General features: G+C 71.7%; 47 protein-coding genes (1 of these 47 running past the window's edge). 22 read left to right on the forward strand and 25 right to left on the reverse strand.

What is annotated here, in order from left to right; genetic code table 11:
* From HA630_RS10885 to galU, 3 genes are all read left to right on the forward strand, one after another.
* Positions 1-645, forward strand: a 645-nt coding sequence (locus tag HA630_RS10885) for a TRAP transporter large permease subunit (protein ID WP_166834690.1), incomplete at its 5' end; no start/stop codon positions are given.
* Positions 646-687: 42 nt separating this feature from the next.
* Positions 688-1,212, forward strand: coding sequence for a diguanylate cyclase domain-containing protein (locus HA630_RS10890; protein WP_166834692.1), 525 nt, complete (start codon positions 688-690; stop codon positions 1,210-1,212).
* Between the two features lie 13 nt (positions 1,213-1,225).
* Positions 1,226-2,098, forward strand: coding sequence for a UTP--glucose-1-phosphate uridylyltransferase GalU (galU, locus tag HA630_RS10895; protein ID WP_166834694.1), 873 nt, complete (start codon positions 1,226-1,228; stop codon positions 2,096-2,098).
* Between the two features lie 19 nt (positions 2,099-2,117).
* Here the strand turns inward: galU and dacB are convergent, their stop codons facing one another.
* Entirely contained in the window at positions 2,118-3,623 is a 1,506-nt protein-coding gene (gene dacB, locus HA630_RS10900) for a D-alanyl-D-alanine carboxypeptidase/D-alanyl-D-alanine-endopeptidase (protein WP_166834696.1), read from the reverse strand.
* A gap of 34 nt (positions 3,624-3,657) precedes the next feature.
* On the opposite strand from dacB, the gene HA630_RS10905 reads away from it, so the two are divergent.
* From HA630_RS10905 to HA630_RS10925, 5 genes are all read left to right on the forward strand, one after another.
* Entirely contained in the window at positions 3,658-4,641 is a 984-nt protein-coding gene (locus HA630_RS10905) for a DMT family transporter (protein WP_166834698.1), read from the forward strand.
* Entirely contained in the window at positions 4,638-5,519 is an 882-nt protein-coding gene (tsaB, locus tag HA630_RS10910; RefSeq protein ID WP_166834700.1) for a tRNA (adenosine(37)-N6)-threonylcarbamoyltransferase complex dimerization subunit type 1 TsaB, read from the forward strand. The genes HA630_RS10905 and tsaB overlap by 4 nt, the downstream gene beginning before the upstream one ends.
* A 68-nt stretch (positions 5,520-5,587) precedes the next feature.
* Entirely contained in the window at positions 5,588-6,106 is a 519-nt protein-coding gene (locus HA630_RS10915; protein WP_166834775.1) for a GNAT family N-acetyltransferase, read from the forward strand.
* Complete coding sequence (locus tag HA630_RS10920) at positions 6,103-7,107, forward strand: uracil-DNA glycosylase (protein WP_166834702.1); 1,005 nt, start codon at positions 6,103-6,105, stop codon at positions 7,105-7,107. Before HA630_RS10915 ends, HA630_RS10920 begins: the two co-directional genes overlap by 4 nt.
* Positions 7,108-7,252: 145 nt before the next feature.
* A complete protein-coding gene (locus tag HA630_RS10925; protein WP_166834704.1) occupies positions 7,253-8,293 on the forward strand; it encodes a glycine zipper 2TM domain-containing protein in 1,041 nt (346 codons plus the stop codon).
* A gap of 12 nt (positions 8,294-8,305) precedes the next feature.
* Here the strand turns inward: HA630_RS10925 and HA630_RS10930 are convergent, their stop codons facing one another.
* Complete coding sequence (locus HA630_RS10930; RefSeq protein ID WP_166834706.1) at positions 8,306-9,358, reverse strand: 6-phosphofructokinase; 1,053 nt, start codon at positions 9,356-9,358, stop codon at positions 8,306-8,308.
* Positions 9,359-9,378: 20 nt separating this feature from the next.
* Positions 9,379-10,695 (reverse strand): murein transglycosylase A, encoded by a 1,317-nt coding sequence (locus tag HA630_RS10935; protein WP_166834708.1) that lies wholly within the window; start codon positions 10,693-10,695, stop codon positions 9,379-9,381.
* On the opposite strand from HA630_RS10935, the gene HA630_RS10940 reads away from it, so the two are divergent.
* Positions 10,628-10,825 carry a hypothetical protein gene (locus tag HA630_RS10940; RefSeq protein WP_166834688.1) on the forward strand — a complete coding sequence of 66 codons (198 nt, stop codon included), beginning with the start codon at positions 10,628-10,630 and terminating at the stop codon, positions 10,823-10,825. The genes HA630_RS10935 and HA630_RS10940 overlap by 68 nt on opposite strands.
* Before the next feature lie 13 nt (positions 10,826-10,838).
* Here HA630_RS10940 and HA630_RS10945 read toward each other — a convergent pair whose 3' ends face one another.
* From HA630_RS10945 to HA630_RS10960, 4 genes are read right to left on the reverse strand one after another with little or no spacing between them, the layout of a single operon-like run.
* Positions 10,839-11,474, reverse strand: a complete 636-nt coding sequence (locus tag HA630_RS10945) for a response regulator transcription factor (RefSeq protein WP_166834710.1) — start codon at positions 11,472-11,474, stop codon at positions 10,839-10,841.
* A 4-nt stretch (positions 11,475-11,478) separates the two neighbouring features.
* Positions 11,479-13,539 (reverse strand): ATP-binding protein, encoded by a 2,061-nt coding sequence (locus tag HA630_RS10950; protein WP_166834711.1) that lies wholly within the window; start codon positions 13,537-13,539, stop codon positions 11,479-11,481.
* A 7-nt stretch (positions 13,540-13,546) separates the two neighbouring features.
* Positions 13,547-14,353 carry a carbon-nitrogen hydrolase family protein gene (locus HA630_RS10955; RefSeq protein ID WP_166834713.1) on the reverse strand — a complete coding sequence of 269 codons (807 nt, stop codon included), beginning with the start codon at positions 14,351-14,353 and terminating at the stop codon, positions 13,547-13,549.
* Positions 14,350-18,459, reverse strand: a complete 4,110-nt coding sequence (locus HA630_RS10960; RefSeq protein ID WP_166834715.1) for a YhdP family protein — start codon at positions 18,457-18,459, stop codon at positions 14,350-14,352. The genes HA630_RS10955 and HA630_RS10960 overlap by 4 nt, the downstream gene beginning before the upstream one ends.
* A 56-nt stretch (positions 18,460-18,515) precedes the next feature.
* Between HA630_RS10960 and glnE the strand changes: the two genes are divergently transcribed.
* Positions 18,516-21,296 carry a bifunctional [glutamate--ammonia ligase]-adenylyl-L-tyrosine phosphorylase/[glutamate--ammonia-ligase] adenylyltransferase gene (gene glnE / locus HA630_RS10965; protein WP_166834777.1) on the forward strand — a complete coding sequence of 927 codons (2,781 nt, stop codon included), beginning with the start codon at positions 18,516-18,518 and terminating at the stop codon, positions 21,294-21,296.
* Positions 21,297-21,300: 4 nt separating this feature from the next.
* Here the strand turns inward: glnE and HA630_RS10970 are convergent, their stop codons facing one another.
* The 3 genes from HA630_RS10970 to HA630_RS10980 form a co-directional block, all read right to left on the reverse strand.
* Entirely contained in the window at positions 21,301-22,158 is an 858-nt protein-coding gene (locus HA630_RS10970) for a ferritin-like domain-containing protein (protein WP_166834717.1), read from the reverse strand.
* Between the two features lie 137 nt (positions 22,159-22,295).
* Positions 22,296-23,345 carry a DNA polymerase III subunit delta gene (gene holA, locus HA630_RS10975; RefSeq protein WP_166834719.1) on the reverse strand — a complete coding sequence of 350 codons (1,050 nt, stop codon included), beginning with the start codon at positions 23,343-23,345 and terminating at the stop codon, positions 22,296-22,298.
* A 5-nt stretch (positions 23,346-23,350) separates the two neighbouring features.
* Entirely contained in the window at positions 23,351-23,989 is a 639-nt protein-coding gene (locus HA630_RS10980) for an OmpA family protein (RefSeq protein ID WP_166834721.1), read from the reverse strand.
* Positions 23,990-24,128: 139 nt separating this feature from the next.
* Between HA630_RS10980 and HA630_RS10985 the strand changes: the two genes are divergently transcribed.
* Entirely contained in the window at positions 24,129-24,581 is a 453-nt protein-coding gene (locus HA630_RS10985; RefSeq protein WP_166834723.1) for a FecR domain-containing protein, read from the forward strand.
* Positions 24,582-24,595: 14 nt separating this feature from the next.
* On the opposite strand, the gene HA630_RS10990 is transcribed toward HA630_RS10985, so the two are convergent.
* On the reverse strand, positions 24,596-26,767 hold the full coding sequence (locus HA630_RS10990) for a CHASE2 domain-containing protein (protein WP_166834725.1): 2,172 nt from the start codon (positions 26,765-26,767) through the stop codon (positions 24,596-24,598).
* Positions 26,768-26,845: 78 nt separating this feature from the next.
* Here HA630_RS10990 and HA630_RS10995 point away from each other — a divergent pair, with 78 nt between their 5' ends.
* Positions 26,846-29,875: an HD domain-containing phosphohydrolase gene (locus tag HA630_RS10995; protein WP_243855447.1), complete on the forward strand. Its 3,030-nt coding sequence runs from the start codon at positions 26,846-26,848 to the stop codon at positions 29,873-29,875.
* Here the strand turns inward: HA630_RS10995 and HA630_RS11000 are convergent.
* Positions 29,863-30,663: an MBL fold metallo-hydrolase gene (locus tag HA630_RS11000; protein ID WP_166834727.1), complete on the reverse strand. Its 801-nt coding sequence runs from the start codon at positions 30,661-30,663 to the stop codon at positions 29,863-29,865. The genes HA630_RS10995 and HA630_RS11000 overlap by 13 nt on opposite strands.
* A 33-nt stretch (positions 30,664-30,696) precedes the next feature.
* Here HA630_RS11000 and rocF point away from each other — a divergent pair, with 33 nt between their 5' ends.
* On the forward strand, positions 30,697-31,638 hold the full coding sequence (gene rocF / locus HA630_RS11005) for an arginase (RefSeq protein ID WP_166834729.1): 942 nt from the start codon (positions 30,697-30,699) through the stop codon (positions 31,636-31,638).
* 15 nt (positions 31,639-31,653) lie between these two features.
* Here rocF and HA630_RS11010 read toward each other — a convergent pair whose 3' ends face one another.
* Entirely contained in the window at positions 31,654-33,129 is a 1,476-nt protein-coding gene (locus HA630_RS11010) for a PLP-dependent aminotransferase family protein (protein WP_166834731.1), read from the reverse strand.
* On the opposite strand from HA630_RS11010, the gene HA630_RS11015 reads away from it, so the two are divergent.
* Positions 33,128-33,610 (forward strand): DUF2917 domain-containing protein, encoded by a 483-nt coding sequence (locus HA630_RS11015; protein WP_166834733.1) that lies wholly within the window; start codon positions 33,128-33,130, stop codon positions 33,608-33,610. The two genes, HA630_RS11010 and HA630_RS11015, sit on opposite strands and share 2 nt — an antisense overlap.
* Here the strand turns inward: HA630_RS11015 and lptE are convergent.
* The 4 genes from lptE to HA630_RS11035 form a co-directional block, all read right to left on the reverse strand.
* Positions 33,597-34,115, reverse strand: a complete 519-nt coding sequence (gene lptE / locus HA630_RS11020) for an LPS assembly lipoprotein LptE (protein WP_166834735.1) — start codon at positions 34,113-34,115, stop codon at positions 33,597-33,599. The two genes, HA630_RS11015 and lptE, sit on opposite strands and share 14 nt — an antisense overlap.
* 5 nt (positions 34,116-34,120) lie before the next feature.
* Positions 34,121-36,931 (reverse strand): leucine--tRNA ligase, encoded by a 2,811-nt coding sequence (locus tag HA630_RS11025; RefSeq protein WP_166834737.1) that lies wholly within the window; start codon positions 36,929-36,931, stop codon positions 34,121-34,123.
* A gap of 71 nt (positions 36,932-37,002) precedes the next feature.
* Positions 37,003-37,815, reverse strand: coding sequence for a 4-hydroxy-tetrahydrodipicolinate reductase (gene dapB, locus HA630_RS11030; protein ID WP_166834739.1), 813 nt, complete (start codon positions 37,813-37,815; stop codon positions 37,003-37,005).
* 4 nt (positions 37,816-37,819) lie between these two features.
* Positions 37,820-38,389 (reverse strand): outer membrane protein assembly factor BamE, encoded by a 570-nt coding sequence (locus tag HA630_RS11035; protein WP_166834741.1) that lies wholly within the window; start codon positions 38,387-38,389, stop codon positions 37,820-37,822.
* A gap of 154 nt (positions 38,390-38,543) precedes the next feature.
* Between HA630_RS11035 and fur the strand changes: the two genes are divergently transcribed.
* A complete protein-coding gene (fur, locus tag HA630_RS11040) occupies positions 38,544-38,990 on the forward strand; it encodes a ferric iron uptake transcriptional regulator (RefSeq protein WP_166834743.1) in 447 nt (148 codons plus the stop codon).
* 3 nt (positions 38,991-38,993) lie between these two features.
* Here the strand turns inward: fur and hprK are convergent, their stop codons facing one another.
* The 3 genes from hprK to hpf form a co-directional block, all read right to left on the reverse strand.
* Positions 38,994-39,944 carry an HPr(Ser) kinase/phosphatase gene (gene hprK, locus HA630_RS11045; RefSeq protein ID WP_166834745.1) on the reverse strand — a complete coding sequence of 317 codons (951 nt, stop codon included), beginning with the start codon at positions 39,942-39,944 and terminating at the stop codon, positions 38,994-38,996.
* A gap of 28 nt (positions 39,945-39,972) precedes the next feature.
* Positions 39,973-40,443 carry a PTS sugar transporter subunit IIA gene (locus tag HA630_RS11050; RefSeq protein ID WP_166834747.1) on the reverse strand — a complete coding sequence of 157 codons (471 nt, stop codon included), beginning with the start codon at positions 40,441-40,443 and terminating at the stop codon, positions 39,973-39,975.
* Between the two features lie 129 nt (positions 40,444-40,572).
* Positions 40,573-40,905, reverse strand: a complete 333-nt coding sequence (hpf, locus tag HA630_RS11055; protein ID WP_101047534.1) for a ribosome hibernation-promoting factor, HPF/YfiA family — start codon at positions 40,903-40,905, stop codon at positions 40,573-40,575.
* A gap of 241 nt (positions 40,906-41,146) precedes the next feature.
* Between hpf and HA630_RS11060 the strand changes: the two genes are divergently transcribed.
* The gene (locus HA630_RS11060; protein WP_166834749.1) at positions 41,147-42,385 is read left to right on the forward strand and encodes a patatin-like phospholipase family protein; all 1,239 of its coding nucleotides are present in this window, start codon (positions 41,147-41,149) and stop codon (positions 42,383-42,385) included.
* 209 nt (positions 42,386-42,594) lie between these two features.
* A complete protein-coding gene (gene corA, locus HA630_RS11065) occupies positions 42,595-43,581 on the forward strand; it encodes a magnesium/cobalt transporter CorA (RefSeq protein ID WP_166834751.1) in 987 nt (328 codons plus the stop codon).
* Between the two features lie 28 nt (positions 43,582-43,609).
* Here corA and HA630_RS11070 read toward each other — a convergent pair whose 3' ends face one another.
* Both HA630_RS11070 and HA630_RS11075 read right to left on the reverse strand, forming a co-directional pair.
* On the reverse strand, positions 43,610-44,365 hold the full coding sequence (locus HA630_RS11070; RefSeq protein ID WP_166834753.1) for a 5'-methylthioadenosine/adenosylhomocysteine nucleosidase: 756 nt from the start codon (positions 44,363-44,365) through the stop codon (positions 43,610-43,612).
* Positions 44,366-44,380: 15 nt separating this feature from the next.
* The gene (locus HA630_RS11075; RefSeq protein ID WP_166834755.1) at positions 44,381-46,069 is read right to left on the reverse strand and encodes a long-chain-fatty-acid--CoA ligase; all 1,689 of its coding nucleotides are present in this window, start codon (positions 46,067-46,069) and stop codon (positions 44,381-44,383) included.
* 313 nt (positions 46,070-46,382) lie between these two features.
* On the opposite strand from HA630_RS11075, the gene HA630_RS11080 reads away from it, so the two are divergent.
* From HA630_RS11080 to HA630_RS11095, 4 genes are all read left to right on the forward strand, one after another.
* A complete protein-coding gene (locus HA630_RS11080; RefSeq protein WP_166834758.1) occupies positions 46,383-47,957 on the forward strand; it encodes a Re/Si-specific NAD(P)(+) transhydrogenase subunit alpha in 1,575 nt (524 codons plus the stop codon).
* A 19-nt stretch (positions 47,958-47,976) separates the two neighbouring features.
* Positions 47,977-49,389 carry a Re/Si-specific NAD(P)(+) transhydrogenase subunit beta gene (pntB, locus tag HA630_RS11085; protein WP_166834760.1) on the forward strand — a complete coding sequence of 471 codons (1,413 nt, stop codon included), beginning with the start codon at positions 47,977-47,979 and terminating at the stop codon, positions 49,387-49,389.
* A gap of 86 nt (positions 49,390-49,475) precedes the next feature.
* Complete coding sequence (locus tag HA630_RS11090; protein WP_166834762.1) at positions 49,476-49,958, forward strand: NUDIX hydrolase; 483 nt, start codon at positions 49,476-49,478, stop codon at positions 49,956-49,958.
* A 19-nt stretch (positions 49,959-49,977) separates the two neighbouring features.
* The gene (locus HA630_RS11095) at positions 49,978-50,538 is read left to right on the forward strand and encodes a YaeQ family protein (RefSeq protein ID WP_166834763.1); all 561 of its coding nucleotides are present in this window, start codon (positions 49,978-49,980) and stop codon (positions 50,536-50,538) included.
* Between the two features lie 19 nt (positions 50,539-50,557).
* Here the strand turns inward: HA630_RS11095 and HA630_RS11100 are convergent, their stop codons facing one another.
* The 3 genes from HA630_RS11100 to HA630_RS11110 form a co-directional block, all read right to left on the reverse strand.
* Positions 50,558-52,039 carry a SulP family inorganic anion transporter gene (locus HA630_RS11100; protein WP_166834765.1) on the reverse strand — a complete coding sequence of 494 codons (1,482 nt, stop codon included), beginning with the start codon at positions 52,037-52,039 and terminating at the stop codon, positions 50,558-50,560.
* Positions 52,040-52,242: 203 nt separating this feature from the next.
* Entirely contained in the window at positions 52,243-52,977 is a 735-nt protein-coding gene (locus HA630_RS11105) for a 16S rRNA (uracil(1498)-N(3))-methyltransferase (protein ID WP_166834767.1), read from the reverse strand.
* A 9-nt stretch (positions 52,978-52,986) separates the two neighbouring features.
* Positions 52,987-54,093 (reverse strand): aminoglycoside phosphotransferase family protein, encoded by a 1,107-nt coding sequence (locus tag HA630_RS11110; RefSeq protein WP_166834769.1) that lies wholly within the window; start codon positions 54,091-54,093, stop codon positions 52,987-52,989.
* Positions 54,094-54,197: 104 nt separating this feature from the next.
* Between HA630_RS11110 and HA630_RS11115 the strand changes: the two genes are divergently transcribed.
* On the forward strand, positions 54,198-56,558 hold the 5' portion of the coding sequence (locus HA630_RS11115; protein WP_166834771.1) for an LPS-assembly protein LptD. It continues 36 nt past the right edge of the window; 2,361 of the gene's 2,397 nt are visible here — the first part of the coding sequence; it begins with the start codon at positions 54,198-54,200; the stop codon falls past the right edge of the window.

Consider the following 56,558-nt stretch of genomic DNA (forward strand, 5'->3'; position numbering starts at 1 on the left):
GTGGTGGTGGAGGGCCTGGTGCCCGCCGTCATCCCGGTGGTGGTGATCGCCGGCATCATGCTGGGGGTGATGACGCCGACCGAATCGGGGGCCGTCGCGGCCATCCTGTCGCTGGTGCTGGGCTTCGTCTACCGCGAACTGCGCCTCAAGGACCTCGCGCCCATCCTGCTGGGCGTGGCCACCAACACCGCCACCATCACCGGCCTGATCGCCGCCGCCTCGGTGCTGAGCTGGGTGCTGGCCTTCCAGGGCGTGCCCGACCTGGTGGTGGACTACCTGGCCGGGCTGACCAGCTCGCCCTTCGTGTTCCTGCTGCTGGTCATTGGCATGATGGTGCTGCTGGGCATGTTCCTGGAGAGCATCAGCGTGCTGATCGTGGTGGTGCCGCTGCTGATGCCGGTGGTGACGCAGCTGGGCATCGACCCGATCCACTTCGGCGTGGTCTGCACCGTGGCCACGGTGATCGGGCTGGTGACGCCGCCGGTGGGGCCGGGCCTGTACATCGCCATGGTGCAGGCCGACCTGCGCATGGGCCCGCTGTTCAAGGCCACCCTGCCGTTTCTGCTGGCGGTGTTGGCGGTGATGGTGCTGATCGCGGCGGTGCCGGCCCTGTCCACCTGGCTGCCGGCGGTGACGGCGCGCTGACCGGCGGGGCAGAACCGGCGCGCTGCGTGGGACAATCGGGCCATGCCCGCTTCCACCCCTACGGCCGCCGCACCGGTGGCCGCCGCGTTGCTGCACGACCCGCTGACCGGCCTGTTGAGCCGGGCGGCGGTGCTGGACGCGCTGGCCCGGGCCCTGTCGCTGGCCGACCGCTTGCGGCACCCGGTCACGGTGCTGTTCGTCGAGATCGACGGCTTTGGGCAGCGGCCCGCGGGCGCCTCCGCCACAGACCGCCTGGAGCAGGCCGTGGCGCGGCGGCTGGCCGCGCGCATGCGCACCCACGAGGTGCTGGGCCACTGGGCGCGCGGGCAGTTCCTGGCGGTGCTGCCCGACGCCGACGTGGCCAGCGCCCTGGTGCTGGCCGAAGACCTGCACGAGCTGGCGCCGGGCGCCCCCGGCGGGCCCAGCGTCAGCATCGGGGTGCACGGGCGCGCCCCCAGCCCCACCGCCCCCCTGCACGACCTGACCGCCGACCTGGTGGTGGCCGCTCAGCGTGCGCTGGAAGCCACCGTGGCCGATGGCCCGGGCCGCATCGAAATCGAACCCTGACCCCCAGCCTTTCATGACCTTTCCCCCCGTTCGCAAAGCCGTGTTCCCCGTGGCCGGCATGGGCACCCGTTTCCTGCCCGCCACCAAGGCCATGCCCAAAGAAATGCTGCCGGTGGTGGACAAGCCGCTGATCCAGTACGCGGTGGAGGAGGCCTACGCCGCCGGCATCCGCGAGATGATCTTCGTCACCGGCCGGCACAAGCGCGCCATCGACGACCACTTCGACATGGCCTACGAGCTGGAGCGCGAGCTGGAAGACGCCGGCAAGCAGGCGCTGCTGGAGGCGGTGCGCTCGGTCAAGCCCGACGACATGGTGTGCATCGCGGTGCGCCAGGCGCGCGCGCTGGGCCTGGGCCACGCGGTGCTGTGCGCCGAGCCGCTGGTGGCCGGCGAGCCCTTCGCCGTGCTGCTGGCCGACGACCTGATGGTGGGCACCCCCCCGGTGATGGCGCAAATGACCGCGCTGTTCGCCGAGCGCGGCAGCTCCATCGTGGCGGTGCAGGAGGTGCCGCCGGAGCACACCCGGCGCTACGGCATCGTGGCCGGCGACTTTGTGCGCGACGACCTGATGGACGTGCGCCAGTTTGTGGAAAAACCCGCGCCCGAGGTGGCGCCGTCGCGCTGGGGCGTGGCCGGGCGCTACGTGCTCACGCCCGAGGTGTTCGACCAGATCCGCGCCCAGCCGCGCGGCGTGGGTGGCGAAATCCAGCTGACCGACGGCATCGCCGGGCTGCTGGCGCAGCAGACGGTGTACGCCTTCCGCTACGCCGGCACCCGCTACGACTGCGGCAGCAAGGAAGGCTTTCTGGAGGCCACGGTGGACCTGGCCATGGCCCGCGCCGACCTGGCCCCCAGCCTGCAGCGGGTGATGCGGCGCTGGGTCTGAGCGGCCCGGTCCACCCGCCTCACAGGCCGGCGGCCCACTGCACCAGCGCGTCCAACGCCGGCCGCGCCGCCCGCGCGTTGGGGTGGTTGACGATGGCCACCAGCACCCGCCGCTGCCCGCCCGGGCCGTGGACGTAGCCGGCCAGCGCCTGCACGTCGCGCAGGCTGCCGGTTTTCAGGTGCGCCAGCCCGGCGCCCATGGGGCTGCGGCGCAGCGTGCCGTCCAGCCCGCTGGCGGGCAGGGAGGCCATCAGCTCCGGCATCATGGGCGAGGCGTAGGCCACCTGCAACAGCCGCGCCAGCGCCTCGGCCGTGGCGCGGGCGTCGCGGCTCAGGCCGGCGCCGTTGTCCACCACCGGCAGCGGCACGTCGGCCCCGATGCGCGCCGCCCACCACTGCGCCAGCACCTGGCGCGCCACCTCGAAGCTGGTGGCCCCCCCATCGGCCTGGCCCAGCGCCAGCAGCAGGTGCTGGGCCATCACGTTGTTGCTGAACTTGTTGACGTCGCGCACCACCTCGGCCAGCGGCGGCGACTCCAGCGCCAGCCGGGCGGTGGCCTGCGGTGGCACCGCGCCGTCGCGCACCGCGCCGTCCAGGCGCCCACCCACGGCAACCCAGACGCCGGCCACGGCGCGCTCGGCGAAGCGATCGGGCTCCGGGTGGGCCAGCGGCCAGGTGCGTTCGCCGCAGGCCGCCGGGTAGCTGCCGGCGAAGCGTGGCGCCAGGGCCTGTGCAAAGTCGGCGCGCAGGCTGGCGCGCCAGTCGGTGCACGGCCCGCCCGACAGCGGCACGCTGGCCGGCGCCACCAGCCCGGCCAGCGGCGGCTCCACCGACACGCGGGCCACGCCGGCCGCGGCGTCGGGCACAAAGTGGAACTGCTGCGACTTGAAGTTGACCAGCCAGGCGTCGGGCGTGGCGTTGTAGGGGCGCAGCGGCTCGCCGTCGAAAGCCGCCGGGTCCAGCGCAGGCACCTGGAAGGCGCTGCGGTCGAGCACGATGTCGCCGGCCACGCGCTCGATGCCCAGGCCCCGCACCCGGCGCAGCAGCCACCAGAGTTTTTCCGTGACCAACTTGGGGTCGCCCTCGCCGCGCAGGTAGAGGTGGCCCTGCAGCACGCCGTCGCGCACCGGGGCGTCGGTGTAAGCGGTGGTGCGCCAAACGTGGGCCGGCCCGAGCCGGTCGAGCGCGGCGTAGGTGGTGACCAGCTTCATCGTCGAGGCCGGGTTGAGCGGCTCGCCGGCGCGGTGCCGCAGCCAGACCCGCCCCCCGGGCACCGGGTCGGCCACCAGCACGGCCAGGGCGTCGGGCGGCAGCGAGGCGCGTTGCAGCGCCTGCCGCACCGCCAGGGGCAGTTCGGCGGGCGGGGCCGGTGCGCTGGCCGCCGCCGGCCAGGCGCTGGCGGGCACGCCCTGCGCCCCCGCCGGACCAGCCGGCCCCAGCGCCGCGAGCGCGAGCGCCAGCCCCAGCAGCACCCCCCGGCGCGACAGCGCCCCCACCCCCGAACGGCCCAGACGGAACAGTTGCATGCGACGATTATCCGGCGCACCGATAATCACCCCCATGCTTGCCCGTCTCCAACGCCCCAGCCCCGCCGTCGTGGGCGGGCTGGCGGCCGCGGTCACCGTGCTGATCTGGACCTCGTTCATCGTCATCGCGCGCGCCACCGCCCACCAGCACCTGACCCCGTTCGACATCGCGTTCATGCGCTTTGTCGGCGCCGGCGCGGTGATGCTGCCCTGGGGCTGGTGGCTGGTGCGCCGGCGCCGCGCCAGCGGCCAGCCCGGCGCGCACTGGCTGGGGCTGTCGCCGCTGGGCGGGCGGCTCACCGCCACCGTGGGCCTGGTGGGCGGGGTGCTGTACGCCTGCATCGCCTACAGCGGGTTTTTCTACGCGCCGGCGTCGCACGCCTCGGTGCTGATGCCGGGCAGCCTGCCGCTGTGGACCACGCTGCTGGCGACCTGGGTGCTGCGCGACCGCATCACCCGCCACCGCGCGCTGGGGCTGGGCCTGATCGTCGCCGGCGGCGTGCTGGTGGGCGGCGCCAGCCTGCTGCGCGCCTTCGACGGCGGCGACGTCTGGAAAGGCGACCTGCTGTTCCTGCTGGCCGGCTTCACCTGGGCCAACTACTCCATCCTGGCGCGGCGCCACGCCCTGCCGGCGGTGGAGGCCACGGTGGCGATTTCGGTGTTCGCCGCGCTCACCTTCGTGCCGGTGTACGCCGGGCTGGCGGCGCTCGGCGCCATCGACTCCGGCCTGGGCCGCGCGCCCTGGACCGAGTGGCTGTTCCAGGCGGCGTTCCAGGGCGGCGGCTCGGTGGTGATTTCCGGCATCACCTTCACCCAGATGGTGCGCCATTTCGGACCGGTGCGCTCGACCATGATCACCGCGCTGGTGCCCGGCCTGTCGGCGTTGGGCGCGGTGCTGTTCCTGGACGAACCGCTGCACAGCCACCTGGTGGCCGGCCTGGCGCTGGTGACGCTGGGCATTGTGTTTGGCGTGCGCGCCGCCGCCCCCGCTGCCTTGACCCCGACCCCCGCCCGATGACGCCCCCCGACCTGCCCCAGCGCGTGCTGGCCCTGGACACCAGCACCGACCGCCTGAGCGTGGCCGTGGGCCACCCCGGCGCCGCGCCGCTGGCCGAACACAGCGGCCCCGGCGGCGCGCAGGCCTCGGCCAGCCTGATCCCGGTCATCCAGGACCTGCTGGCGCGGGTGGGCTGGCGGCTGGACCAGCTCGACGCCATCGCCTACGGCTGCGGCCCCGGCTCGTTCACCGGGCTGCGCACCGCCTGTGCGGTGGTGCAGGGCCTGGCCGTGGCCGGCCGGCCAGGGGGCATTCCGGTGCTGCCGGTGCCCACCCTGCTGGCGGTGGCCCAGGCCGCCCGCGCCGACGCCCCGCCCCTGCGGCCGGGCCAGCGCGTGCTGGCGGTGCTGGACGCGCGCATGGACGAGCTCTACGTGGCCGAGGCGGTGTGGTCTGCGGCAGAGCACCGCGTGACCCCGCCGCCGTATCGCCCCGGCGCACCCGGCGGCGGCGCCACCGAAGCCGCCCCGCCCACCGTGGGATTGCGCCTGTGCGGCCCGGCCTGGCTGAGCCGCCCCGAAGACCTGGCCACCCCGGCCGGCTGGCCACAAGCGGCGGTCCACCCGGACGCTGTCCCCCCGGCGTGGTGGGCCGGCAACGCCCACGCGGTGTACAGCGCCCGCCTGCCGGCCGCCTGGCAGGCCGTGCCCCGGGTGGACACCTGGCCCACCGCCGCCGCGCTGCTGGCGCTGGTGCCCGGCCTGTGGGCCGCTGGCGCCGCCGTGGACGCCGCCCAGGCCCAACCCCTGTACGTCCGCGACAAGGTGGCCCACACCACCGAGGAACGCGAACGGCTCAAGGCCGCCCAGGTCCAGGCCCGCACCGGAGACGCCGCGTGAACGCCCCGGCCCCCGGCCGCAACAACGCCTGGGCCGCGCCCACCAGCCCGGGCCCGCACGCCGAGCGCCTGGTCGATTTCGTGCCGCTCACCGCCGACTGGCTGGACCGGGTGGCCGAGGTGGAAAAAACCGCCTACGCCCACCCCTGGACGCGCCGCCACTTCCACAGCTCGCTGGACGCCGGCCACACCGCCCAGGCCCTGGTCATGGCCCCCGACCCCGTACTGGACCCGCCCGCCTGGGCCCACGCCCCCACCGCGCCCGACGGCCGCTGGCTGCTGGGTTACCTGGTGGCCATGACCGGGGTGGACGAGGTGCACCTGCTCAACATCACCACCGTGCCGCAGCACCAGCGCCAGGGCTGGGCCCGGCTGATGCTGCAGGCCCTGTCGGCCTGGTCGCGCCGCCAGGGCGCGCAGGCGCTGTGGCTGGAGGTGCGGGCCGGCAACCGCCCGGCCCGGGCGCTGTACCGGGCACAGGGCTTTCGCGAGGTGGGGCTGCGCAAAGGCTACTACCCCGACGCCGGCACCCTGCGCGAGGACGCCATCGTCATGCTGCAGCCGTTGACGGAGACCGCCGCCCCATGACGCCCGACGACACCCCACACGCCCCAGGCGAACCCGCCGCCGACGCGGGCGCGCCGGCCACCCACAGCCCCCTGCCGCGGCTGGACGCGCGCCAGTGCGCCATGCTGGAGGCCATGGGCGTGCCCGTCTGGTGGCAGCGGCCCGCCCCCGCGGCGGCCCCGGCCCGTGGCCCACGGCCCGCTGGCGGGCTGGTCCATTCGTCTGCCCCGCCCGAACGCCCCCGACCGGCGCCCACCACCGCGGTGGCCGGGCACGCGTCCCCAGCCGAACCGGTGCTGGCCCCCCCTCAGGCCGCCACTGGTGAACCCGCCCATGCGGTGCGCGCAGTGGCACCGCGCCCCACCCACCGCACCGTCCCGCTGGCGGTGGACGGCGCGCCGAATCCGTGGGCCGGGCTCGACACCGCCGGCCTGGACGCGGCCATCCGCGGCTGCACCCGCTGCGACCTGGCGCCCCGCCGCCAGCACGCGGTGCCCGGCATGGGCGACCCGGCGCCCGACTGGCTCATCGTCGGCGAAGCCCCGGGCGAGGAGGAGGACCGCCAGGGCCTGCCCTTCGTCGGCCGCGCCGGCCAGTTGCTCGACCGCATGCTCGCCGCCATGGGGCTGGAGCGCGCGCAGCGGGTCTACATCGCCAACGTCATCAAGTGCCGACCGCCGCAGAACCGCAACCCCAGCCCCGAGGAAATCGGCCAGTGCACGCCCTACCTGCTGCGCCAGGTGGAGCTGCTGCGGCCGCGCATCGTGCTGGCCATGGGACGCTTTGCCGCGCAAACCGTGCTGGGCCAGGGCGGGGCGCTGGACCCGGCCGCGCTCCAGACCCTGCCGCTGGGCAAGCTGCGCGGCCAGGTGCACCGCGTCACCCTGGGCGGGCAGACCCTGCCGGTGGTGGTGACCTACCACCCGGCCTACCTGCTGCGCAGCCCCGGCGAAAAGGCCAAGGCCTGGGCCGACCTGTGCCTGGCCCTGGACACCCTGGCCACGCTGCCGCCGCGCGCTTGAAGCGGGCGGCCCACGTTGCCAAAGGTAACAGCGGTAACCGACCCGCTCGGCCGGCCCCGGCACGGTTGAAGCCCCCCGGCGCCGGTGGTAAGGTGCGCGCATGGGCCGTGCCCCTGCGCGGCCCGCTTTGCGAAAGACCCCTTCCATGGCCCTCCTCCCCACCCTGCGTGCCCTGCTCCTGAGCGCCGCCACCGCGCTGGCCGGCACCGCCGCCTGGGCACAAACCGCCCCCGTCATCCGCACCTTCACCGTGCAGCAGGTGCCGGCCCTCACCCCCGGCACCGAACTGGTGTTCCAACTCAACGGCACCGCCGCCGGCAGCGCCAGCGTCACGCTCGACGGCAGCGCGTCGGTCATCGCCCTGAGCGAAACCCGCGCGGGCCAGTACGAGGGCAGCTACACCCTCAGCCTGCGCGACCAGGTGAAGTTCAACAGCCCGGTGCGCGCCGCCCTGCGCGTGGCGGGGCTGGAGACCCAGGCCGCGCTCGGCCAGACGCTGCTGACCGCCAGCGCCCACCAGGCTGCGCTGGCCGCCGCCGCCCCGGCCCCGGTGATCGACTACTTCGGTACCCAGGCCAGCGGCTACACCGGCGGGCACGACATCGCGCTGCGCGTGCAGGGCACGCCGGGCGCGAAAGTGGCCCTGACCCTGGCCGGCAGCGACGCCCGCATCAATCTGGCCGAAACCCAGCCCGGCGACTACCGCGCCCAGTACACCGTGCGCAGCCGCGACCGGCTCAGCGAGCGCAGCCTGGCCACCGCCACCCTGACGAGCGGCAGCAAAACCGTGCAGCTGCAAAAAGCCTTGTCGGCCGCGCCGCTGCAACCCACCCTGGCCGCGCGCCAGAGCTGCGCCAGCTGCGGCGTGGTGCAGGCGGTCAACGTGGTCGAGGTCAAGGGCGAGCCGGGCTACGTCGGCGCCATCGCCGGGGGCGTGGCCGGGGCGGTGCTGGGCAACCAGATCGGCAAGGGCGACGGCCGCACCGCGGCGCGCATCCTGGGCGCGGTGGGCGGCGCCTACGCCGGCCGCGAGATCGAGAAAAACGTGGCCAAGGACAAGCGCTACGAGGTCACCGTGCGCCTGCACGACGGCACGGTGCAGACCGTGCAGCACACCGAAGACCCGGGCCTGAAAACCGGTCAACCGGTCAAAATTGTGGACGGCCGCGCCGTCGCCAACGACTGAACGGCCGCGGCCTCAGTCGCCCAGCGCCACGCCGATCTGCCGCGCCGCCTGCAGCAGCGGGTGGTCCAGCGGCACGTTGCGGTGCTGGTGCGCCACCTCGGCCAGGGGCACGCTGCCCAGCCGCCCGCCCTGCAGCGTCACCATCTGGTTGTAGCGCCCGGCCATGACCAGCTGGGCCGCCTGGTTGCCGAACTGGGTGGCCAGCACCCGGTCGAACGGGGTGGGCACGCCGCCGCGCTGCACGTGGCCGAGCACGGTGGCGCGCACCTCGCTGCGCAGCAGGGGTTGCAGCTGTTCGCGCAAGGCGTGCGCCACCCCGCCCAGGCGCACCGGGTCCGGGCTGTCGGCGATGCGGCGCTCCACTGTCATCGCCCCGCCGCGCGGCTTGGCGCCTTCGCCAATGCAGACCACGGTGTAGCGCTGGCGCGTTTCGCGCTCGCGGCACAGCGCCGCCACCGCGGCCAGGTCGTAGTCGATTTCGGGCAGCAGGATCGCGTCGGCGGCGCCGGCCAGGCCGGCCTCCAGCGCGATCCAGCCGGCGTAGCGGCCCATGGTCTCGACGATCATCACCCGGCCGTGGCTCTGGCCGGTGGTCTGCACCCGCTCCAGCGCCTCGGTCACGGTGGCCACCGCGGTGTCGAAGCCGAAGCTGCGCTCGCAGCCGACGATGTCGTTGTCGATGGTCTTGGGCACGCCCACCACCGGCAGGCCGCGCTCGGCCAGGCCGTGGGCGATGGCCATGGTGCCGTCGCCGCCAATCGCCACCAGCGCGTCCAGCCCCAGCGCCCGGACGTGGGCCAGGGTCTGCGCGGCCGTGGCTTCGCTGGCCAGCGGGTTGGCGCGGTTGCTGGTGCCCAGGATGGTGCCGCCGCGCATCAGGATGCCGCTGACGCTGTCCCAGTCCAGCGCCCGGGTGTGGGGCCGTTCGCCCATGAGGCCGGCAAAGCCGTCTTCGATCCCGACGACCTCGGCGCCGCACTGGCGCAGCAGGGATTTGGTGACGGCGCGGATGACCGCGTTGAGGCCGGGGCAGTCGCCGCCGCCGGTGAGCACGCCGATGCGCATGGGGGAGTCCTTTTCGCGGGTCACTGCGCCCGGGGCCACAGCGCCCACAGTTGCAGCGGTTGTTTCAGGGCGGCGGCCAGGGTGTAGGCCTCGTCGCCCCAGCCGGTGAAGTAGTCGGCCCGCACCGCGCCGACGATGGCGCTGCCGGTGTCCTGCGCCAGCACCAGCCGGCGCAGCTGCGCCACCGGACCAGGGGTGGCCAGCCACACCGGCGTGCCGTAGGGGATGCTGTCGCGGTCCACCGCAATCGAGCGGCCGGGGGTGAGCGCCACGCCCTGGGCGCCGCGCGGGCCGAACTGGGCGTCCAGCCCGGTCAACGGCTCTTCGCGGAAAAACACGGTGCGCGGGTTGCTCCACAGCATCTCGTCGACGCGTTCCGGGTTCTGCGCAGCCCACGCGCGCAGCGCCTCCCAGGTGCCCTCGCGCACCAGGCGGCGGTCCAGCAACCAGCGCATCACGCTCTGGTAAGGGTGGCCGTTGTGGCCGGCGTAGGCCAGGCGCACGGTGCGCTGGCTGCCGTCCGGTTCGGTCACCCGCAACCGGCCGGAGCCCTGGATCTGCAGCAGCAGGGCGTCGAGCGGGTCGGCCAGCCAGGCGATGGCCTGGCCCTGCAGCTGCGCCTGGGCCGCCGGGTCGGTGGCCATTTGCTGGCGGGTGTACCAAGGCTGGCCAAGGCGCACGCCGGCGGGCAGGCGGTAGAGCGGGGTCTGGTGGGTGCCGCCGGGCTGGCGCCGGCCGTCGAGCATGGGTTCGTAGTAGCCGGTCAGCAGGCCGGGCACCTCGCCCTGGGGGGCTTGCACACGGTAGGGTTGCAGGCGGCGCATCACCCAGTCGTGCTGCTCGGTCGCGCCGGCGATGCTGAGCTGGCGCACCTCGGTGCACAGCGGGCCCAGCGGCGGGGCCGGGCGTTCGCAGCTGCGCAGCCAGGCGTTCCAGGCCTGGTGCAGCGCGTCGTGGCCCCAACCGGGCAGTTCGCTCCAGCGCACCGGCTGCCAGGTGCTTTTGCCGCGCTGCAGCGGCGCCGGCAGGGGCTGGCTGTCGGCCCAGCGCCAGGCGGGGCTGTCGGGGGTGACGGCCGGCGTGCCGGTCGGCGCGTCGAGCACCGCCGGGGCCGGGCTGCCGGTGGCCGGGCCGGGCGGGGCCAGCGGGCGGCTGGGCGGCGCCTCGGGCGGCGGCAGGGTCACGCTGCCGCAGGCGGCCAGCGTTCCTACAATGCAGGCCATCAGGATGCCGTGGCGCCGTCGCCATGGCCGTGTGGGTGCCGTCGTCATGACCTTGTTGTTGCTGGAAGCGCTGGGCGCGCTGCTGTTATTGGTGTTCATCGTGTGGTGGACCATGTTCTCGGGCCGCAAGAAGGGCGAGCTGCCCGAGTCGGTCGAACGCGAAAAATCCGGCGCGGCCGGGCCGGTGCCGCCGGCCGACACGGCGCGCGGGGCCGGCGAAGAGCGCGACCCGCGCCAGCCCTGAGCCGGCCCACGCTTCACAGATCGCGCAGGCGGTTGACCAGTTCCACCGCCGACTTCACGTCCATTTTCTCAAACACGTGGGCGCGGTGCACCTCCACCGTGCGCACGCTGATCTGCAGCTCGTCGGCCACCAGCTTGTTGGGCAGGCCGGCGGCCACCAACTGCATCACCGCGCGTTCGCGCTCGGTCAGGCCGGCCACGCGGTCCTGCAGTTCGCGCCGCTGGCGCCGGGCCTGCTGCACCGCGTGCGAGCGCTGCAGCGCCTGCTCCACCCGGTCCACCAGGGCGTTGTCGGAAAACGGTTTTTCGCAAAAGTCGAAGGCGCCGCGCTTGACCGCGTCGACCGCGGTCGGCACGTCGGCGTGGCCCGACAGGAAGATCACCGGCAGGGCCTCGAACCACGGCAGCGCCAGCAGGCGCTCGAACAGGGCCAGCCCGCTCAGGCCGGGCATGCGCACGTCCAGCAGCACGCAGGCGGGGTCGTGGGGCTCGTCCGGCCAGGCCTGCAGCGCGGCCCAGAAGGCGTCGGCGCTGTCGTAGGGTTCGCTCACCAGGCGGCGGGTGCGCAGCAGCCAGCCCAACGCGTCGCGCACGCCGGCGTCGTCGTCGACGATGAAGACCCGGGCCGCGGCCAGTGGAACGGTGTTCATGGCGTCATGATAGGGCGGCGGCGGGCAGGGTGAACCCGAACACCGTGCCGCGCGGCGTGTTCGGCTCGAAATACAGGGCCCCGCCGTGCTGTTCCACCACGGTGCGGCACAGGTTCAGGCCCAGGCCCATGCCCTCGGGCTTGGTGGTGTAGAAGGGGGTGAACAGGCGCTCGGCCTGCTCGGGGGTCAGGCCGTGGCCGTGGTCGCTGACGCGGCATTCGATCCAGCGCGCCGCGCCCGCCCCCGGCGCGGCCGGCCGGGGCGTGGCGCTCAGGCGCAGGCGGCGCAGGCCGCTGGCGGTGGGCGGGTCGCCCGGGGGCATGGCCTGCATGCCGTTGCGCGCCAGGTTCAGCAGCACCTGTTCCACCATGGTGCGGTCGCACCAGGCGGGCGGGCAGTCGGGCGCCACCGCCACCTCCACCGCGATGCCGAGCTTGCGCCCCTGCAGCTGCACCAGCGGGACGATGCCGTCGAACAGCGCGGCCAGCGGCACCGCCTCGCGCGCCCGTTCGCGCCGGCGCACCAGGTCGCCCACGCTTTTGATGACCTTGCCCGCGCGCTCGGCCTGTTCGGCGATGCGGCGCAGCGCCAGCGCCACGTCGGCGCGCCAGCCCGGCGCGGCCGCGGGCCCGGTGGCCGCGCCGGGGTCGTCCGCCCCCAGCAGGTTGAGCGAACCGCTGGCGTAGCTGGCGATGGCGGCCAGCGGCTGGTTCAGCTCGTGGCTGATGAGCGAGGCCATCTCGCCGGCCATGGCCAGCCGCGCGGTGGCCTGCAGCCGCTCCTGCGAGGCGCGCAGGCTTTCCTCGCTGCGGCGCTGCTCGCTCAGGTCGAGGATGGCGCTCATCCAACCGGTCTGCACGCCGCGCGCGTCGATCAGCGGCGCTTCGATGATGAGCACCGGAAACCGGCTGCCGTCGGCGCGCACGAATTCGGACTCGAAACCCTCGCGCGGCAGCAGCTGCCCGGCCAGCCGCACCGCCAGGCGCTGGCGGTATTCGTCCACCTGCTCGGGCGGCCAGTAGGGCGCGGGCACGCCGCTGCCCAGCAGCCGCTCCGGGGGCAGGCCCAGCATCTGGCAAAAGGCCGGGTTGACGTAGGTGATACGGCCGTCCATGTCGCGCGCGCGCAGGCCGGTGACGAGGGAGTCCTCCATCGCCTTGCGGAAGGCCAGGGCATCGGCCAGGCCGCGTTCGGCGCGCTGGCGCCGGCGCAGGTCGCGGGCGAACAGGGCCAGCACCCCGAGCAGGGCCAGCGCCAGCGCGCCCACCGCCACCGTGAGCACGTGGGGGAACCAGGCGCGCCCTTCGCGCGGACGTTCCAGCCGCAGCATGTAGGTGGCGCCGGGCAGGTCAAACACCTGCTGCACCGGCTGCACCTCGGTGCTGGCCGGCAGGTTGCCGACGATGCTCAGGCGGGTGCCGTCGGCCTCGGTCCAGGCCATGCGCTGGCCGCGCTGGAGTTCGGCCGGCACCAGTTCGGTCAACAGGCTGGCCAGGGCGTAGGTGGCCACCAGGTAGCCGTCGGCCTGGCCGTCGCGCGTCACCGGCAGGCACATCTCCATCAGCTCCACGCCGGCGCCCTGCGCCAGCGGCCAGAAATAGCTGGGCGCGTAGGCCGCGGCGTTGGTGCGCAGCGCCAGGGCGCAGGCCTGGGTGACGTCGGGCAGCGCCTCGTGGCGGCCGCGGTAGACGAACAGATCGGGCCGGTAAGGGCTGGTGCGTTCGGCCCGCACCGCCAGGCGGTTGTCGCGCCATTCCAGGTGGGCGATCTCGCGGTGGCTGGCCAGCAGACGCGCCGCCGGGGCGGGCCAGTCGTCCACCGCGGGCACGGTGCTGTGCAGGGCGATCAGGTCTTGCAGGTTGCGCACCAGGCCGCTGCGCACGTCGGCGGCGATGTCGGCCGCGCTGCGCTCCTGGCGGCTCAGGGCCAGGCCGTCCTCGTACTCGCGCGCCAGGAACACCAGGGCCGCCAGCAGCAGGCCCACCAGCAGGCACAGCGCGCCCCACAGCGCCCAGCGCCAGCCCAGCAGGGCGGCCCAGCGTTCGGCCCAGCGCGTTGGCGCCACCACGGCCTCAGAGCCGGCGGTGCTGCAGCGCCGGCAACTGGCGCCGCACCTGCTGCAGGTGGGTCCAGTCGAGGTCGCAGACCACCACGCCCGGCCCCACCGCGTGCTGGCCCAGCACCGTGCCCCAGGGGTCGATCACCATGCTCTGGCCCCAGGTCTGGCGGCCGTTTTCGTGGGTGCCGCCCTGGGCGCTGGCGATGACGTAGGCCTGGTTTTCGATGGCGCGCGCGCGCAGCAGCACCTCCCAATGGGCCTGGCCGGTGGTGTGGGTGAAGGCGGCGGGCACCAGCAGGATATCGGCCCCCAGCTGGCGGTACAGCTCGGGGAAGCGCAGGTCGTAGCACACGCTCATGCCGACGCGCCAGGTGTGGCCGTCGCGGTCGGGCAGGGCCCAGGTGGTGGGGGTGTCGCCAGCGGTCAGCACCGCGGCCTCGTCGTAGCGCTCGCGCCCGTTGTCGTAGCGGAACAGGTGGATCTTGTCGTAGCGCGCCGCCGGCTGGCCCTTGGGGTTGTACACCACCGAGGCGTTGGCGGCGTGGGTCGGATCGTCGGTGGCCATGGGCAGGGTGCCACCCACGATCCACAGGCCCAGCTCGCGCGCGGTGTCGGCCAGAAAATCCTGCACCGTGCCCAGTCCGGGGGTTTCCTGCAGCACCAGCTTGTCGCTGTCCTGGCGCCCCATGAAGCAGAAGTACTCGGGCAGCACGGCCAGTTCGGCGCCGGCGGCACGCGCCTGGTCGAGCAGTTGGTGGGCCTGGGCCAGGTTGTGGTCGAGGCTGATGCCCGACACCATTTGCACGGCGGCGACTTTCATGGGGTTCCTCCTGGGCGCGGGGCCGCACCCTCTTCTGGGGCGATGTTACGACGGTTGGGGCGTTCCAGCTTTTCCACCTGCGGGTCGGTCCACGACCCGTGGATGCGGTACTGCTGCGTGGCGGCTTCCTGCAGCGGCTGGCGCAGCAGGTACTGCGCCAGGAAGGTGCCCAGGCCGGTGACCGGGCTGATGACGGTGGCCACCAGCGAGGCGGTGCCGGCGTTCAGTTCGGGGATCACGACCGCGGTGATGTCCTGGGTTTCGCGGGCGATGTCGGCGCGGCCTTCGAGCAGCACGGCCGCGCTCACGCCCTTCATCTGCAGGTTGTTGGTGCTGGCCACACCCTGGGCAATGTGCGCGTTGCCGCGCACGAAGTCGAAGGCAAAGCCCTCGCTGAACACATCGCGGAAGTCCAGCACCAGGCGCCGCGGCAGGGCCTGCAGGCTGAGCACGCCCAGCAGCTTGGCCAGCCCCGGGTCGGCCTTGAGGAACTGGCCGCGCTGCAGGTCGAGCTGCAGGTCGCCGCTCAGGCTGGGCACGTCCCAGCCCAGGGGCGAGCCGATCCAGCCCACATTGCCCGCCAGCGTGCCCTTGCCACCGCGCACCACGTCGGGCATGCCGAAGCGCGCCAGCAGGGCGCCGGCGTCGTCGATGGCCAGGTTCACCTTGAGCGCGGTGCGCCGCTGCGTCCCGCCGCGCCCGGCCCCGCCCAGCGCGGCCCAGTTGCCGCTGGCCTGCAGCCGCGCCTCGGGCACGGTCAGGTTCAGGGTGTTCAGCCGCCATTCGCGCACCGACTCCTGCGCCGCCAGGTTGGCGTTGCGGTTGACCGCCTGGATTTCCAGACGGCCCAGGCGCCGGCCGTTGAGCTCCAGGTCGTCCACCACCGCGTCCACCGCCGGGATGGCGCGCGGCTGGGCCTGCAGCAGGGTTTCCACCTCGCTGGCGCTGGCCGGCGGCAGCGTCAGCCGGGCCAGCCGGGCATACACCCGGCCGGGCACCTGGCCCTGGTTGGGGCGGTACTCGAGGTAGCCGTTGAGTTCGCGCGCGCCCACCGAAACACGCCAGGTGGGGCCCTCGCGCGAGCCGCCGGCGACCACGTCGTGGAACTGCCGGCCGCCCTGGCGGATGCGCTCGGCCGACAGGCCGAAGGCGGTGGGCCAGTAGGCCGGGTCCGGCGCGTCCGGGGGCTCGGCGGACCCGACCGGGGCCGACGCGGCGGCCGCGAGGTCCTGCCAGGCCTGCAGGTCGAAGTCGCCCAGGGCGAACTGGCCCTGCACCCCGCGTTCGGGCAGGGGCGGGCGCTCGCTGCGCAGCGCCAGCGCGCCGCGCAGCACCTGGGTGCCGGCCGCGCCGTGTTCGCGGTCGTAGCGGGCGCTCAGCAGCGGCACCGGGCCGGCGCCCAGTTCCAGCGCCCAGCGGTCGCGCCGCACGCCGGCGGGGCCGGCCACGGGCTGGGGCGTCACCTCGAACAACAGCGGCAGCAACGCCGGGGCGGTTTTGTCCAGCGGTGCGGGCAGGGCCAGGGCCAGCCCCTGCAGGCCCGACTCGACCCGCACCTGGGTGCCCTCGGGCGCGAAGGCCAGCCGGGCCTGGTAGGTGGTGGCGCCGCTGCTGTGCTGGCCCAGCGTGGCCAGCGCGGCCCAGGGGCCGTCCAGGTCGCCACTGCGGCGCAGGCCGTCGGCGCTGACGCTGCCCTGCCCCTGGAAGCGCACCGTGGTCTGCCCGCCCTGGCGGTCCATGGCGCCGCTGAAGCGCAGCTCGCCGCCCAGCAGCCGGGCGCTGGCCTGGGGCACGCGAAAGCCCTGCTCGGTGAAGTCCAGCGTGCCGCTGGTGGCACGCAGCCAGGGGGCGTCGGGCAGCACCCGCAGGTCGTTGCCGTTGAGCCGCAACTGGCCGCTGACCCGCACCGCCTCGGGCCGGTTCAGCGGCAGCTCCAGCCCCAGGCCCAGCGCCACCGGGCCGTCGAGCCGGGCCTGGTCCAGCACCCCGTCCAGCAGCGCGGCCAGCGGCGAGCGGCGCACGAAGTCCAGCGCCTCGGCCCCGGGGCCCTGGACGGTGCCGCGCACCCGCAGCACCGGGTCGTCGGCGGTGAAGTCGGCGATGCGGGCCTCGGTCTGCACCGCGCGCAGCTGGGTCGCCCCCTGCACCCCGCCGCTGGCGCCGGCGATGTGCAGGGCCACCCGGTCGATGTGCAGCGTGGCCTGCACCTGGTCGAGCGCCGGCCAGGGGGCGGCGTCGGTGGGGCGCAGGTGTTCGGGCACGTAGGCCAGGGCCACCTGCTGCAGCTGGCCGCGCACCTCAAACCGGCCCAGCCGGGGGTCGGCGTAGGGAAAGTCCCACAGGTCGCCGCTGACCTGGAAGCGCACGTCGCGCGCCTGCGCCTGCGCCACGGCTTCGCGCAAGTAGCGGCGCACGCTGTCCGGGATGGCCTGCGGCAGGTAGCGGTGGACGCGGGCGCCGTCGGCCCGGGCCATCTGCACGTCCAGGTCGATGACGCCGGGAAAGCGCGAGCGCGCCGGGCTGGTGGCCGGGTCGGCGGTGCGCCAGCGCACCCGGCCTTCGCCCTCGGCGTCGGCGTTGGCGAAGCGCAGCTGCGGCAGTTCGACCTCGAACCGGTCGCCGCTGCGGCGCCAGGTCAGGTCGGTGCTGAGCTGGGCCAGCGGCAGTTCGGGCTCGGCGAACAGGCCAGGGAAGGTCAGCGCGCCGTCCTGCAGGCGCAGCTGGGCCCGGCCGCCGTCCTGGTCCAGGGTGAAATCGACGTCGGCGCCGCGCACCCCGGGGCGGGCCAAGGGGTGGTCCAAGCCACCGTCGGGCAGGGTCTGGGGTTCGGGCACCGCCGCCGCCTGCAGGGCCAGGCCGCGCACCCGGCCGCTGGCCGACCAACGCGGCGCATCGCCAGGGCGCTCGCCCTGGGCCCAGCGCAGGGCCAGCGCCTCGGCCTGGCCCTGGGGTTGCAGCGCCGCCAGGGTGGGCAGGTCGCCGTCGGGCAGTGGCAGCCAGGGGGCCAGCGGCGGCAGCACCGCCAGGTCGAAGCGGCTGGCCTCGGCGGCCCACTCGCGCAGCCGGCCGTCCGGGGCCCGGGTCTGGGTGTAGGCCAGGTCGCCACCGGGCCAGGCCAGGCCGGCGGCGGTGGTGAAGGCCAGGCCCTCGGTGGACAGGCGGGTGCGCGCGCCGTCGCCCTGCCAGTTGAACCGCCCACGCAGGGCCTGCAGGGCCAGGGGTGGGCCGTCGGCGCGCCCGCGCAGGGCCACGCCCTGCAGCGCCACGTCGGCGCTGGCGTCGGTGAGGCGCCCGCGCTCGGCCGTGGCCCAGGCGCGCCAGGCGCCCCGGCCGCGCGGCTCGGCCACGGCGGTCCAGGCCGCCAGGTTCAGGTAGGGCGCCAGCGGCTGCAGGTCCAGCAGCGGCGCCTCGGCGTAGGCGGTGCCGCTCCAGTCGCGCCAGGCGCCGGCCCGGGTCTGCCAGACCGGGCGCTGGAAACGCCCGCGCAGGCTGACGCGCTGCCCCAGGGCCGGCGGGGGCGTGGCGTCCAGGCGCCAGTGGTGCTGGCGGCCGGGGTTGCGGAACACCGCGTCCACCTGGTCCAGCTGCAGCGGCGGCAGCCCGGGGCGGGTGTCGTCGGTCCAGCGCAGCGTGCCCTGGCGGATGGCGAATTCGCGCTGTCCGAAAAACCAGTCGGCCACGCGGCCGCTGTCGCGGTCCGGGTCGGGCGAGACGTCGATGCCGCCGAGCTCGATGCGCCCGGCGGCGGTGCGGCGCACGTCCAGCACCGCGCCGTCGATCAGCAACTGCTCGAAGCCCAAGCGCCAGAGCGAACGCACCGACAGCGCGGCCTGGACCCGGGGCAGGTGCAGCGCTTCGTGGCCGCGGGCGTCGAACAGGCGCACGTCGTGCAGCTCGAACGCCGGGATCGGGCCACCGGCCACGGCCGCCACCGCGCCGACCCGCACCGGCACACCCAGGGCACGCGTGGCCACCGACTCCAGCGCCGGGCGCCATTCGCCAACTCGCGGCACAATGACCGCATGCAGCACCCCCCAGCTCAGGGCCAGCAGGCCCCAGGCCAGCACCACCAGCCACAGCGCGGTGCGGGCCAGCCACGCCGCCATCCGGAGGCGGCGCGGGGGTAGGGTGGAACCAGGATTCTTGAGCACGCGAAATTATGATGGTCAGCGACCCGGCAGGCTCTGCCAATGCGACGCAATTTGTATCCAAACTTCACGGCGCGGCGGCCCATTCGCGTTTTGTGCAGCGCATCCGCCGCCGCTACGACCGTGAACGCGCCTGCCTGCCCGACGGCGCCCCGGACCGCGACCGGCTGCGGGCCGGGCTGACCGCCCTGCGCGACCAGGGGCTGGACCTGGCCAGCGCCCTGCGCGTGCTGCGCCACCTGGTGCTGGAGCGGTTGGCGGTGCTGGACTGCGAAGGCAACGCGCCGCTGGCCCTGGTGACCGGCGCCGTGACCGAACTGGCCGAACTGGCGCTGGACGAGGCCCTGACCCAGGCCCTGGCCGAGCTGGACGCCCTGCACGGCGCCCCGCAATACGCCGACCCCAGCGTGCCCGCCGCACAAGGCACCGTGCTGCGCCGGGCCGAGGTCTGGATCATCGGCATGGGCAAGTTCGGCGCGCGCGAGCTCAACGTCTCCAGCGACATCGACCTGATCTACGTCTACGACCACGACGGCGAGACCGCCGGCAACGCCGAGGGCCGCCAGCGCATTTCCAACCACGAGTACTTCGGCAAGGTCGTCAAGCGGGTGTACGCGCTGATCGGCGACACCACCGAACACGGCCAGGTGTTCCGGGTGGACCTGGCGCTGCGCCCCAACGGCAACTCGGGGCCGCCGGCGGTGTCGCTGGGCGCGCTGGAGGAATACTTCCTGGTGCAGGGCCGCGAATGGGAACGCTTCGCCTGGCTCAAGAGCCGGGTGGTGGCGCCGCGCCGCGCCATCGAGGCCGGCGGCGCCCAGGCCCTGCGCGGCGTGGTGCTGCCCTTTGTGTTCCGGCGCTACCTCGACTACAACGTGTTCGAGTCGCTGCGCACCCTGCACCGCCAGATCCGCGACCACGCCAGCAAGCGCGCCGCCGGCCACCCCGAGCGCGCCCACGACGTCAAGCTCTCGCGCGGCGGCATCCGCGAAATCGAGTTCACCGTGCAGCTGCTGCAGGTGGTGCGCGGCGGCCAGTTCCCCGAGCTGCGCACCCGCCCCACCCTGGCCGCGCTGCCGCGCCTGCAACGCGCCGGCCTGATGCCGCCCGACAAGGTCGAGGCCCTGGCCGCCGCCTACGACTTCCTGCGCCGGGTCGAGCACCGCATCCAGTACCTGGACGACCAGCAAACCCACATCCTGCCCACGCGCGACGACGACCTGGCCTGGATCGCCGCCACCCTGGGCTTTGCCGACGCCTGCGCCTTCCTGCACGCGCTGGACGCGCACCGCGAAACCGTGGCCCAGGAGTTCGACACGCTCCTGGGCGCCCACCCCGGCCAGTGCAACGGCAAGACCTGCAACGGCAAGGCCCGCAGCGCGGTGGAGGACCTGCAGTCGGTGCTGGCGCAGCTGCCGCCCAGCTTCGCCGCCAAGGTGGCCGACTGGTGCGAACACCCGCGCGTGCTGGCCCTGCGCGAGGACACGCGCCAGCGCCTGGCCCGGCTGGTGCAGCGCACCGGCGCCTGGCTGGAAGACGGCCGCGTCAGCGAACAGGGCGCGCTGCGCATGGCCGACTGGATCGAGCCGCTGCTGCGCCGCGAAAGCTACCTGGCGCTGCTGCAGGAGCGGCCGTCGGTGCACGAGCGGCTGCTGCGCGTGTTCGGCGCGGCCAAATGGCCGGCGCGCTACCTGCTCAAGCACCCCGGTGTGATCGACGAACTGGCCAGCCGCCAACTCTACGAAGACCGCTTCGACCCCGCCCAGTTCGAGGCCGAGCTGGAGGCGCGCAAACGCTCGCTGGCCCACACCGGCGAGGACGACGACGAGGAACTGCTCAACCTGCTGCGCCGCGCCCACCACGCCGAAACCTTCCGCACCCTGGCGCGCGACGTCGAAGGCGTGCTGACCGTGGAGCAGGTGGCCGACGACCTGAGCGCCCTGGCCGACGCGGTGCTGCGCGTCACCGGCCGCTGGTGCTGGGAGCGCCTGAAAAACCGCCACCGCGACACACCGCGCCACGCCATCATCGGCTACGGCAAATTGGGCGGCAAGGAACTGGGCTACGGCAGCGACCTCGACATCGTGTTTGTGTACGAGGACGACGACGAGCGGGCGTCCGAGGTCTATTCCGCCTTCGTGCGCAAGATGATCAACTGGCTCACCGTGAAAACCGGCGAGGGCGACCTGTTCGAGATCGACACCGCGCTGCGCCCCAACGGCAACTCCGGCCTGCTGGTGACCAGTTTCGACGCCTACGCCAACTACCAGCAGAACCGCGGCAGCAACACCGCCTGGACCTGGGAGCACCAGGCCATCACCCGGGCGCGCTTCGTGCTGGGCACACCCGAACTGGCGCCGCGCTTCGACGCGGTGCGCGAGGCGGTGATGACCGCGCCGCGCGACGTGGCCGCCCTGGTCGGCGAAATCCGCACCATGCGCGAAAAAATGCGCGCCGCCCACCCGGTGCGCGAAGGCCTGTTCGACATCAAGCACAGCCCGGGCGGCATGATCGACGTGGAATTCATCGTCCAGTTCCTGGTGCTGTCGCGGTCGGCGGCGCACCCCGAACTGCGCGGCAACCTGGGCAACATCGCGCTGCTGCAGCGCGCCGAGCAGGTGGGCCTGCTGCCGGCCGGCCTGGGCAGCGCGGCGGCCGACGCCTACCGCGACATGCGCCAGCGCCAGCACCGCGCCCGACTGGACGAAACCGCCACCCAGATCGACCCGGCGCCGCTGCAGGCCCACATCGACGCGGTGCGCGCCCTCTGGGCCCAGGTGCTGGGCCCGGTGTGAGGGCTCAGGCGCCCTGGTAGGCGCCGGTGGCCGGCAGGGTGGCCGCCATCTCCTTGCGGAAGCGGTTGAGCTCCTGCACCGTCTTGAAGCTGCCGTCCATCAGCAGGCTCAGGTTGTGCAGGATGCGGTCGACCACCTTGGTTTCCCAGGCGGCGTCGAACTGGATCTGCTGGCTCAGCCACTGTTCCAGCCATTCCGGGTCGGGCAGGCGGCTCTGCACCGTGTCGCGCGGGTAGTGCGCCTTGCTCACGTGCAGGTTGGTCGGGTGCAGCGCCTGCGCGGTGCGGCGGGCGCTGGCCATCAGCACGCCCACCTTGGCAAACGCGGCCTTGGCCTCGTTGCCGAACTTGGCAATGGCACGCTTCATGTAGCGCAGGTAGGCGCCGCCGTGGCGGGCTTCGTCCTGGCTCAGCGTGGTGTAGATGGCCTTGATCACCGGCTCGGTGTGCCATTCGGCCGCGCGGCGGTACCAGTGGTTCAGGCGGATTTCGCCGCAGAAGTGCAGCATCAGCGTTTCCAGGGGCGGCGCCGGGTCGAACTCGAAGCGCACCGCGTGCAGCTCTTCCTCGGTCGGCACCAGGTCGGGGCGGAAGCGGCGCAGGTACTCCATCAGCACCAGCGAATGCTTTTGTTCCTCGAAGAACCAGATCGACATGAAGGCGGAAAAGTCGCTGTCGTCGCGGTTGTCGCGCAGGAACATCTCGGTGGCCGGCAGCGCCGCCCATTCCGTGATGGCGTTCATCTTGATGGTCTGCGCCTGTTCGTCGCTCAGCTGGCTGGCGTCGAAGGTGTCCCAGGGGATGTCCTTGTCCATGTCCCAGCGGACGGATTCGAGTTGCTTGAAGAGTTCGGGGTAGAGCATGGGCGTGTCGCGGCGGCAAGGGCCGCACGGGCGCGGCCGGAAACCGCGATTTTAGTCGGTCCCCCCAAGATTGGGCAGCCCCGCCCCGCGGCCGGGCGAGGGTATTGCGCCGCCCGCCCAGTGGCGCGGCGCCGGCTTCAGCGCAGCGCGCAGGCCTGGCACACGCCCAGCGCCAGGCGGTGCAGGGCCTGCCAGGGGTCGTGCGGCCAGGCCGGGTGCTTCAGGCCTTTGACGATGCCGTCCACCGTGTGCGCGTCCTGCAGCCACTGCGCCAGCTGCGGCAGCGCCAGGCGCGGCACGGCGCGCTCGAAGCGTTTTTCGCGCGGGCCCCAGATGCGCAGCTCGCGCAGCACCATGGGCAGGGGCTTGCCGGCCGCGGCGGTTTTCACCTTGTGCAGCGCGCGGATGTCCTCGCTCAAGGCCCAGTGCACCAGCACCGGGGCTTCGCCCTCGGCCTGCAGGCCGTCGAGCATGCGCTGCACCCGCGCCGGCTGGCCGTCGAGCACCGCCTCGGCCAGCTTGAAGGGGTCGTAGCGGGCCACGTTCAGCACCGCGCTCTCCACCTGCGCGAAATCGAGTTCGCCCGGCGGGTACAACAGCCCCAGCTTCTGGATTTCCTGGTGCGCGGCCAGCAGGTTGCCCTCGACCCGGTCGGCGACGAAGGCCAAGGTGCGCTGCCCGGCCTCGCCGGCCTGCACGTGCTGGCCCTGGGCCTGCAGCCGCTGGGCGATCCAGCCCGGCAGCTGCGGCCGCTCCACCGGGTCCAGCCGCACGGTCACGCCGTGGCCGTCGAGCGCGGCGAACCAGGCGCCTTTGAGGGTGGCGGCGTCCAGCCGCGGCAGCAGCACCAGGGTCAGCGTGCTGTCGTGGCCGGCGGCCACCTCGGCCAGGCGCTGCAGGGCCTGCGAGCCGTCCTTGCCCGGCTTGCCCGAGGGGATGCGCACCTCCACCAGCTGCTTGTCGGCGAACAGGCTGAGCGCGCCGCCGGCGGCCAGCACCGCGCTCCAGTCGAAATGGGCCCCGGCCACGGTGAACACGGTGCGCTCGGTGTGGCCCTGGGCCCGGGCCGCGGCGCGGATGGCGTCGGCCGCTTCCTGCTGCAGCAGCGGGTCGTCGCCGTGCAGGGTGTAGAGCGGGCGCAGGCCGCGTTGCAGGTGGGCCTGGAGCTGGGATGCCGGAACCTGCATGCGGTTCAGCGCACCGTGATTTCGACGCGCCGGTTGCGCGGCTCGGGCGTGTCGTCGACGGTGGGCACCAGCGGGTTGCTTTCGCCGTGGGCCTCCACCTGGATGACCAGCTGCTCCACCCCGGCGCCGCGCAGGCGCTGGGCCACGGCCTCGGCGCGTTCCTGCGACACGCGGGCGTTCACTTCGGGGCGACCCACCGTGTCGGTGTGGCCGATGACCGACACATCGACCATGCCCTGCGCGCCGCGTTCGCGGATGCGTTGCAGCAGCTGGGTCCAGGTGGTTTCGGCGGCCGGGGTCAGGCGCGCGCCGCCGGTTTCAAAGTACAGCATGAAGGCCTCGGGCAGCAGCGGGCGGGCCTGTTGCGCCGCGCCGAAGTCGCGCGCCAGGCGCTCGGCGTCGGGCGGCTGGGCCACGGCCGAGCCGTCGGCCCCGGCGGCCTGGCCGGCCTGGCTCAGGGTCTGGCGGCCGGCGGGCCCGTCCACCGTGACGCGGCCCACGCTGCCGTCCGGGCTGGGCAACAGCACCACGTAGGACTTGGGCAGCGCGGGCGGCGCGGCGCAACCGGCCAGCCCGGCCGCGGCCAGGGCCAGCAGGGCCAGGGCGGTCCAGCGCGAAAACACAGGGGGGGGCAAAGCGGACACGGTCGGCTCCTGGGGCGGGCGCGGCGGCGGGAACTTGCCAACGGCGCGGTTATGGACGATAGTGGGTCCCGGCGCCAGTGTACCCACGCCGGCCGGGGTGTGGCGCCACCGTCCCGCAACTTTTGCCGCCGTTTCGCCCATGACCCGCCTGCCCGCCCTGCTTGTCCCAACCCTGCTGTGTGGCCTGACGCTGTGCAGCGTCGGCGCGGCCGCGGCCGACGCCATCGGCTACGTCAAGACCGTCAGCGGCGCGGCCCAGGTGACCACCGCCGGCCAGACCGTGGCGGCGCGGCCCGGCACGCCGGTGGCGCTGGGCAGCGTGCTCCAGACCGGCCCGGCCGCCAGCCTGGGCGTCACCTTCCAGGACAACACGGTCATGTCCTTCGGGCCGAACACCGAACTGGTGGTGGAAAACTACCTCTACCAGCCCGCCCAGGGCCGGCTCCAGCTCGGGGCCCGCATGGGCCGTGGCACGCTGAACTACGTCTCGGGCGTCATCGCCAAGCTGCAACCCGAGGCGGTCCAGGTCACCACCCCCACCGGCACCATCGGCGTGCGCGGCACCCAGTTTCTGCTCAAGGTCGAGGAATAAGCCCCCGGCCGGGGTCATTTGGCGTCCATGACGAGGCGGTCGGTCTGCGCCGCCCGTTCCGCCGGTGTGAGCCGCTGCAGGCGCGTGTGGTGCAAGCGCACCAGCGGGTCGTCGGGGTGGGCGGCGTGCAGCCGGGCGAAGCGTTCGGCGGCGCCGGGGTCGCCGTCGGCCAGGGCATGGTAGGCCTCGTCGTAGGCCACCAGCGGGGCGTAGCCGGGCGGGGTCTGCGGGGTCAGGGGCTCGAACACCGGCAAGGGTTCGGTCTTGCCCACCAGCACCAGCCGGCCCACCGGCCGCGCGCTCACCGCACGGCAGTCGGCCAGCGTCACCGCCGACACGCACAGCCGGGTGCCCAGGTGCTTGTTCACCCCTTCCAGCCGCGACGCGGTGTTGACCGCGTCGCCCAGCGCGCGGTAGTCGAACAGCGCCTCGCCGCCGAAGTTGCCGACGAGGACCTCGCCGCTGTGCACCCCGAGCCGGGTGTGGCCGAAGGGGACGCCGCGGGCCTGCAGGTCGAGGGCGTAGCGGGTGGCGAAGGCGTGCATGTCCAAGGCGCAGTCGAGCGCGCGCTGGGCGTGGTCGGGCTGGGGCACCGGGGCCGAGAACATCACCGCCACCGCGTCGCCGACGATGCGGTCCAGCGTGCCCTGGTGGCGGAAGGCGATCTCGACCATGCCCTCCAGGTAGCGGTTGAGCAGGCTCAGCGCCTGGGCCGGGTCGGTCTTTTCCATCAGGCCGGTGAAGCCGGCCAAGTCGGTGAAGACGAAGCTGCAGGTCTGGCGCTGGCCACCCAGGGCCAGCGTGTCCGGATGCGCGACGAGGTAGTCCACCCGGTTGGGCGAGACGTAGCGGGCGAAGGCGTTGCGGATGAAGCGCTGCTGCCGCTCGCTCCACAGGTGGTGCGCCAGGCTGGCGGCCACAAAGGTGGCGAGCCAGACCAGCGCCGGGGTGAAACTGTCGAGCAGCAGGCCGTGCCGGCGGAAGGCCCACCAGCCGCCCCCCAACAGGGCGGCCAGGGCCACCCCGGCCACGGCGGCGCCAACCCAGGCGCGGGCCCGGGTGGCCAGCGCGGCCAGGAGCAGGGTGCCGGCGGCCAGCACCAGGGCCTCCAGGGCGCGGGCCCAGTCGGGCCGCTGCAGGAAGTGGCCGGTCAGGGCCTGTTCCAGCGCCTGGGCGTGGGCCTCGACCCCGGGCATGACGCGACCCAGGGGGTTCAGGCGCAGGTCCATCAACCCCTGGGCGGAGCTGCCCACCAGCACCAGCTGGCCAGCCACCTGGGCCGGGTCGAAGCCGCCGTCCAGCACCTGCCAGGCGGGCAGGTAGCGCCCGGGCACGGGCGCGGTGTAGTGCAGCCACAGCTCGCCGCGCGGGGTGGTGGGCACCGCCACCGCGCCGCTGCGCCAGCCGGTCAGGGCGCGGCCGTGGTCGGCCACCGAGAGCAGGTGGTTGCTGGCCCCCTGGCCCACGCGCAGCACCTCGGCCACCAGCGACGGCACCGGCCGCTCGCCCAGGCGCAGCGCCAGCGGCACGCGCCGCACCACGCCGTCGGCGTCGGGCACAAAGGTCAGGGCACCGTGGCCGGCGGCGGCGCGGTCCAGCGCGTCCAGGGCCGGCACCGCGCTGGCAAAGCCGTGCAGGGCCTGGGGCGCCGCCGGCCCGCCCACCCAGACGAAGCGCGACGGCACCGCCGGTTCCCGCGCACCGCCGCCGGGCGCCGCCTCGTGGCGCAGGGCAAAGCCCAGCACCGCGTCGCCGCCGGCCTGCAGGGCCTGCGCGAACACGGCGTCGTGGTCGGGCAGTTGGCGCAGGCGCTGGCGCTCGGCCAGTGGCAGCGGCCAGGCGTCCACCACCGCATTGGGCGAGGTGCGGTCGGCCTCGGCGAACAGCACGTCAAAGCCCACCGCCGCGGCCCCGGCCGCGCGCAGGCGCGCCAGCAGGTCGGCCAGGCGGGTGCGGGGCCAGGGCCACTGGCCCAGCCGGGCCAGGCTGGCTTCGTCGATGTCGACGATGCGCACCGGCGCCGGCACGTAGGCGCGGGGGTGCCAACGCTGGTACTGGTCGTGGCCCTGGTGGCGCAGCGCCTGCAGCGGCAGGGGGTCGGCCAGCAGCAACCACAGGCCCAGCACGGCCATGCCCAGCCCCAGCCACAGGCCCAGGGCGTTCAAAGACAGTGTGTTTCTGCGCATGGCGCTCCCGCGTGCCGTCAACGGGGGCAATTTAGCAGTTAAATTGCGGGGCACCCCACCTTCCTACCGGGAGTTTTCATGGACACCGCCCCCCCGGCACCCCGCCGACGCCACGGCCCGGGCCAGCCCTGGCTGGCACTGATCCGCTTCCAGCCCTGGATCGTGGGCAGCGCGGCCGGCCTCATCGGCCTGGTCACGCTGGTGCTGGCCTCGGTGGTGTGGTGGCACAGCAACGAGCTGGCCGACGACAACGCCCGCGAGCGCTTCGACCACGTGGCCCAACGGGTGACCGGCGAGTTCCGCGCCCGGCTGGACGTGGGCCTGGAGCTGGCGCAGACGCTGGGGGCGGTGGACGCGCGCCTGCTGCGCGACCGCGACGGGCGCGTCAGCGGCGACCTGCTGCTGCCCGCCTGGGCTGCCGCGCTCGATTTGCACCCGCACCTCTATGGCCTGTACTACGGGCTGGACAACGGCGACTTCCTGCAAACCGTGGCGGTGCGCGGCGACCCGCGCATCGTGGCGGCCTTGCGGGCGCCGGCCGGCACGCACCGCGCGGTGCGCACCCTGCGCCCAGCCGCCAGGACCGCCCGCACCGAGCACTGGCGGTTTTTCGACCGCGCCGGTGGCGTGCTGGGCGAACGCGAACAGCCCAGCAGCTACCACCCCACCGAACGCAGCTGGTACCGCGAGGCACAGGCCCAGCAGGGCCCGGTGCTGGGGGCCGCCTACACCTTTGCCAGCACCCAGGCGCCCGGCCTGACCACCGCCGCCCCGCTGGCCGGCGGCGGCGGCGTGTTCGGCGTGGACCTGACGCTGACCAGCCTGCAGGCCTTTCTGGACGCCAGCGCCCTGTCGGACAACGGCGCCGTGGCCGTGCTGGACGACCAGGGCCGGGCGCTGGGCGCCTCCGGGCGCGGGCCGGGGCACGGCCTGGCCTTGTCGCCGCTGGCTGTGCTGCGCGACGTGCCCCTGCCGCTGTGGCAGGCCGCCGCCCGCACCGCCGCCGCGCTGGGCAACGACCGGGTGGCGCGCGTCTCGCTCGGCGGCGAAGCCCACGTCATGGTGCAGCACACCGTCGAGCCGCTGCCCGGTGCGCGTTTTCAGGTGCTGGTGTTCGCGCCGCTGTCGGACTTCACCGCCAGCGCCATCGACACCCGCAACCGCATGCTGGGCTCCACCCTGGCGGTGTTGCTGGTGCTGCTGCCGCTGGCCTGGTTCGGCACCCGCGGCGTGACCCGCGCCCTGCGGGTGCTGGCCGACAACTCCGAGCGCATCCAGCGCATCGACTTCAGCACCGCGCCGCAGCCGGTGCGCTCGCACCTGTACGAGGTCGGCCTGCTGGGCGACGCGCAGCAGACCATGTTCGCATCCCTCAAACAGCGCACCGAGGCGCTGGAGCTGGCCCAGGGCAAGCTGCAGCGGCTGGTGGACACCGGTATCGAGCTGGGCCGGGTGCGCGACCGCGACACCCTGCTGCGCAACGCCCTGTTCGGCGCCCGTTCCCTGGCCCACTGCCAGGCCGCCACGCTGCTGCTGCGCGAAGGCGAGCACCTGCGTTTCGCCCTGCGCACCAGCAACGACCCCCTGCCCGAACTGCGCCTGCCCCTGCACGGCCCCGACGGCCAGCCCCAGCACCGCTTCGTGGCCACCCACGTCGCCCTGACCGGCGAGACGGTGGTGATCGACGACATCTACCGCGAAACCCGCTTCGACGTGAGCGGCACCAAGCGCTTCAGCGACGCGTCGGGCCTGCGCGTGGTGTCGCTGCTGTGCGTGCCGATCCGCCCGCGCGGCGGCGAGGTGATCGGCGTGTTGCAGCTGATGAACGCCCAGGACGGGCGCGGCGCGGCGGTGCCGTTCGACCCCGAGATCGTCGGCTTCGTCGAAGCGGTGGCGGCACAGGCCGCGGTGGCCATCGAAAACCAGAACCTGCTCGACGCGCAAAAGGCCCTGCTGGACGCCACCATCCAGATGATCGCCGGTGCCATCGATGCCAAGAGCGCCCACACCGGCGGCCACTGCGAGCGCGTGCCCGAGCTGGCGCTGATGCTGGCCGAGCAGGCCTGCGCGGTCAGCGAAGGGCCGCTGGCCGATTTCCGCTTCCAGACCGAGGACGAGTGGCGCGAATTCCGCATCGGCGCCTGGCTGCACGACTGCGGCAAGGTGACCACGCCGGAGTACGTGGTGGACAAGGCGACCAAGCTCGAAACCCTCTACAACCGCATCCACGAGGTGCGCACCCGCTTCGAGGTGCTGCTGCGCGACGCCCAGATCGAGCGCCTGCAGGCCATCCACGAACGCGGCGAGGCCGTGGCCGACGCCGACGCCCGTTTCGCCGCGCGCCAGGCCACACTGCGGGACGACTTCGCCTTCGTGGCCGAGTGCAACCTGGGCGGCGAATTCATGGCGCCGGAACGGGTGGAGCGGCTGCAACGCATCGCGCAGCAGACCTGGTGGCGCCACTTCGACGACCGGCTGGGCCTGGGCCAGGAAGAACTGGCGCGCCACGAACGCACCGCCGCCGCGCCGCTGCCGGCGCCGGAGGCCTTGCTGGCCGACCGGCCGCACCACGTCGTCGAACGCCCGCCCACCGCGGCGCTGGACCCGAAGTACGGCTTCCGGCTCCAGGTGCCCGAGTACCTTTACCACCACGGCGAGCTGCACAACCTGGCGGTCGGGCGCGGCACCCTGACCGAGGAGGAGCGCTTCAAGATCCAGGAGCACATCGTCCAGACCATCGTGATGCTGGAGAACATGCCCCTGCCGCCCAGCCTGCGCCGCGTGCCCGAGTACGCCGGCACCCACCACGAAACCCTCACCGGCAGCGGCTACCCGCGCCGGCTGGCGGCGGAGCAGCTGTCGGTGCCTTCGCGCATCATGGCCATCGCCGACATTTTCGAGGCCCTCACCGCCAGCGACCGGCCCTACAAAAAGGCCAAGACCCTGTCCGAGGCGATCCAGATCCTGAGCTTCTTCAAGAAGGACCGGCACATCGACCCGGTGCTGTTCGACCTCTTCCTCACCTCCGGCGTGTACCGCGCCTACGCCGAGCGCTTCCTGCGGCCCGAGCAGATCGACGCGGTGGACATCGACCGCTACCTGGGCTGAACCGGCGCGGACAGGTCGAACACCTGGCCCGCCTCCAGCCAGAGCAGCGGATGGGCGGTGTCCAGGCCCATCTGCGCCACCTCGGCCGCGATCAGCTCGCGCTCCATGGGCTTGGTGTGGGTGATGGCGATGCGCAGGTTCGGGTGGCGCGCGCGGTCCAGGTGCTGCAGCTCCTCGGCCAGCAGGCTGGGGCACAGGTGCTGGCTGCGCAGCGCCAGCTCCAGCTCGCGTTCGCTGAAGGCGGTTTCGATCACCAGCATGGCCAGGCGCAGCTGGTTGACGCGGGCCCAGAACGCCGGGTGGCCGCCGGTGTCGCCGCTGAACACCCAGTGGCCGGCCGGGGTGTCCACCGCGTAGCCCACCGCCGGCACGGTGTGCGCCGCCGGCAGCGCCTCCACCCGGTGGCCGGCGGCCTCGACCACCGCGCCCACCCGCAGCGGCTCAAACACCAGAAACGGCGCCTGCGGACTGGGAATGGCCGAAAAATCGGGCCAAATGGTGCCGTTGAAGACGTGGCGTTGCAGCGCGGCAATGGTCTCGGGCAGGGCGTGCACCACCAGCGGGCGGGTCAGGCCGCTGGCCACGGCGTCGAGCATCAGCGGCAGCGCGGCCACGTGGTCCAGGTGGGCATGGGTCAGGAACACGTGCTCGATCCGCAGCATCGCCTCCACCGTCAGGTCGCCCACGCCGGTGCCCGCATCCACCAGGATGCGGTCGTCGATGAGGAAGGCGGTGGTGCGCGCGTGTTGCGCGATGGCCCCCGAACACCCGAGAATCTGGACCTGCATGTCGCTCCTTGGCTCGAACCGGAACCGCGATCTATGGTAACCAACTCTGCCCTGCCCGGCGGGCGCCCGGTGGCGCTGCTGGGCGCCCCCACCGACGTGGGCGCCGGCGCGCGGGGCGCCTCCATGGGGCCCGAGGCCCTGCGCGTGGCCGGCCTGGGCCCGGCCCTGCACAGCCACGGCCTGGCGGTGCTGGACCGGGGCAACCTGCACGGCCCGGCCAACCCCTGGCAAGCCCCCCGGGACGGCTACCGCCACCTGGACGAGGTGGTGGCCTGGAACCGCCTGGTCCACGACGCGGTGCACGCCGAGCTGGCCCAGGGCCACCTGCCCATCCTGCTCGGCGGCGACCACTGCCTGGCTATGGGCTCCATCGCCGCGGTGGCGCGCCACTGCCGCGCCCAGGGCCGCCGGCTGCGGGTGCTGTGGCTGGACGCCCATGCCGACTTCAACACCTCGGCGCTCACGCCCAGCGGCCACCTGCACGGCATGCCGGTGGCCTGCCTGTGCGGCTTCGGCCCCCCGACCCTCACCGGCCTGGCCGGCCACAGCCCGGCCATCTCGCCGGCCGAGGTGCGGCAGATCGGCATCCGCAGCGTGGACCCGGGCGAAAAACGCTTCGTCCACGCCCAGGGGCTGGAGGTGTTCGACATGCGCCACATCGACGAACACGGCATGCGCCAGACCATGGCGCTGGCCCTGAGCGGGCTCGACGCCGACACCCACCTGCACGTCAGCTTCGACGTGGACTTTCTGGACCCCGAGATCGCCCCCGGCGTGGGCACCACCGTGCCGGGTGGCCCCAGCTACCGCGAAGCGCAGCTGTGCATGGAGATGATCGCCGACACCGGCCGCCTGGCCAGCCTGGACGTGATGGAGCTGAACCCGGCACTGGACGTGCGCAACCAGACCGCGCGGTTGGCGGTGGACCTGATCGAAAGCCTGTTCGGCAAGAGCACGCTGATGCGCCGCGCCTGAGGGCGGCCGGGCGACTCAGGCGCCGCCGAGCTGCCGGGCCAGCGCCCCGATGCGGGCCAGGGCCTGGCGTTCCACGTCGGTCCAGGCGCCGGCAAAGCTCAGCCGCAGGCAGTGGCGGAAGCGGTCGGTGGCGGTGAACAACGCCCCCGGCCCGAAGGTGATGCCTTCGGCCACGCAGCGCTGGAACAGCGCCATCGCGTCCAGCGACTCGGGCAACTCCACCCACAGCGTGTAGCCGGCCGAGGGGTCGCTGACCCGGGTGCCGCGCGGAAAGTCGCGGTTGATCAGCCCGCGCGCCTCGCGCAGGCGCTCCTTCATCAGCGCGCTCAGACGGCGCATGCGCCCCTCATAGCCGCCTTGCGACAGCAGATCGGCCAGCGCGTGCTCCAGCACCACGTTGGTGGGGCCGCCCTGCACCCGCTTGAGCGTGGTCACCCGGTCCTTCCAGCGCCCGGCCTCCACCCAGCCCAGGCGCACGCCCGGCGCCACGGTCTTGGAAAACGAACCGCACACCATGACGCCGCCCTCGGTGTCGAAGGCCTTGGCCGCCTTGCGCCGCTCGTCCGAGGCCAGCAGGTCGTTGAACACCACGTCCTCGATCAGCGGGATCTGCCGCGCCGCCAGCAGCTGCACCAGGGCGCGCTTGTCGGCGTGTTTCATCACCGCGCCCAGCGGGTTGGACAGCGTCGGCACCGACAGCACTGCCTTCACCGGCTGCGTGTCCAGCGCCAGCTGCAGCGCCGCCAGCGACAGGCCGTGCTTGGGGTGGGTCGGGATCTCCAGCACCCGCAGGCTGAGCGACTCCAGCAGGTCCAGAAAGCCGAAGTGGGTGGGCGACTCCAGCGCCACCACGTCGCCCGGCTGCGTCACCGCGCGCAGGCACAGGCCCACCGCGTGGATGCAGCTGGTGGTGATGATGAGGTCGTCCGCCGCCAGCTGGCAACCCAGGTGCATGGCGCGGCGCGCCACCGCCTCGCGCAGCGCGGGCGTGCCGGGGGAGTCGGTGTACTCGATCAGGCTGAGCCGGTGCACCCGGGTGGCGCGCGCCAGCGCCACGCGCACCCGGTCCTCGTCGAAGAAGGTCGGGTCCTTGGGGCAGGCGCCACCGAAGCTGACCGGCTGCGGCACCGGGTAGCCGGCGCCAAAACTCACCTCGCCCTGTTGCGGCTGGAACACCGCGATGGTTTCGGTGCGGCTGTTGCGCTGCACCAGCAGGCTGTGCCGCGGCGGGCGGCTCACCGCCGGCAGCGCCGGGCCCTTGCCGCGCGGCGCCACAAAGTAGCCGGCCTTGGGCCGCGCCGTCACCAAGTGGCGCTCCTCCAGCCACTGGAAGGCCTGCACCGCGGTGGACACCGACACCCCGTTCTGCGCCGCCAGGTCGCGCACCGAGGGCAGGCGCTGGCCGGTCTTGAACACCTCGCCGTCGATCAGGCGCGCCACGCGCTGCGCGATCTGGGCGTACAGGGGGGCGGGGGCGTCGGCGGTCGTCATGGTGGCTTCATTGTGCCGGAGGGCGGCGCACAGGAAACCACGACAACCGGTACAGATCGGCCCCGGCTCGGCCCGCACAGACGGCCGGGCGCGCGGCGCTGCACGGCGCACTTGGCGCGGGGCTGTGTCTGTTCGGCCGGCGGCCGCTGGCGCACAGTGGAGGCACCACACCGGAGCCCGCCATGACCACACCCGACCTTGTTTTCCAGACCCTGCCCGCCGGCCAGGCCCTGACCCTGCCAGCGGCCGCCGGCTGCGCGTGGTCAGCGGCCGGGTGTGGCTCACCCAATCCGGCGACGGGACGGACCATTTCCTGGCCCCGGGCCAGGAGCGGGTGCTGGGCCCCGGCCGCGCGGTGCTGGAGGCCGACCGCGGCCCGGTGCGTTACACGCTGACGGCGTCCGACCAGCCACAGACCGTGCCGGCGCGCCGGGGCGGCGGGCACGGGCCGGTCTGGGGCCGTCCGGTCACAGCCCCTTGAGGGCGGCCAGTCGGGTCATGAGCTGGCGCACCACCGCGTTCTGCATGTCGGTGTAGAGCAGCTCTTCTTCCATTTCCTTGCCCAGCACCTGGGTTTCGGTGAAGCTGAGTTCGCGCTCCTGCAACAGCTCGGTGGCACCGATGAGGTCTTTGCCGGCGGCCGTGCGCAACTGGAAGCGAAAACGCTGCCGCAGTTGCAGTTCGCGCACCTGGCCGGCGGCGGTGGTGCCCACCACCACGCGTTCGCGTTGGTCCTGCAGCACGGTCAGCACCACGGCTTCGCTGGGGCTGCCGGGCTCGGCCGGGGCGGCGCCGGTGCCGACCACCCGCACCCCGCTGGCCTGCAGCAGCGCGGCCAGTTGCAGCACCGTGGCGGTTTCGCCCGGGGCGATCAGGCGCAGGCTGTCGAAGGCCGGGCGCACGTTGCTGCCGCGCAGGCGAAAGCCGCAGGCCGTCAGCAGCGGCAAGGCCGTCAGGGCCAGCAGGGTGAGGCGGCGGGTGGGCATGGCGGTCACAGCACCACGTTGACCAGGCGGCCCGGCACCACCACCACCTTTTTGGGTGCCGCGCCTTCGGCCTGCTTCTGCACCGCTTCGCTGGCCAGCGCAGCGGCCTCGATGGCGGCCTTGTCGGCGCCGGCCGGCACCAGAATGGACCCGCGCAGCTTGCCGTTGATCTGCAGCATGAGTTCGATCTCGTCCTGCACCAGGGCCGACGGGTCCACCTGTGGCCAGGCGGCGTCCAGCAGGTCGCCCAGTTCGTTGGCGTAGCCCAACTCGCTCCACAGCGCGTGGGCGATGTGCGGCGTGGCCGGGTACAGGCAGCGCAACAGCACACCAAAGCCTTCGATCAGCGCCACCTGGGCGCCGTCGGCCTGCAGGGCCTTGAAGTCCTCCAGCGCGTTGAGCATCTTCATGCAGCCCGACACCACGGTGTTGTACTGCATGCGCTGGTAGTCGTAGTCCACCTGCTTGAGCACGGTGTGGATTTCGCGGCGCAGCGCCTTGGCTTCCTTGCCGAAGGCCACGTCGGCCAGGCGGCTGGCGCCGGCGGTGCTGGCCACGGCCTGGCTCCAGTCGTTCTGGCCCAGCTTGACGCCGAAGTTCCACACCCGGCGCAGGAAGCGGTAGCTGCCCTCCACGGCGGCGTCGTTCCACTCCAGCGTGGCCTCGGGCGGGGCGGTGAACATGGTGTACAGGCGCGCGGTGTCGGCGCCGTACTTCTCGATCAGGTCCTGCGGGTCCACGCCGTTGTTCTTGGACTTGGACATGGTGCCCACGCCCTCGTAGTCGATGGGCGTGCCCACCGGCAGGCGGCCGTCGCCGCTGTCGGCTTCGTTCTTCAGCTTGGCGCCCACCACCTTGCCGGTTTCGTCGAGCACGTGCTCCACGTCGTGCGGCCAGAAGTAGTCCTTGCCGCCCTTGGCGGTGCGGCGGCTGTAAATGTGGTTGAGCACCATGCCCTGCGTGAGCAGCTTCTTGAACGGCTCGTCCACCTGCACCAGGCCGAGGTCACGCATCACCTTGGTCCAGAAACGCGCATACAGCAGGTGCAGGATGGCGTGCTCGATGCCACCGATGTACTGGTCCATCGGCATCCAGTACTGCGCGCCTTCGGCCACCATCGCGTCGGCGTTGGTGGGGTCGCAGTAGCGCATGAAGTACCAGGACGAGTCCACGAAGGTGTCCATGGTGTCGGTTTCGCGGCGGGCCGCAGCGCCGCAGATCGGGCAGGTCACGCCGGCGTGGAAACCTTCGTGCTTGACCAGCGGGTTGCCCGAGCCGTCCGGCACGCAGTCTTCTGGCAGCACCACCGGCAGGTCCTTCTCGGGAACCGGCACCGAGCCGTGCTGCGGGCAGTGGATGATGGGGATGGGCGTGCCCCAGTAGCGCTGGCGGCTGATACCCCAGTCGCGCAGGCGGAAGGTGGTTTTCTTCTCGCCCAGGCCTTGGGCCGCCAGCAGTTCCGCGACCTTGTTGACGGCGGCTTTGTAAGGCAGGCCATCCAGCACGCCGGAATTCACGCACACCAGCGACCCGGTCTTGTCCGCGTACCAGTCCTGCCATTTCGTGGCATCGAACACCAGAGAGGTGGCGGAAGGGGTGGCCCCCGGTGAGGAATCGGAGCCTGGGACTGACGAACCGGGGGCCACCCCTTGCGCCACCGCAGCATCTGCAACGCCAACCACCTGCTGGATCGCCAACCCATACTTCAGCGCAAACGCAAAGTCGCGCTCGTCGTGCGCCGGCACCCCCATCACCGCGCCATCGCCGTAGCTCATCAGCACGTAGTTGCCCACCCACACCGGCACCTCGGCGCCGGTCAGCGGGTGCGTCACCGTCAGCCCGGTGGGCATGCCCTTCTTCTCTTGCGTGGCCAGCTCGGCCTCGGTGGTGCCGCCCGTCTTGCATTCTTCAATGAAGGCCTGCAACGCCGGGTTCTTCTCGGCCGCGTGCGCCGCCAGCGGGTGCTCCGCCGCCACCGCCGCAAAGGTCACGCCCATGATGGTGTCGGCGCGGGTGGTGAACACGTACAGGCGCCCGTCGCCGATCAGGTTGCCGTCGTGGCCGCGGATCTGGTGCGGGAAGGCAAAACGCACGCCTTCGCTCTTGCCGATCCAGTTTTCCTGCATCAGCCGCACCTTGTCGGGCCAGCCGTCCAGCGTGGCGTGCTCGTTGCCCAGCTGCACGTGCTGCAGCAATTCGTCGGCATAGGCGGTGATGTTCAGGTAATAGCCGGGAATTTCGCGCTTTTCCACCGGCGCACCGGTGCGCCAGCCGCGCCCGTCGATCACCTGTTCGTTGGCGAGCACCGTCTGGTCCACCGGGTCCCAGTTCACCACCTGGGTCTTGCGGTAAGCAATGCCTTTTTCCAGCATCTTCAGGAACAGCCACTGGTTCCACTTGTAGTAGGCGGGTGAGCAGGTGGCCACCTCGCGCGACCAGTCGATGGCCAGGCCCATGGCCTGCATCTGCTGCTTCATGTACGCGATGTTGGAGTAGGTCCACTGCGCCGGCGGCACCTTGTTCTTCAGGGCGGCGTTCTCGGCCGGCAGGCCGAAGGCGTCCCAACCCATGGGCATGAGCACGTTGTGGCCCTGCATGCGCAGCTGGCGCGCCATCATGTCGTTGATGGTGTAGTTGCGCACGTGGCCCATGTGCAGCTTGCCGCTGGGGTAGGGCAGCATGGAGCAGGCGTAGAACTTGGGCTTCGGTTTGCCTTGCGCGTCGGTGGCGTGTTCGTGCACGCGGTAGGCGTCGCGGGCGGTCCAGTGGGCGTGCGCGGCGCGCTCCACGTCGGTGTGGCTGTATTTGTCTTGCATCACGGTCTCTCCAGCCCCCACGGGGGCCTGCCCCCCGGGCTCGGCCCCGGGGGTGGTCGTTCAATCGGGGGTCAACGCAGGCCCAGCACGTCGAACATGTCGTACAGGCCGTTCGGCCGGCCGGCCAGGAAGCGCACGGCGCGCAGGCTGCCCTGGGCGTAGGACACGCGGCTGCCGGACTTGTGCGAAATCTCGATGCGCTCGCCGGTGCCCAGGAACATGACGGTGTGGTCGCCCACCACGTCGCCGCCGCGCACGGTGGCAAAGCCGATGCTGGACGGGTCGCGCTCGCCGGTGTGGCCATAGCGCTCGTACACCGCGCAATCCTTCAGGTCGCGGCCCAGGGCGTCGGCGATCACCTCGCCCATCTTCAGGGCGGTGCCACTGGGCGCGTCCACCTTGTGGCGGTGGTGGGCCTCGACGATTTCGATGTCGTAGCCGGTGGACAGGGCGCGGGCCGCCATGTCCAGCAGCTTCAGCGTCACGTTCACGCCCACGCTCATGTTGGGTGCCATCATGATGGCGATGTGCTTCGAGGCCTCGGCGATCTCGGCCTTCTGTTCGTCGGAAAACCCGGTGGTGCCGATCACCAGCTTGACGCCGTGCTGCACGCAGGCGCGCAGGTGGGCCAGGGTGCCCTCGGGGCGGGTGAAGTCGATCAACACCTGGCTGCCGGCCAGGGTGGCCAGGTCGGCCGCGATGGCCACGCCGCTGGTCTGGCCCAGGAAAGCGGCCGGGTCCTGGCCCAGCGCGGTGCTGGTGGGCAGGTCGAGGGCGCCGCTGAGGCAGCAATCGTCGGCGGCCTGGACGGCTTCGATCAGCATGCGGCCCATGCGGCCGCTGGCGCCTGCGATGCAGACGCGGTGGAGGGTGTCGGTGCTCATGGGGTCAGCGCGTTTCCAGCGGGGGGTAGCTGGTGGGGGCGGGGGCGGCCGGCACGTTGGCGGTGGCCGGGGCGCCGCGGCTGGGGTATTTGTCGCGGAAGCTCTGCAACTGGGCCTCGGTGGCTTCCAGCACCGGCGGCTTGGCGGCGCTGCGGCGCACGTCCAGCGAGGCGACGAATTCCTCCTCCGAGGGCAGCTCGTCGGCCTCCACCTTGGCCAGGCGGTCGCCGTCGAAGAACACGGCCACCTTGCGCATCTGCGGCTCCTGGCCCTGGCGCTTGAAGGTGAAAACGTAGTCCCAGCGGTCGGCGTGGAAGACACTGGCGATCAGCGGGGTGCCCAGGATGCCCCGCACCTGCTCGCGCGACATGCCGGGCTGCAGCGCCTGCACCTGTTCGCGCACCACCACGTTGCCCTGCAGGATGTCGATCTTGTAGGGGGTGATCAGGCCACCCAGGGTGCTCATGGACGAGCCCACGTTGCCCAGGCTGGAGCAGCCGGCCAGGGCCGCCACCGCGAGGGTCAGGGCCAGCACGCCGCTGCGGCGGACGCGCCTCGGGAGGGGAGTAGACATCATGGCGTTGCGTTCTCGGGCACGGGCGCGCGCGGAATGCGGCGCCAGGTTATATCATTCGGTCCATTGTAGCCGTGGGCCTGCGCCCATGCCTCACGCCGCGCCGTGCCGGGCCGCCGCCCGCGCGGCCCGACCGACCCCTGGGCGGACCCGCATGAACCACATCGAAGAACTCAAAAGCACCGGTCTGAAGGCCACCCTGCCCCGCATCAAGATCTTGGACATTTTCCAGACGGGCAAACAGCGCCACATGACGGCCGAAGACGTGTTCCGGGTGCTGCTGGAGGACCACGCCGACATCGGCCTGGCCACGGTCTACCGGGTGCTGACCCAGTTCGAGCAGGCCGGGCTGCTGGTGCGCAGCAACTTCGAGTCGGGCAAGGCGGTGTACGAACTCAACGAAGGCCAGCACCACGACCACCTGGTCTGCCTGGACTGCGGCCGGGTCGAGGAGTTTTACGACGCCGAGATCGAAAAGCGCCAGCACTCCATCGCCCAGTCGCGCGGCTTCGAGCTGCAGGAACACGCCCTGTCGCTCTACGCCCACTGCACCAAGACCGACTGCGAACACCGCAGCCGCCCGCGCCGCGCGGGGGGTTGAGCCTCAGAAGTTGCGCAGCATGGCGGCGCGCTGGCGCTGCACGAATTCCTGGTAGGTGTCGATGCCGCGCAGCTGCAGGATGGTGTTGCGCACCGCGGCCTCCACCAGCACCGCGATGTTGCGTCCGGCCACCACCTGGATCACCGCCTTGCGCACCGCCACGCCCAGCACGTCCTGGTGCAGCGGCTCGTGCGGCAGCCGGTCGTAGTCGCGCTCCATGGTTTCCTTGCGCACCAGGTGCACGATCAGGCGCAGCCGCATCTTGCGCCGCACCGCCGTCTCGCCAAAGATGGCCTTGATGTCGAGCAGGCCGATGCCGCGCACCTCCAGCAGGTTTTGCAGCAGGTCCGGGCAGCGGCCCTCCAGCGTGGTCTGGTTGACGCGGTCGATGTCCACCGCGTCGTCGGCCACCAGGCCGTGCCCGCGCGAGATCAGCTCCAGCCCCAGCTCGCTCTTGCCCAGCCCCGATTCGCCGGTGATGAGCACGCCCAGGCCCAGGATGTCCATGAACACCCCGTGCATGGTGGTGCGCTCGGCAAAGTGGCGTGACAGGAAGGCACGCAGCACGTCGATGACGAAGGCCGCGGAGTGGCCGGTGGTGAACAGGGGAATGTGAGCGCGCTCGCACATGGCCACCAGTTCGGCCGGGGGCGTCTGGTCGTCGGCCACCACCAGGGCGGGCGGCTCCAGCACCACCATGCGCGAGACGCGGCGGCGGCAGTCCTCGTCGGTGGAATGGGTCAGGTAGCGCACCTCGCGCTCGCCCAGTACCTGCACGCGGTAGGGGTGGATGTAGTTCAGGTAGCCGACCAGGTCGGCGCTGGAACGCGCCTCGGTGACGGCTTTTTCGTCGAAGCGGCGCTCGGAGGCGACCGACCCCGCGACCCACTGCCACTTGAGGGTTTCGCGGTGCGCCTCGAACAAGGCGTCGGCGCTGACGGCGGTGGGTTTCATCGCGGGCGCCGGCGCGGGAGAGGGGGCGTCAGGCGGCGGCGTGGGCCGACTGCCAGCCGGCGATCAGGCCGTGCAGGTCGGTGGCGGCGGCACAGGCCTTCATCTGCTCACGCAAGCCGCCGTCGCTCAGCAGTTCGGCGATTTCCGACAGGATTTCCAGGTGCTTCTGGGTGGCGGCCTCGGGCACCAGCAGGAAGATCATCAGGCGCACCGGCTGTTCGTCGGGCGCGTCGAAGCCGATCGGGTTGGCCAGCTGGAACACCGCGGCCAGCGGCTGCTTGAGGCCCTTGATGCGGCCGTGCGGGATGGCCACGCCGTGGCCCAGGCCGGTCGAACCCAGGCGTTCGCGGGCGAACAGGCTGTCGGTGATGAGCGCGCGGTTGAGCCCGTGCAGGGACTCGAAGAGCAACCCTGCTTCTTCAAACGCACGCTTTTTGCTGGTGGCATCCACCGCGACCAGCACCTGTTCAGCAGGCAAAATGGCAGAAAGTCGGTTCATATGACGGCCTCACGAAGGGCGGATTATGCCCGTATGCGGGTTTCTGCCTAGTCCCCAAAAACAAACAGGCCGCTTGACAAAGCCAGCGGCCTGTTGCAGCGCTGTGGTGTCAGCGCCGTGACGCAGGGGTCATTGCAACTCGCGTTTCACCGATTCGTGGTGGTGGTCCTGGGCCTTGTCCTTGTAGCGCAGCACCTGGCGGTCGAGCTTGTCGGCCAGTTCGTCCACGGCGGCGTAGAGGTCGGCGTGGGTGCTTTCCGCGAAGATGTCCTTGCCTTTGACGTGGATATTGCACTCGGCCTTCTGGCGGTGGTCCTTTTCCTTGATCTTGTCGACGGTCAGGAGGACTTTGATGTCCACGACCTGGTCGAAATGCCGGGAGATGCGGTCCAGCTTGGTCGTGACGTAAGAGCGCAAGGCGGGTGTGATGTCGAGGTGGTGACCGCTGATCGTCAAGTTCATGAAGAGCCTCCTTTGCTCCGGTGGTCCAAGCCCCGGTGCCGGAGCGCCGGGGCCGCGAAAACGTGGCCTGTTGACCCCACTATGCCCGCATCGGACCAAATCGGCAAGCGTGCGGTGCAGCAATTCCAGGGCGCCGCGCAGGGGTATTGACCCACCGCAAACCGACCCCCTGGAAAACCCCCAGACGCCTGCCGCGGACCGGGCCGGTTTGGCTGGCATGATGGGGGGATTGAGTCATGCGATGGCCTTGCACACCCTGATTTCCAGCGGCCTGACGCCGGCCCCCGGACCGTGGGCGACCGGGGCCGCGCCGCGGGCGCTGGTGCTGATGGGCGGCGGCGCCCGCACCGCCTACCAGGCCGGCGTGCTGCGGGCGCTGGCGCGGCTGCTGGCCCAGCACCGCCCTGCCGACACCGCGTTTCCGTTCCAGGTGCTGCTGGGCACCTCGGCCGGCGCGCTCAACGCCAGCTACCTGGCCAGCGAAGCGGTGCAGGGCCTGGGCGCCTTCCACGCCCTGGCCGGCTTCTGGCAACGCCTGCAGTCGGCGCAGGTGTACCGGCTCGACAGCCCGCGCTGGGGCTGGCCCAACCTGCTCACCGCCGGGCTGACGCTGATGCGCCAGGTGCGCCGCCACCGCGCCCTGCTCGACACCCTGCCGCTGGTGGACACCCTGCACCGCACCCTGCGGCTGGCGCAGATCGAAGCGGCGCTGCAGGCCCGGGTGATCGACGCGCTGGCCGTGACCGCGTCCAGCTACACCACCGGCGAGCACTGGACCTTCTACCAGACCCGCCCCGACGAGCCGGTGCCGCCCTGGCGCCGCCCGGGCCGGCGGGCCAGCGCCCAGCCCATCGGCATCGAGCACCTGATAGCGTCCAGCGCCATCCCCTTCCTGTTCCCGGCGGTGCCGCTGTGGGTGGACGGCCAGAAGGCGTTTTTCGGCGACGGCTCGATGCGCCAGCTCTCGCCGCTGTCGCCGGCCATCCAGCTGGGCGCGCGCCAGATCCTGGTGATCGGGGTGGGCCAGCCGCAGCGCGCCGGCCTGGCCGGTGGCGGCCCGGTGGACGACCCGACCGCCGGCACCATCGCCGGCCACGCCCTGGCCAGCGTGTTCCACGACACCCTGCAGGCCGACGTGGAGCAGGCCCAGCGTGTCAGCGCCACCTTGGCCAACCTGCCGCCCGGGCTGGGCCACCTGCTGCCCTACCGGCCGGTGGAGGTGCTGGCGATCCAGCCCAGCGTGTCGCTGGACGAACTGGCGCTCAAGCACGTGCACGCGCTGCCGGCCGCGGCCCGCCACACGCTGGTGGGGCTGGGGGCGCTGGACACCCACCGCGGCGCCACCGGCAGCGCCGCCGCGCTGGCCAGCTACCTGCTGTTCGAGCCGCCCTTCGTCAACGCCCTGATCGCCTGCGGCGAAAGCGATGCGATGGCGCGGCGCGACGAACTGCTGGCGTTTTTCGACACACCGCCGTCATGACGCGGTGCAATAATGTCGGTCTTGTGTCATCACACGGAGTTCCTCGTGGAAAGCAGCCCCAGTCGCGTGCTTTCAGCGCAGGTCCTGTCTTCCTGAAGCGGGCCGCCGGCCCCGCCCGGACGGCAGGCGGCGGCTGAAAGCACCCCACCGCTCCAAGGCCCCGGCCTTGCGCCCGTTCCCGTCCGATCGTCGCCCTCAGGAAGCGTCCCATGCTCAACGTCTTCACCCTGGCCAACGGCCGCCTGTTCCAGGAAGAAATCGAGTCCCTGGAAGAACTTGCCCGGTTCAAACCCATCTGGGTGGACCTGGAGTCGCCCACGCCCGAAGAGCGCCGTTGGGTGCGCCAGCACTTCGGCCTGTCCATCCCCGAAGACGCGATGGACGAGGACATCGAGGAATCCGCCCGTTTCTTCGAAGAGGACAACGGCGACCTGCACGTGCGCTCGGACTTCCTCATCGACGACGACGACAACCCGCGCGCGGTGCGGGTGGCGTTCATCTTGAACGAACACAACGACGAGCTGAAAAGCCGCGGCGTGCTGTTCTCCATCCACGACGAGGACGTGCCCGTGTTCCGCCTGCTGCGGCTGCGCGCGCGGCGCATGCCCGGCCTCATCAAGGACGCGAAAGACGTGCTGCTGAGCCTGTTCGACACCGACGCCGAGTACTGCGCCGACACGGTGGAGGGCATTTACGACGACCTGGAACGCATCAGCGGCAAGGTGCTGTCGGGCCAGGTGACGGACGAGATCGCCTCCGAGGTGCTGGGCGCCATCGCCCGGCACGAGGACATGAGCGGGCGCATCCGCCGCAACATGATGGACACGCGCCGCGCGGTCAGCTTCATGATGCGCACCCGCCTGCTCAGCGCCGAGCAGTTCGAGGACGCGCGCCAGATCCTGCGCGACCTGGACTCGCTCGACAGCCACACCGCGTTCATGTTCGAGAAGATCAACTTCCTGATGGACGCGACCATCGGTTTCATCAACATCAACCAGAACAAGATCATCAAGATCTTTTCGGTGGCCAGCGTGTCGCTGCTGCCACCGACGCTGGTGGCCAGCAGTTACGGCATGAACTTCCAGTTCATGCCCGAACTGCAGTGGAAATTCGGCTACCCGCTGGCGATCGGGCTGATGGTGCTGTCGGCGGTGGTGCCGATGGTGTACTTCCGCAAGCGCGGCTGGCTCAAGTGAGCACCCACTGCGCCGCTTGACCTTGCGGTCAAAGCAGGTTGAGCGCCTTGCGCACGATACGCCCGCTGTAGTGGCGCGCCACCTGCTGCAGGAAGCGGGAAAAATCGACGTGGGCGGCGTCGTCGGCCCGGTCGGAAATGGTGCGCACCGCGGCAAAGGGCACCCCATAGTCGGCGCAGACCTGGGCCACGGCGGCGCACTCCATCTCCACCGCCAGCGCCTCGGGCAAGGCCGCGCGCAGGGCCGCGCTCTCGGCGGCGGTGGCCACGAAGCGGTCGCCGGTGGCGATCTCGCCCCGGTGCACGCTGGGCGCGTGCAGGCCAAACAGGCGCAGGGTGTCGGCATCCAGCAGCTTGGGCAGCCAGGTCACGGCGTCGCGGGCGGCCTCGTGCAGCACCTGGGTCAGCGCCAGGTCGGCGGGGAAGCGGCTGACGCCCCGGCCCGGCACCTCCCAGCGCGGGAACAGCGGCGAGGCGTCCAGGTCGTGCTGCAAAAAGGCGGTGCCGACCACGATGTCGCCCACCTCCACCCCGCTGGCCAGCCCCCCGGCCACGCCGGTGAACAGCACCTGCTGCGGCTGGAAGCGCTCCATCACCGCGGTGGCGGTGGTGGCCGCCGCCACCTTGCCGATGCCCGACAGCACCGCCAGCACCTCGTGCCCCTGCAGGTGGCCGCGCCAGAACTCGCGGCCGGCGGCCACGGTGCGCTGCTCGTCGGGCATGAGGGCCAGGATTTCGGCCAGTTCCTCGTGGACGGCACTGATGACGGCGATGCGTTGACCCATGGGCGGTGACTCCGGCTATTTCGTCTCGCGCAACTCCCGGCGCAGGATCTTGCCCACCGGGGTCTTGGGCAGCTCGGTGCGGAACTCCACCACCTTGGGCTGCTTGTACCCGGTCAGGCGGGACTTGCAATAGTCTCGCACATCCGCCTCGGTCAGCGCCTCGTCTTTCTTGACGACGATCAACTTCACCGCCTCGCCGGAGTGCTCGTCGGCGATGCCCACCACCGCGCACTCCAGCACCCCGGGCATCTGGGCGACCACGTCCTCGACCTCGTTCGGGTACACGTTGAAACCGCTGATGAGGATCATGTCCTTCTTGCGGTCCACGATCTTGAAATAGCCTTGGGCATCCATCACGCCGATGTCGCCGGTCTTGAACCAGCCGTCGGCGGTCATGACCTTGGCGGTTTCGTCCGGGCGCTGCCAGTAGCCGGCCATGACCTGCGGGCCCTGGATGGCGATCTCGCCGCGCTCGCCCAGCGGCACCTCGTGGCCGGCGTCGTCGATGCACTTCATACGGGTGCCAGGCAGCGGCACGCCGATGGTGCCGGTGAAGGCGGTGTTGGTGACCGGGTTGCAACTGGCCGAGGGGCTGGTTTCCGACAGGCCATAGCCCTCGCAGATGGGGCAGCCGGTGCGTTCCAGCCACTTCTGCGCCACCGCGCTTTGCACCGCCATGCCGCCACCCACCGACACCTTCAGGTTGCGCCAGTTCACCGTGTCGAAGTCCGGGTGGTGCAGCAGCGCGTTGAACAGCGTGTTGACCGCCGGGAAGCTGTGGAAGGTGTGCTGGCTCAGCTCCTTGAGCACCGCGGGCAGGTCGCGCGGGTTGGGAATGAGGATGGTCTTGCCCCCGTTGCGCATGCTCAGCATCATGTTCACCGTGAAGGCGAAGATGTGGTACAGCGGCAGCGCGCAGACGCTGGTGGACTGTTCCCCGGCCGGGATTTTCTGCATCACCGGGTCGTTCCAGGCTTCGGACTGCAGCACGTTGGCCAGGATGTTGCGGTGCAGCAGCACCGCGCCCTTGCTGACGCCGGTGGTGCCGCCGGTGTACTGCAGCAGGGCGACGTCGTCGGGGCCGAGCGTGGGCGCGGTGAAAGGCTGGCGCGCGCCCTTGGCCACGGCGTCGTTGTAGCGCACCGCCCCGGGCAGGTGGAAGGCCGGCACCAGCTTCTTGACCTTGCGCACGACGTGGTTCACCACCGCGCCCTTGAGCCAGCCCAGGCGGTCGCCCATGGCGCACAGCACCACGTGCTTGACCGGGGTGTGCGACAAGCACTGCGCCAGCGTGTGGGCAAAGTTTTCGATGATGACGATGGCCTTGGCGCCCGAGTCCTTGAGCTGGTATTCCAGCTCGCGCGCGGTGTAAAGCGGGTTGACGTTGACCACCACCAGCCCGGCGCGCAGGATGGCAGCGACCGTGGCCGGGTACTGCGGCACGTTGGGCATCATCACCGCCACCCGGTCGCCGCGCGCCAGGCCCAGGCCCTGCAGGTAGGCGGCCAGCGCGCGCGACTGCTGCTCGGTGTCGGCGTAGCTGAAGTCCTTGCCCAGAAAGCTGTAAGCGGTGCGGTCCCGGTACTGCTGGAAGCTGGCCTCCATCAGGGCCACCAGAGAGGGGTAGGCGTGGGTGTCGATGTCGGCCGGCACGCCCGGGGGATAGGCGCTCAGCCAGGGCCGGTCGGCGGCGGTCACGGTCATGCTTGGCTCCAATGTGTTCTGTGGTGTGGCAATGCCGCGTCGGTCGTCCGCGCGGGTTCCTGACAGCTGACTGACATTATTGTGCACGGGCGGCGCGCCGTCGGCAGGACCGCGGGTTTCCTCGGGCCGATCTGCTCAATCCGGCAGGCGGCCGGGAGAAACCCCCAAGCCAAAATATTGGTATATGGTTATATAGTGTTGTCTGGCGTCACCCCCGACAAGAGGGGGGCGGGTGCGCAACGCCACCCCCATAATGGCGACTTCCATTTTTTGAAAAATGCGCCAGCACAGGCGCGCACACGAGGAGACAGGCATGCTGATTGGCATACCCAAGGAGACGTTTGCCGGCGAGAAGCGGGTGGCCACCGTGCCAGACGTGGTGGAGAAACTCGTCAAGTTGGGCTTTTCCGTGTCCGTGGAAACCGGGGCGGGCGACGCCGCGAACTTCGCCGACGACACCTACGTGGCCGCTGGTGCCACGGTGGTGCCCAGCGCCCAGGACCTCTGGACCGCCGCGGACATCGTCTTCAAAGTGCGCCCGCCGACCGAGAGCGAGGTGGCCCAGCTGCGCGAAGGCGCGACCCTGGTCGGCTTTGTCTGGCCCGCGCAAAACCCCGACCTGATGCAGCAGCTGCAGGCCAAAAAAGCCACGGTGCTGGCCATCGACTGCCTGCCGCGCCAGCTCAGCCGGGCGCAGAAGATGGACGCGCTGACCTCGCAGGCCGGCGTGACCGGCTACCGTGCGGTGGTGGAGGCGGCCAACGCCTTTGGCCGTTTCTTCAACGGCCAGATCACCGCCGCGGGCAAGGTGCCGCCGGCCAAGGTATTCATCGCCGGGGCCGGTGTGGCCGGGCTGGCCGCCATCGGCACCGCCGCCAACCTGGGCGCGATTGTGCGCGCCAACGACACCCGCGCCGAGGTGGCCGACCAGGTCAAATCGCTGGGCGGCGAGTTCGTGAAGGTGGACTACGAGGAAGAAGGCTCAGGCGGTGGCGGCTACGCCAAGGTCATGAGCGAAGGCTTCCAGGCCGCGCAGCGCGCCATGTACGCGCAGCAAGCGCGCGAGGTGGACATCATCATCACCACCGCGCTGATTCCGGGCAAGCCCGCGCCCAAGCTGATCACCGCCGAGATGGTGCAGAGCATGCGCCCCGGCAGCGTGATCGTGGACATGGCGGCCGAGCAAGGCGGCAACTGCGAACTGACCGTGCCCGGCGAAGCGGTGGTGCGCCACGGCGTGACCATCGTGGGTTACACCGACCTGGCCAGCCGTTTGGCCAAGCAAAGCTCCACGCTGTACGCCACGAACCTGCTGCGCCTGACCGAGGAGCTGTGCAAAACCAAGGACGGCGTGATCCACGTCAACTTTGAAGACGATGCCCTCCGTGGCCTGACCGTGGTCAAGGAAGGCGAGGTCACCTGGCCGGCACCACCGCCCAAACTGCCCCCCGCTGCGGCCCAACCCGCCGCCGCTGCAGCGCCGAAGGCAACCGCGCATGGCCACGGCAACAGCGGCCCGCTGCCCGCCAAAACACTGGCCACCGTCTTTGGCCTGGGCGCATTGGCTTTCTGGCTGATCGGTGCCTACGCGCCTGCGGCCTTCCTGGGTCACTTCACCGTGTTCGTGCTGGCCTGCTTCATTGGCTACATGGTAGTCTGGAACGTGACCCCGGCCCTGCACACGCCGCTCATGAGCGTGACCAACGCCATCTCCAGCATCATCGTGATTGGGGCGCTGGTGCAGATTTGGCCACCCGACCCCACGGCCGGCGGTCGCCCCGATGTGCTCATCCGCTGGTTGGCTTTTGTAGGCGTGCTGGTCACCGCCATCAACATGTTCGGTGGCTTCGCGGTCACGCGTCGCATGCTCGCCATGTTCCGTAAATAAATACCCGAAAGAGACGAACATGTCCGAAAGCCTGACCACCGTGGCCTACCTCGGGGCCGCCATCCTCTTTATTCTCAGCCTCGGGGGGTTGTCCAACCCCGAAACGTCACGCCGGGGCAACGTGTACGGCATGATCGGCATGGCCCTGGCCGTGCTGGCCACCATCTTCGGCCCCAAAGTGGCCGCCGCGGGCCTGGGCTGGGTCATCGCCGCGCTGGTGCTCGGGGGCAGCGTGGGCCTGTATGCCGCCAAAGTTGTGAAAATGACCCAGATGCCCGAGCTGGTCGCGCTCATGCACAGCCTGGTGGGCCTGGCCGCGTGTCTGGTGGGTTTTGCCAGTTATGTGGACACGTCCATCGCCTACACGGGCGCCGAAAAAGTCATCCACCAGGTCGAGATCTACATCGGCATCCTCATCGGTGCGGTCACCTTCTCGGGTTCGCTCATCGCGTTTGGCAAGCTCAACGGCAAAATCGGGGGCAAGCCGCTGCTGCTGCCGGCACGCCACTGGCTCAACCTGATCGCACTGCTGGTGGTGATCTGGTTCGGTGGTGAATTCATGCGCGCCGAAACCGTGGCCGATGGCATGCTGCCGCTGGCCATCATGACCGTGCTGGCCTTGTTGTTCGGCATCCACATGGTCATGGCCATTGGTGGCGCCGACATGCCGGTGGTGGTGTCCATGCTCAACAGCTATTCGGGCTGGGCGGCGGCGGCGACCGGCTTCATGCTGGGCAACGACCTGCTCATCGTCACGGGCGCGCTGGTGGGCTCTTCGGGCGCCATCCTGAGTTACATCATGTGCACCGCGATGAACCGCAACTTCATCAGCGTGATTGCCGGTGGCTTTGGCAGCGGGGCGCCCACACCCAAGGGCAATGGCGCGCCTGCCGAGCCCCAGGGCGAGGTGACGCCGGTCAGCGCCACCGAAACCGCCGAGTTGCTGCGCGATGCCAAGAGCGTGATCATCGTGCCGGGCTACGGCATGGCCGTGGCCCAGGCACAGCACACCGTCAACGAGATCGTGCGCACGCTGCGCGACAAAGGCGTGGACGTGCGTTTTGCCATCCACCCGGTGGCGGGCCGCATGCCCGGCCACATGAACGTGCTGCTGGCCGAGGCCAAGGTGCCCTACGACATCGTCATGGAAATGGACGAGATCAACGCCGACTTCCCCGAGGCCGACGTGGCCATGGTGATCGGCGCCAACGACATCGTCAACCCGGCGGCGCAAGACGACCCCACCAGCCCCATCGCCGGCATGCCGGTGCTGGAGGTGTGGAAGGCCAAAACCAGCATCGTGATGAAGCGCTCCATGGCCAGCGGCTACGCCGGCGTGGACAACCCGCTGTTTTACAAAGACAACAACCGCATGCTGTTCGGCGACGCCAAGAAGATGCTGGACGAAGTGCTGAGCGCGCTGCGCGGCTGAGCCCGCCCGCACCGCCCACGGGCCCGCCCCTGCGCAGGGGGCGGGCCCGTTTTTTTCATGGCCGGGCCTTGGCTTAAACTGGGGCGATGAATGCCCGTTGGAAACCCAGTGTCACCGTGGCCGCCGTCATCGAACGCAACGGCCGCTACTTGCTCGTGGAAGAGCACACCCCCGAAGGCCTGCGCCTGAACAACCCGGCCGGTCACCTGGACCCGGGCGAAGACCCCATCGCCGGCTGCGCCCGCGAGGCGCTGGAAGAAACCGCGCACCCGTTCACCCCCACGGCCCTGGTCGGCCTCTACCTGTCGCGCTTCCAGCGCCCCGCCACCGGCGAGGACATCACCTACCTGCGCTTCGCCTTCTGCGGCACGCTGGGCGAGGCCATCGCCGGGCGCGCGCTGGACACCGGCATCGTGCGCACCCTGTGGTTGACGCCCGACGAGGTGCGCGCCAGCGCCGACCGCCACCGCAGCCCGCTGGTGCGGCAGTGCATGGAAGACCACCTGGCCGGGCGGCGCTACCCGCTCGAGCTGATCCACACCGACCCCTCCGTGTTGGCCCCGCGCTGACCCCCCGACCGACGCCCGCATGGCCATCAAATCCACCATCTTCAAGGCGAACCTGCAGATCGCCGACATCGACCACAACTACTACGCCGACCACGCGCTGACGCTGGCCCGCCACCCGAGCGAGACCGACGAGCGCATGATGGTGCGGCTGGTGGCGCTGGCGCTGAACGCGCACGAGCTGCAGGACACCTGCGGCGGCGACGGCACGCTGGCGTTCGGCGCCGGCCTGTCGGACCCGAGCGACCCCGACGCCCACCTGACCGACTTCACCGGCCGCAAACGCCTGTGGATGGAGGTGGGCCAGCCCGAAGACAAGCCGCTGGCCAAGGCCTGCAGCCAGGCCGACGCGGTGCGCGTCTACCCCTACGCGTATTCGGCCGACGTGTGGTGGAAAGGCATCGAGACCAAGCTGAGCCGGCTCGACAGGCTGCAGGTGTGGCGCCTGCCGGCCGACGCGGCCCAGGCCCTGGCCGGCCTGGCCGAACGCAGCATGCAGCTGCAGGCCACGCTGCACGACGGCGTGCTGACGCTGAGCAGCGACAAGGGCAGCGTGGCGCTGGAGCCGGTGCGCTGGAAGTGAGCGCGGGCGCTGGGCCCGTTCAGTGGCCCAGCAGCAGGTCGTCAGCGCCGTCCTTGTCGTGCACCGCGAACCGGTCCACCAGGGTGGCGCTGGCGGCGTTGAGACCGATGACCTCCACTTCCGCGCCCTCGCGGCGGAACTTCAGCACCACCTTGTCCAGCGCGCTCACGGCGGTGATGTCCCAGAAATGCGCGCGGCTCAGGTCGATGACGACCCGCTTGATCGCTTCCTTGCAGTCGAAGGCGTTGACGAAGCGGTCGGCGCTGGCGAAGAACACCTGCCCCAGCACCTGGTAGGTGCGGGTGGCGCCGTCCTCGCTGGCCTGCGACCGGATACGCAGGATCTGGCCCACCTTGTGCGCAAAAAAGAAGCCCGACAACAACACGCCGGTCAGCACGCCTTTGGCCAGGTCGTGCGTGGCCACGGTCACCGCCACGGTGGCCAGCATCACCACGCTGGAGCTTTTGGGGTGTTCGCGCAGGTTGCGGATGGAGCCCCAGTTGAAGGTGCCGATGGACACCATGACCATGACCGCCACCAGCGCGGCCATGGGAATGCGGCCCACCCAGTCGCCCAGGAACAGCAGCAGCAACAGCAGAAATACCCCGGCCGAAAAGGTGGACAGCCGCCCGCGCCCGCCCGACTTCACGTTGATGACCGACTGGCCAATCATGGCGCAACCGGCCATGCCACCGATGAAGCCGGTGGCGATGTTGGCCACGCCCTGGCCCACGCATTCGCGGCGCTTGTCGCTCTTGGTGTCGGTCAGGTCATCCACGATGGTGGCGGTCATCAGCGACTCCAGCAGACCGACCACCGTCAGCGTCGCCGCATACGGCAAAACGATGCGCAGCGTCTCCAGGTTCAGCGGAATGTCCGGCAGCAGGAACACCGGCAGGCTGTCGGGCAGTTCGCCCATGTCGCTGACGGTGCGGATGTCCAGGTCCAGCGCGATGGCCACGGCGGTGAGCACGACGATGGTGACCAGCGGCGACGGCACCGCCCGGGTGAGGTGGGGCAGGCCGTAGATGATGGCCAGGCCCGCCGCCGTCATGGCGTAGACGTGCCAGGTCACGTTCGTCAGTTCCGGCAGCTGCGCCAGAAAGATGAGGATGGCCAGCGCGTTGACGAAGCCGGTGACCACCGAGCGCGAAACGAAGCGCATCAGCTCGGCCAGCCGCAGGTAGCCGGCGAGGATTTGCAGCACGCCGGTCAGCACCGTGGCCGCCAGCAGGTACTGCAGGCCGTGGTCTTTCACCAGCGTGACCATCACCAGCGCCATGGCGCCGGTGGCGGCGGAAATCATGCCCGGCCGCCCACCCACGAGGGCGATGACGACGGCCATGGAGAACGAGGCGTAGAGCCCGACCTTGGGGTCCACCCCGGCGATGATGGAAAACGCGATGGCTTCGGGGATGAGGGCCAACGCAACGACGAGGCCGGCCAGCAGGTCGTGGCGGACGTTGGACAGCCAGTCCTGGCGCAAGGTGTGGAAGGTCATGGAGGCGGTGGCCGGCGCCCACGGGACGGGCCCGGCGCTGGCGGATCGGTGGAAAGAGGGGGTGAGGCGTGGGCCGGTGGCGTCACCGGCGGGGGCACGGGTCAGGGCGGCGTGACCGAATGAAAGCGCCCACGGGCCAGGCCCGACCCGGGAAACACCGGGGGACGTGGCAGGCAAGAGGGCGTGGCGGGCATGGGGGGATTTTAAAGGCCCGGGCCGAGCACCAGCAGCGCCAGCGCGGCCACCGCCGCCGTTTCGGCCCGCAGCACGCGGGGCCCCAGGCCGACCGGCGCCCAGCCCTGGCCCAGCAGGCGCTGTTCTTCGGCGGGCGACAGGCCGCCCTCGGGGCCGTGCAGCAACCAGAGCGGCTGGCCGGCGGCCTGGGCGGCGGACCAGACCGGCAGCGGCTGGCTGCCCGGGGCCAGCGACAGCACGGCACGCGCGCCCGGCACCGGCTGGCGGCTCCAGCCCTCCAGCGTCTGCACCGGGTGCACCGTGGGCACCCGGTTGCCGCCGCACTGCTCGCAGGCGCTCACGGCCACCGCCTGCCAGTGGGCGCGCTTTTTCTCGGCCCGCTCGCCTTGCAGACGCAGCACGCTGCGCTCGGTCATGAGCGGCTGGAGGCTGGCCACCCCCAGCTCGGTGGCTTTTTCCACCAGCCAGTCCATGCGGTCGTTGGCGGGCATGCCCACGGCCAGGTGCACGGCACGCGCGGGTTCGCGTTCGGTGGGGGTGTGCGCCAGCGCCTCCACCTCCACGCTCTGGCGGCCCATGCGCCGCACCTGGGCCGTCCATTCGCCGCCGGCCACCGGGTCGCCGAACAGGGTCAGGGCGTCGCCCGGCTGCAGGCGCAGCACCTGCACGTGGCGGGCGCCCTCGGGCGTCAGCTCGAACACCAGGCCGGGCTGCAGGGCGGCGGGGTGGTGGATGCGCGGCACGGCAGCGCCTCAGACCCGGCCGTAGGCGAAGCCGCTGGCCGCCTCCCAGCCTTCGACCTTGTCGATCAGGCGCACCAGCGGCGCCAGTTCGCGGTAACGCAGCGCGGTGCCGCGGATGTAATGGATAAAGCGCGGCGCGTCGGCCAGGTACTTGGGTTTGCCGTCGCGCAGCGTCAGGCGCGCGAAGATGCCGGCGACCTTCAGGTGGCGCTGCAGCCCCATCCACTCCACCGCGCGATAAAAGGCGCCAAAGTCCTCGCTCCAGCCGTCAAAATCCATCATCCCCCGTTTGCGCGCCCGCTCCCAGTAGCGGATGGTCACGTCCAGCACCGTGTCTTCTTCCCAGGTCAGGAAGGCGTCGCGCATCAGGCAGGCGATGTCGTAGGTGATGGGGCCGTAGACCGCGTCCTGGAAGTCGAGCACGCCCAGGCGCTGGTTCGGGTCGTCGGCGCGCGGCAGCATCAGGTTGCGCGGCATGAAGTCGCGGTGCACAAACACGCTGGGCGCGGCCAGGTTGCGCTCGACGATGAGGTCAAAAGTGCGCGCCAGGGTGGCGCGGCCGGCGTCGTCCAGCGCCACGCCCTTGTGCTGGGCCAGGTACCAGTCGGGGAACAGCTGCAGTTCGCGCCGCAGCAGGGCTTCGTCGTAGGCCGGCAGCACGCCGGGGCGCGAGGTCTGTTGCCAGTCCAGCAGCGCGGCGGTGGCGTCCTGGAAGTGCGGCAGCGCGGCGGCCGGGCGCGCCGGGTCGAGCGCGGTCAGCAGGGTCTGGTCGCCCAGGTCGCTCAGCAGCATGAAGCCCTGGGGCTCGTCCCAGGCCAGGATGTCGGGCACGCGCACGCCGGCGGCGCGCAGCAGGGCGGCCACGTCCACGAAGGGGCGGCAGTTCTCCTGGGCCGGCGGGGCGTCCATCACCACCACCGTGCCGCCGCCGTGGGCCGCGTCGCGGTCGGCGCGGAAGTAGCGGCGAAAGCTGGCGTCGGCCGAGGCCGGGCGCAGGCTGTCGGGCCGCAAACCCTGGGCCACGGCCTGCTGCTGGAACCAGTGCGCGAACGCGGCCTGGCGCGCGGCGTCGCTCCAGACGATGGCGGTGGGGTCGGAAGGGGCGGTGGTGGTCATGCGGGGCGCGGCGCGGGGGGCCGATGGGGCTCATGGATAATGGGCACCTATTCTACGAACGCCCGCGCGGCGGCCCGTGGACCGCCCCGCCACCGCCTGAGCCCATGCCCGTGTTTTCCCGCCTGCCCGACCTGCTGCACGCCCTGGCCCCGCCACCCCGCTGGAGCGCCCTGGCCTGTCTGTGTGCCGCCGCCTGGCCGCTCGGGTCGGCCGCGGCCGAAGGCCCGGACGCGCCGCTGCCGCTGCGCCTGTCGGACCGCCTGAGCGAACAGCTGCCGACCAGCGCGCGCGGCGCGGCGCCCACCTTCGTCTCGGGCGACCGCATTGGCGGGCAGACCGGGGTCAACACCGTGGTCGAAGGCCACGCCGAGCTGCGCCGCCACGACACCGTGCTGCGCGCCGACCGGCTGGAACACATCCTGGCCACCGACACCGCCGTGGCCGAGGGCCAGGTGCGCATCAACCGCATGGGCAATGTGTTCGAGGGCCCGTCGCTGCAGCTCAAGCTCAACACCTTCGAGGGCCAGTTCCAGCAACCGCGCTTCGAGCTGCTGCGCAACGGTGGCGTGGGCGACGCCAGCCGGGTCGATTTCGTCAACGAGAACCTGGCCGTGGCGCACGACGTGCGCTACTCCACCTGCCAGCGCCCGCCGGGGGGCGACTGGATGCCCGACTGGCTGGTCACCGCCAGCCGCATCGAGTTCGACAACGCCGAGGAAACCGGCACCGCCACCAACGGCGTGCTGCGCTTCAAGGGCGTGCCCATCCTGGCCTCGCCCTGGGTCAGCTTCCCGCTGTCGGAGCGGCGCAAGTCCGGCGTGCTGCCGCCCACCATCAACCTGGACAACCAGAGCGGCCTGGAAGTCACGCTGCCCTACTACCTGAACCTGGCCCCCGACCGCGACGCCACGCTCTACCCCACGGTGATGAGCAAGCGCGGCCTGGACCTGGGCGGCGAATTCCGCTACCTAGACCGCGACTACGCCGGCACCCTGCGCGGCTCCTTCATGGCTTCGGACAAGCTGCGCAACGAGGACCGCTGGGCCCGCACCGTGCAGCACACCCACCGCTTCGAGTCGGTGCCGGTGCTCGACCGCGTCGGCCTGCGCCTGAACCTCAACCGCGTCAGCGACGACAACTACTGGCGCGACTTCCCGCGCACCAGCACCTCGCTGACCGAGCGCCTGCTGCCCAGCGACGCGGTGTTCACCGCGCACCGGGGCAACTGGTCGTTCTCGGCCGGCGCCTACACCTGGCAGACGCTGCAGGACGTGGACGCGCCCATCGTCGCGCCCTACGACCGGGTGCCCTCGATCAGCCTGCGCCACCAACTGGGCCGCTTCAGCCTGGGTGGCCTGGACCAGTGGCGCTGGTCGCTGCTGGCCGACACCACCCAGTTCCGGGTGGACCGCGCGGCCAACGCCAACGGCGTCAACGGCACCCGCAGCCTGCTGGTGGCCCAGCTGAGCCGCCCCTGGCAGGCGCCGGGCTGGTACGTCACCCCCGGGGTGCAGCTGCACGCGCGGCGCTACCAGTTTGAGTCCCCGCTGGACAACGGCCAGCGCAGCGCCAGTTACACCCTGCCCACCTTCACCCTGGACAGCGGCCTGTTCTTCGACCGCGACGCCACCGTCTTCGGCCGCGCGGTGCAGCAAACGCTGGAGCCGCGCGCCTATTTCGTCCAGACGCCCTACCGCGACCAGGGCTTCCTGCCGGTGTACGACACCGCGGCCTTCGACTTCAACCTGGCCACCGTCTTCACCCCCAACCCCTACGGCGGGCACGACCGCATCGCCGACACCCGCGCCCTCACCCTGGGACTGACCACCCGCCTGGTCGAGCCCGACACCGGCGCCGAACTGCTCAGCCTGGGCGTGGCCCAGCGCATCCGCCTGCGCGACCAACTCGTGACCCTGCCCGACGAAACCCCGGCCAACGAGCGCCTGAGCGACCTGCTGGTGGGCGCCAGCGTCAACTGGGTGCCGCAGTGGTCGTTCAACGGCACGGTGCAGTTCAACCCCAAGGACGGCGAGTCGGTGCGCACCACGCTGGGCGCGCGCTACAACCCGGGGCGCTACCGCACCGTCAGCGCCGCCTACCGGGTGCAAAAAGGCGTGAGCGAACAGCTCGACCTGGGCTGGCAGTGGCCGCTGAACGACCTGTTCGGCCCGGGCACCCCCGCCGCCGGCTCGGGCCAGGGCCTGGGCCCCGGCCACTGGTACAGCGTCGGCCGCCTCAACTACAGCCTGCAGGACCGCCGCGTGGTCGACCTGGTGGCCGGCCTGGAATACGACGGCGGCTGCTGGATCGGCCGGGTGGTGCTGGAACGCCTGCAACAAAGCCGCAGCACCGCGAACCAACGCATCCTGTTCCAGCTCGAATTCACGGGCTTCTCGCGCATCGGCTCCAACCCGCTGCAGACGCTCAGGAACAACGTGCCGCGCTACCAGTACCTGCGCGAAGAC

This window comes from Aquabacterium sp. A08, from assembly GCF_011742065.1.

Coding starts and splice junctions, on each gene's coding strand:
- HA630_RS10890 (WP_166834692.1), top strand. CDS start 688: ATGCCCGCTTCCACCCCTACGGCCGCCGCACCGGTGGCCGCCGCGTTG.
- galU (WP_166834694.1), top strand. CDS start 1,226: ATGACCTTTCCCCCCGTTCGCAAAGCCGTGTTCCCCGTGGCCGGCATG.
- dacB (WP_166834696.1), bottom strand. CDS start 3,623: ATGCAACTGTTCCGTCTGGGCCGTTCGGGGGTGGGGGCGCTGTCGCGC.
- HA630_RS10905 (WP_166834698.1), top strand. CDS start 3,658: ATGCTTGCCCGTCTCCAACGCCCCAGCCCCGCCGTCGTGGGCGGGCTG.
- tsaB (WP_166834700.1), top strand. CDS start 4,638: ATGACGCCCCCCGACCTGCCCCAGCGCGTGCTGGCCCTGGACACCAGC.
- HA630_RS10920 (WP_166834702.1), top strand. CDS start 6,103: ATGACGCCCGACGACACCCCACACGCCCCAGGCGAACCCGCCGCCGAC.
- HA630_RS10925 (WP_166834704.1), top strand. CDS start 7,253: ATGGCCCTCCTCCCCACCCTGCGTGCCCTGCTCCTGAGCGCCGCCACC.
- HA630_RS10930 (WP_166834706.1), bottom strand. CDS start 9,358: ATGCGCATCGGCGTGCTCACCGGCGGCGGCGACTGCCCCGGCCTCAAC.
- HA630_RS10940 (WP_166834688.1), top strand. CDS start 10,628: ATGACCTTGTTGTTGCTGGAAGCGCTGGGCGCGCTGCTGTTATTGGTG.
- HA630_RS10935 (WP_166834708.1), bottom strand. CDS start 10,695: ATGGTCCACCACACGATGAACACCAATAACAGCAGCGCGCCCAGCGCT.
- HA630_RS10945 (WP_166834710.1), bottom strand. CDS start 11,474: ATGAACACCGTTCCACTGGCCGCGGCCCGGGTCTTCATCGTCGACGAC.
- HA630_RS10955 (WP_166834713.1), bottom strand. CDS start 14,353: ATGAAAGTCGCCGCCGTGCAAATGGTGTCGGGCATCAGCCTCGACCAC.
- HA630_RS10960 (WP_166834715.1), bottom strand. CDS start 18,459: ATGGCGGCGTGGCTGGCCCGCACCGCGCTGTGGCTGGTGGTGCTGGCC.
- glnE (WP_166834777.1), top strand. CDS start 18,516: ATGGTCAGCGACCCGGCAGGCTCTGCCAATGCGACGCAATTTGTATCC.
- HA630_RS10970 (WP_166834717.1), bottom strand. CDS start 22,158: ATGCTCTACCCCGAACTCTTCAAGCAACTCGAATCCGTCCGCTGGGAC.
- holA (WP_166834719.1), bottom strand. CDS start 23,345: ATGCAGGTTCCGGCATCCCAGCTCCAGGCCCACCTGCAACGCGGCCTG.
- HA630_RS10985 (WP_166834723.1), top strand. CDS start 24,129: ATGACCCGCCTGCCCGCCCTGCTTGTCCCAACCCTGCTGTGTGGCCTG.
- HA630_RS10990 (WP_166834725.1), bottom strand. CDS start 26,767: ATGCGCAGAAACACACTGTCTTTGAACGCCCTGGGCCTGTGGCTGGGG.
- HA630_RS10995 (WP_243855447.1), top strand. CDS start 26,846: ATGGACACCGCCCCCCCGGCACCCCGCCGACGCCACGGCCCGGGCCAG.
- HA630_RS11000 (WP_166834727.1), bottom strand. CDS start 30,663: ATGCAGGTCCAGATTCTCGGGTGTTCGGGGGCCATCGCGCAACACGCG.
- rocF (WP_166834729.1), top strand. CDS start 30,697: ATGGTAACCAACTCTGCCCTGCCCGGCGGGCGCCCGGTGGCGCTGCTG.
- HA630_RS11015 (WP_166834733.1), top strand. CDS start 33,128: ATGGTGGCTTCATTGTGCCGGAGGGCGGCGCACAGGAAACCACGACAA.
- HA630_RS11010 (WP_166834731.1), bottom strand. CDS start 33,129: ATGACGACCGCCGACGCCCCCGCCCCCCTGTACGCCCAGATCGCGCAG.
- lptE (WP_166834735.1), bottom strand. CDS start 34,115: ATGCCCACCCGCCGCCTCACCCTGCTGGCCCTGACGGCCTTGCCGCTG.
- HA630_RS11025 (WP_166834737.1), bottom strand. CDS start 36,931: ATGCAAGACAAATACAGCCACACCGACGTGGAGCGCGCCGCGCACGCC.
- dapB (WP_166834739.1), bottom strand. CDS start 37,815: ATGAGCACCGACACCCTCCACCGCGTCTGCATCGCAGGCGCCAGCGGC.
- HA630_RS11035 (WP_166834741.1), bottom strand. CDS start 38,389: ATGTCTACTCCCCTCCCGAGGCGCGTCCGCCGCAGCGGCGTGCTGGCC.
- fur (WP_166834743.1), top strand. CDS start 38,544: ATGAACCACATCGAAGAACTCAAAAGCACCGGTCTGAAGGCCACCCTG.
- hprK (WP_166834745.1), bottom strand. CDS start 39,944: ATGAAACCCACCGCCGTCAGCGCCGACGCCTTGTTCGAGGCGCACCGC.
- HA630_RS11050 (WP_166834747.1), bottom strand. CDS start 40,443: ATGAACCGACTTTCTGCCATTTTGCCTGCTGAACAGGTGCTGGTCGCG.
- hpf (WP_101047534.1), bottom strand. CDS start 40,905: ATGAACTTGACGATCAGCGGTCACCACCTCGACATCACACCCGCCTTG.
- HA630_RS11060 (WP_166834749.1), top strand. CDS start 41,147: ATGGCCTTGCACACCCTGATTTCCAGCGGCCTGACGCCGGCCCCCGGA.
- corA (WP_166834751.1), top strand. CDS start 42,595: ATGCTCAACGTCTTCACCCTGGCCAACGGCCGCCTGTTCCAGGAAGAA.
- HA630_RS11070 (WP_166834753.1), bottom strand. CDS start 44,365: ATGGGTCAACGCATCGCCGTCATCAGTGCCGTCCACGAGGAACTGGCC.
- HA630_RS11075 (WP_166834755.1), bottom strand. CDS start 46,069: ATGACCGTGACCGCCGCCGACCGGCCCTGGCTGAGCGCCTATCCCCCG.
- HA630_RS11080 (WP_166834758.1), top strand. CDS start 46,383: ATGCTGATTGGCATACCCAAGGAGACGTTTGCCGGCGAGAAGCGGGTG.
- pntB (WP_166834760.1), top strand. CDS start 47,977: ATGTCCGAAAGCCTGACCACCGTGGCCTACCTCGGGGCCGCCATCCTC.
- HA630_RS11090 (WP_166834762.1), top strand. CDS start 49,476: ATGAATGCCCGTTGGAAACCCAGTGTCACCGTGGCCGCCGTCATCGAA.
- HA630_RS11095 (WP_166834763.1), top strand. CDS start 49,978: ATGGCCATCAAATCCACCATCTTCAAGGCGAACCTGCAGATCGCCGAC.
- HA630_RS11100 (WP_166834765.1), bottom strand. CDS start 52,039: ATGACCTTCCACACCTTGCGCCAGGACTGGCTGTCCAACGTCCGCCAC.
- HA630_RS11110 (WP_166834769.1), bottom strand. CDS start 54,093: ATGACCACCACCGCCCCTTCCGACCCCACCGCCATCGTCTGGAGCGAC.